This window comes from Burkholderia pyrrocinia, from assembly GCF_022809715.1.
GTDB classification, from domain to species: Bacteria; Pseudomonadota; Gammaproteobacteria; order Burkholderiales; family Burkholderiaceae; genus Burkholderia; species Burkholderia pyrrocinia_C.
Genome location: NZ_CP094461.1, coordinates 518101 through 575771, shown reverse-complemented (window position 1 = coordinate 575771; position 57671 = coordinate 518101). Strand labels below are relative to the sequence as shown.

Annotated in this window: 43 protein-coding genes and 4 pseudogenes (2 of these 47 only partly in view); 30 read left to right on the top strand and 17 right to left on the bottom strand. The window is 63.5% G+C overall.

From position 1 onward, the window contains the following. Window positions 1-836 carry the 5' portion of an efflux RND transporter periplasmic adaptor subunit gene (locus MRS60_RS32710; RefSeq protein WP_131947003.1) on the bottom strand. The gene continues 331 nt to the left of window position 1, outside the view, so 836 of the gene's 1167 nt are visible here — the first part of the coding sequence; it begins with the start codon at window positions 834-836; its stop codon lies off the left edge, out of view. A 342-nt stretch (window positions 837-1178) separates the two neighbouring features. Here MRS60_RS32710 and MRS60_RS32705 point away from each other — a divergent pair, with 342 nt between their 5' ends. Beyond that, window positions 1179-1943, top strand: coding sequence for a TetR/AcrR family transcriptional regulator (locus MRS60_RS32705; RefSeq protein ID WP_414855855.1), 765 nt, complete (start codon window positions 1179-1181; stop codon window positions 1941-1943). A 172-nt stretch (window positions 1944-2115) separates the two neighbouring features. Here MRS60_RS32705 and MRS60_RS32700 read toward each other — a convergent pair. Further along, window positions 2116-2498 (bottom strand): annotated as a pseudogene (locus MRS60_RS32700) (TetR/AcrR family transcriptional regulator); the annotation flags it as partial. A 207-nt stretch (window positions 2499-2705) separates the two neighbouring features. Next, window positions 2706-3425 carry a TetR/AcrR family transcriptional regulator gene (locus tag MRS60_RS32695; protein ID WP_126365528.1) on the bottom strand — a complete coding sequence of 240 codons (720 nt, stop codon included), beginning with the start codon at window positions 3423-3425 and terminating at the stop codon, window positions 2706-2708. Window positions 3426-3793: 368 nt separating this feature from the next. On the opposite strand from MRS60_RS32695, the gene MRS60_RS32690 reads away from it, so the two are divergent. The 8 genes and pseudogenes from MRS60_RS32690 to MRS60_RS32655 all read left to right on the top strand — a co-directional run. Then, window positions 3794-4768 (top strand): enoyl-CoA hydratase/isomerase family protein, encoded by a 975-nt coding sequence (locus MRS60_RS32690; RefSeq protein WP_096476065.1) that lies wholly within the window; start codon window positions 3794-3796, stop codon window positions 4766-4768. Then, window positions 4765-5697, top strand: a complete 933-nt coding sequence (locus tag MRS60_RS32685; protein WP_131947002.1) for an alpha/beta hydrolase — start codon at window positions 4765-4767, stop codon at window positions 5695-5697. Before MRS60_RS32690 ends, MRS60_RS32685 begins: the two co-directional genes overlap by 4 nt. Before the next feature lie 38 nt (window positions 5698-5735). Then, window positions 5736-7199, top strand: a complete 1464-nt coding sequence (locus tag MRS60_RS32680) for a class I adenylate-forming enzyme family protein (protein WP_243566886.1) — start codon at window positions 5736-5738, stop codon at window positions 7197-7199. 151 nt (window positions 7200-7350) lie between these two features. Further along, window positions 7351-8217, top strand: coding sequence for an SDR family oxidoreductase (locus tag MRS60_RS32675; RefSeq protein WP_243566885.1), 867 nt, complete (start codon window positions 7351-7353; stop codon window positions 8215-8217). 120 nt (window positions 8218-8337) lie between these two features. Further along, a complete protein-coding gene (locus tag MRS60_RS32670) occupies window positions 8338-10002 on the top strand; it encodes a GMC oxidoreductase (RefSeq protein ID WP_131947001.1) in 1665 nt (554 codons plus the stop codon). A 246-nt stretch (window positions 10003-10248) separates the two neighbouring features. Next, window positions 10249-10977: an OmpW/AlkL family protein gene (locus tag MRS60_RS32665; RefSeq protein WP_096476068.1), complete on the top strand. Its 729-nt coding sequence runs from the start codon at window positions 10249-10251 to the stop codon at window positions 10975-10977. 222 nt (window positions 10978-11199) lie between these two features. Next, on the top strand, window positions 11200-11724 hold the full coding sequence (locus tag MRS60_RS32660) for a DUF2147 domain-containing protein (protein ID WP_096476069.1): 525 nt from the start codon (window positions 11200-11202) through the stop codon (window positions 11722-11724). Window positions 11725-11897: 173 nt separating this feature from the next. Further along, window positions 11898-12473, top strand: a pseudogene (locus MRS60_RS32655) (alcohol dehydrogenase catalytic domain-containing protein); the annotation flags it as partial. Between the two features lie 579 nt (window positions 12474-13052). Here MRS60_RS32655 and MRS60_RS32645 read toward each other — a convergent pair. The 10 genes and pseudogenes from MRS60_RS32645 to MRS60_RS32600 form a co-directional block, all read right to left on the bottom strand. Next, complete coding sequence (locus tag MRS60_RS32645; protein WP_243566883.1) at window positions 13053-14054, bottom strand: NADP-dependent oxidoreductase; 1002 nt, start codon at window positions 14052-14054, stop codon at window positions 13053-13055. 56 nt (window positions 14055-14110) lie between these two features. Then, window positions 14111-14272: a zinc-binding dehydrogenase gene (locus tag MRS60_RS32640; RefSeq protein WP_226229036.1), complete on the bottom strand. Its 162-nt coding sequence runs from the start codon at window positions 14270-14272 to the stop codon at window positions 14111-14113. 187 nt (window positions 14273-14459) lie between these two features. Continuing rightward, the gene (locus MRS60_RS32635) at window positions 14460-15323 is read right to left on the bottom strand and encodes an alpha/beta fold hydrolase (protein WP_243566882.1); all 864 of its coding nucleotides are present in this window, start codon (window positions 15321-15323) and stop codon (window positions 14460-14462) included. 23 nt (window positions 15324-15346) lie between these two features. Then, the gene (locus MRS60_RS32630; RefSeq protein ID WP_126365540.1) at window positions 15347-16333 is read right to left on the bottom strand and encodes an MDR family oxidoreductase; all 987 of its coding nucleotides are present in this window, start codon (window positions 16331-16333) and stop codon (window positions 15347-15349) included. A 72-nt stretch (window positions 16334-16405) separates the two neighbouring features. Continuing rightward, window positions 16406-16977 (bottom strand): annotated as a pseudogene (locus MRS60_RS32625) (TetR/AcrR family transcriptional regulator). Between the two features lie 43 nt (window positions 16978-17020). Next, window positions 17021-18271, bottom strand: a complete 1251-nt coding sequence (locus MRS60_RS32620; protein WP_243567437.1) for an NADH:flavin oxidoreductase/NADH oxidase family protein — start codon at window positions 18269-18271, stop codon at window positions 17021-17023. Window positions 18272-18734: 463 nt separating this feature from the next. Beyond that, entirely contained in the window at window positions 18735-19580 is an 846-nt protein-coding gene (locus MRS60_RS32615; protein ID WP_096476074.1) for an alpha/beta fold hydrolase, read from the bottom strand. A gap of 58 nt (window positions 19581-19638) precedes the next feature. Next, complete coding sequence (locus tag MRS60_RS32610; protein WP_126365542.1) at window positions 19639-20601, bottom strand: alpha/beta fold hydrolase; 963 nt, start codon at window positions 20599-20601, stop codon at window positions 19639-19641. 51 nt (window positions 20602-20652) lie between these two features. Then, window positions 20653-21441 (bottom strand): SDR family NAD(P)-dependent oxidoreductase, encoded by a 789-nt coding sequence (locus MRS60_RS32605; RefSeq protein WP_096476076.1) that lies wholly within the window; start codon window positions 21439-21441, stop codon window positions 20653-20655. Window positions 21442-21515: 74 nt separating this feature from the next. Next, window positions 21516-21701: an alpha/beta fold hydrolase gene (locus MRS60_RS32600; protein ID WP_347814858.1), complete on the bottom strand. Its 186-nt coding sequence runs from the start codon at window positions 21699-21701 to the stop codon at window positions 21516-21518. A 238-nt stretch (window positions 21702-21939) separates the two neighbouring features. On the opposite strand from MRS60_RS32600, the gene MRS60_RS32590 reads away from it, so the two are divergent. Beyond that, window positions 21940-22584 carry a TetR/AcrR family transcriptional regulator gene (locus tag MRS60_RS32590; RefSeq protein WP_131947384.1) on the top strand — a complete coding sequence of 215 codons (645 nt, stop codon included), beginning with the start codon at window positions 21940-21942 and terminating at the stop codon, window positions 22582-22584. 468 nt (window positions 22585-23052) lie between these two features. Here the strand turns inward: MRS60_RS32590 and MRS60_RS32585 are convergent, their stop codons facing one another. The 3 genes from MRS60_RS32585 to MRS60_RS32575 form a co-directional block, all read right to left on the bottom strand. Further along, a complete protein-coding gene (locus MRS60_RS32585) occupies window positions 23053-26151 on the bottom strand; it encodes an efflux RND transporter permease subunit (RefSeq protein ID WP_243566881.1) in 3099 nt (1032 codons plus the stop codon). Continuing rightward, window positions 26148-27269 carry an efflux RND transporter periplasmic adaptor subunit gene (locus tag MRS60_RS32580; protein ID WP_131947386.1) on the bottom strand — a complete coding sequence of 374 codons (1122 nt, stop codon included), beginning with the start codon at window positions 27267-27269 and terminating at the stop codon, window positions 26148-26150. Before MRS60_RS32580 ends, MRS60_RS32585 begins: the two co-directional genes overlap by 4 nt. Before the next feature lie 76 nt (window positions 27270-27345). Then, window positions 27346-27963, bottom strand: coding sequence for a TetR/AcrR family transcriptional regulator (locus MRS60_RS32575; protein WP_131947387.1), 618 nt, complete (start codon window positions 27961-27963; stop codon window positions 27346-27348). Between the two features lie 97 nt (window positions 27964-28060). Here MRS60_RS32575 and MRS60_RS32570 point away from each other — a divergent pair, with 97 nt between their 5' ends. From MRS60_RS32570 to MRS60_RS32535, 8 genes are all read left to right on the top strand, one after another. Then, window positions 28061-29527, top strand: a complete 1467-nt coding sequence (locus tag MRS60_RS32570; protein ID WP_243566880.1) for an efflux transporter outer membrane subunit — start codon at window positions 28061-28063, stop codon at window positions 29525-29527. Between the two features lie 234 nt (window positions 29528-29761). Beyond that, the gene (locus MRS60_RS32565) at window positions 29762-30697 is read left to right on the top strand and encodes a helix-turn-helix domain-containing protein (protein ID WP_131947389.1); all 936 of its coding nucleotides are present in this window, start codon (window positions 29762-29764) and stop codon (window positions 30695-30697) included. Between the two features lie 376 nt (window positions 30698-31073). Continuing rightward, window positions 31074-32543, top strand: coding sequence for a catalase (locus MRS60_RS32560; RefSeq protein ID WP_243566879.1), 1470 nt, complete (start codon window positions 31074-31076; stop codon window positions 32541-32543). A gap of 66 nt (window positions 32544-32609) precedes the next feature. Beyond that, window positions 32610-33251, top strand: a complete 642-nt coding sequence (locus tag MRS60_RS32555) for an HD domain-containing protein (protein ID WP_243566878.1) — start codon at window positions 32610-32612, stop codon at window positions 33249-33251. Window positions 33252-33410: 159 nt separating this feature from the next. After that, window positions 33411-34157 (top strand): glucose 1-dehydrogenase, encoded by a 747-nt coding sequence (locus MRS60_RS32550; protein WP_131947404.1) that lies wholly within the window; start codon window positions 33411-33413, stop codon window positions 34155-34157. 315 nt (window positions 34158-34472) lie between these two features. Continuing rightward, window positions 34473-35294 carry an alpha/beta fold hydrolase gene (locus tag MRS60_RS32545; RefSeq protein ID WP_131947392.1) on the top strand — a complete coding sequence of 274 codons (822 nt, stop codon included), beginning with the start codon at window positions 34473-34475 and terminating at the stop codon, window positions 35292-35294. Between the two features lie 116 nt (window positions 35295-35410). Next, complete coding sequence (locus MRS60_RS32540) at window positions 35411-35947, top strand: DUF3331 domain-containing protein (protein WP_165948097.1); 537 nt, start codon at window positions 35411-35413, stop codon at window positions 35945-35947. Window positions 35948-35984: 37 nt separating this feature from the next. After that, the gene (locus MRS60_RS32535) at window positions 35985-36908 is read left to right on the top strand and encodes an MBL fold metallo-hydrolase (RefSeq protein ID WP_347813513.1); all 924 of its coding nucleotides are present in this window, start codon (window positions 35985-35987) and stop codon (window positions 36906-36908) included. A 145-nt stretch (window positions 36909-37053) separates the two neighbouring features. On the opposite strand, the gene MRS60_RS32530 is transcribed toward MRS60_RS32535, so the two are convergent. Beyond that, on the bottom strand, window positions 37054-37368 hold the full coding sequence (locus MRS60_RS32530; protein ID WP_131947394.1) for a hypothetical protein: 315 nt from the start codon (window positions 37366-37368) through the stop codon (window positions 37054-37056). Window positions 37369-38149: 781 nt separating this feature from the next. Between MRS60_RS32530 and MRS60_RS32525 the strand changes: the two genes are divergently transcribed. From MRS60_RS32525 to MRS60_RS32470, 12 genes and pseudogenes are all read left to right on the top strand, one after another. Beyond that, entirely contained in the window at window positions 38150-39805 is a 1656-nt protein-coding gene (locus MRS60_RS32525; RefSeq protein WP_243567436.1) for an AMP-binding protein, read from the top strand. Then, window positions 39802-40689, top strand: a complete 888-nt coding sequence (locus MRS60_RS32520) for a hypothetical protein (RefSeq protein WP_243566877.1) — start codon at window positions 39802-39804, stop codon at window positions 40687-40689. The genes MRS60_RS32525 and MRS60_RS32520 overlap by 4 nt, the downstream gene beginning before the upstream one ends. Next, entirely contained in the window at window positions 40689-41798 is a 1110-nt protein-coding gene (locus MRS60_RS32515; RefSeq protein ID WP_243566876.1) for a 3-oxoacyl-ACP synthase III family protein, read from the top strand. Before MRS60_RS32520 ends, MRS60_RS32515 begins: the two co-directional genes overlap by 1 nt. After that, on the top strand, window positions 41795-42793 hold the full coding sequence (locus tag MRS60_RS32510) for a ketoacyl-ACP synthase III (protein WP_105393671.1): 999 nt from the start codon (window positions 41795-41797) through the stop codon (window positions 42791-42793). Before MRS60_RS32515 ends, MRS60_RS32510 begins: the two co-directional genes overlap by 4 nt. Window positions 42794-42798: 5 nt before the next feature. After that, window positions 42799-43695, top strand: coding sequence for an MBL fold metallo-hydrolase (locus tag MRS60_RS32505; RefSeq protein WP_243566875.1), 897 nt, complete (start codon window positions 42799-42801; stop codon window positions 43693-43695). Window positions 43696-43784: 89 nt separating this feature from the next. Beyond that, window positions 43785-47602: pseudogene (locus MRS60_RS32500) on the top strand (AMP-binding protein). An 11-nt stretch (window positions 47603-47613) separates the two neighbouring features. Continuing rightward, entirely contained in the window at window positions 47614-49752 is a 2139-nt protein-coding gene (locus MRS60_RS32495) for a class I SAM-dependent methyltransferase (RefSeq protein WP_131947399.1), read from the top strand. 641 nt (window positions 49753-50393) lie between these two features. Continuing rightward, entirely contained in the window at window positions 50394-51113 is a 720-nt protein-coding gene (locus MRS60_RS32490) for a thioesterase II family protein (protein ID WP_175749088.1), read from the top strand. Window positions 51114-51269: 156 nt separating this feature from the next. Further along, on the top strand, window positions 51270-52220 hold the full coding sequence (locus MRS60_RS32485; RefSeq protein WP_034182242.1) for a UDP-glucuronic acid decarboxylase family protein: 951 nt from the start codon (window positions 51270-51272) through the stop codon (window positions 52218-52220). A gap of 198 nt (window positions 52221-52418) precedes the next feature. Then, the gene (locus tag MRS60_RS32480; RefSeq protein ID WP_243567417.1) at window positions 52419-53729 is read left to right on the top strand and encodes a diaminobutyrate--2-oxoglutarate transaminase family protein; all 1311 of its coding nucleotides are present in this window, start codon (window positions 52419-52421) and stop codon (window positions 53727-53729) included. A gap of 78 nt (window positions 53730-53807) precedes the next feature. After that, window positions 53808-54794, top strand: coding sequence for a TauD/TfdA family dioxygenase (locus tag MRS60_RS32475; RefSeq protein ID WP_243567416.1), 987 nt, complete (start codon window positions 53808-53810; stop codon window positions 54792-54794). A gap of 196 nt (window positions 54795-54990) precedes the next feature. Continuing rightward, window positions 54991-57671, top strand: the 5' portion of a protein-coding gene (locus MRS60_RS32470; protein WP_243567415.1) for a beta-ketoacyl synthase N-terminal-like domain-containing protein. Its footprint extends 1714 nt past the window's final position; 2681 of the gene's 4395 nt are visible here — the first part of the coding sequence; its start codon is at window positions 54991-54993; its stop codon lies beyond the right edge, outside the window.

The window sequence follows — 57671 nt, the reverse complement described above, 5'->3', positions numbered from 1 at the left end:
AGCGTCAGCTTCACGCGCCAGGTGCGGCTCTGCGGATCGGCGGCCGCCGCGACTTCGCGCACGCGTGCGTCCAGCACCTTGCCCGGCAGTGCCGTCAGGCTGACGTGTGCGGTGCGGCCGACCGCGAGATCGCGCAGGTCGCGCTCCGAGACGTCACAGACGATGTCGAGGTCCCCGCTCCAGTCCAGATGAAACACCGCCTGGCCCGGTTCAACGTTCTGCCCGGTATCTGCGTCTTCCGACGTGACGACTCCGTCGTGATCCGCAATCAGCGTCGCGTAGCGTAGGTGATCGCCCGCGAGCGCCATTTGCGCAAGGGCGGAATCGCGTTGCGCGACCGCCGATGCATACGCGTCCTGCGTCGTCTCGAGCTGCGCGGGTGCGATCAGGTTGGCCTGAGCCTGGGCGCGGTCGCGATCCAGCTGCTGCTTCGCATAGGCAACGCGATGCTCGGCGGCATCGAGCTGGGCGCGCGCGTTCAGCAGCGTGTTGTGCAGATCCGCGGGATCGAGCATCGCGAGGGTCTGGCCGGCCTTGACGGTGTCGCCGATGCGTACGCGCCGCTCAACGAGCTTGCCGCCGACCCGAAACGACAGCGGCGTCGAATATCGCGCTTGAACCTGTGCGGGCAACACGCGCTGCACTGCGCCGTTGTCCTCATGAACTGGCAGCGCGACCACCGGTTGCAGTTCGGGCGCGGGGGCCTCGTGCGGGTGGCAAGCCGCGAGGAGAATCGCACAGCAGGCGAACGCGATCGGGGCGCGCCGAAGCGGTGGCGCGATGCGCGTCAGAAACGGGCGCGTTGAAGTCCGCGCGTCAAGACCGGGTGATTTCACGATGCTTCCAAGACAAGTGAGGGTCAAACTAAAAAGGGGGCGGCGACCACGGCGGGTCACCTCGGTTTATGCAGATGCGCGCGGGCGTCTCCGCCGACGGTGCGCATGACGATCAATCAGTACTCCGACGTTTGAGGTCCAGATCGTTCCGATTGCCGACATGACACGGCTTGCGCACGGCGATGGCCGTCGAGTGTGCCGACGGGGCCGCCTGCGCGTCACCGACGCTCGCTGGCGTGGGTCCGAAACAGTGTCTGGACAGGAACCGGTTCTGCGATTTTCGAGATTAGACTCATAACTGATAATATTGTCAAGTATGAGTGAATAATCTAGAATTGCGTCATGCAGAAAATTCTTATGGAAAGGGAAGGTGCGCTCGTGGACGACAAACCGGTCCGGCCGCGTCGCCCGAACGCGTCAGCGGCTGAAGCGGAACAGCGTCAACCGCGCGGTGCCCGGCGCAAGGAGGCGACACGTATGCGCTTGCTGCGGGCGGCGTTCGGTCTGATGGCGGAAAAGGGCAGGGACAACGTCGCGATCAGCGAGATCACCGAGGCGGCGGATGTGGGGTTCGGCTCGTTTTACTACCACTTCGAATCGAAGGACGGCATCTTCGCCGCGCTGACGGAGTGGGTGTTCGACGATTTTGCGGACGGACTCGAGCGTCTTGCGAGCGGTTTGTCGGATCCGGCCGAGGTCGTGTCGGTTTGCGTGCGTCACACGTTGATGCGCGCGCGCCGCGAGCGGCTCTGGGCGCGGTTCCTGATGCGGGAGGGACTTTCCGCGCGCGCGCTCGGCCACGGGCTGGGCCGGCGTTTGCGGCGGGACAGCGAGCGCGGAATCGCGGCACGCCGCTTCGTCGTCGGCGATCCGTTCATGAGCGTGCTCGCGATGACGGGGACGATCTTGGCGGCAATCGCGGCGGAGTCCTACGCGGGCGACGCGGCTGCGGGCGCGGCGCGAAAGCCGATGGGGGACGAGGGCCGGCTCCCCGAGCGGGCTGCGGCGATGGTATTGCAGACGCTCGGCCTGACGTGTGCCGAGGCACTTGACGTGGCGAACCGACCGTTGCCGCCCGGCGACTTCGCCGCAGCGGAGAGCGGTTGACCGGCGGTCGCCGCCGACACAGGTCCGGCCGATCCACTAGGTAGGGGTCCCTTCGATCTCCGTGCATTTTTCCGGTTACAGGTCGCTTGGCCCAGCAATGCCTTGCCTTGCAGCCCTAAATAGAAATCTTTAAGAATCAGTGCGTTGCTGACTACCCTGTTCTGAGGGCAATAAGGAGATCGATCATCTCCTCGATGTGTCGCATGGATAAACGTCGCACTTTGGACGCCTGGCGGGGCATTTCTGAATCGAGGGCCGCCACCGGACCCCATCGCTGCGTTTTCTACGTGCTCCTTCGACAAATTCGCGTGCACGAGCGACGTCAATGCCTCTTCCGCCGGTGCGTTGGCCGCAATGCCGGCCGACACGGCGACGGTTTTGGCCCCTGCACGGTCCGCCGCCTCGGCCAGCATCGCGTCGCGTGACGGGGAGTGGGCGTAAAAGCCGCCATGCGTCAGGTCGGCTTCCTTCATGATGTCGGCGACACCGGTGCCGTCATAGCCGCTGCGCCGGATCGCGCGCGCGGCGCGCTCCGACAATGCGTTGGTTGGTCAGTTCCTTGCGTCGAGATGCGGTTCGTGGAAACAGCTGCGCATTGAAATGATGTGTATCAAATACCAGTTCCGCGTCTAGGCGCGGATCAGCAGGCGCTACCGTCTCATAGTTTATTCGGGCCTCTTGCCGACGCTCCCGCTGGCGGGGCCGGCGAGGCCCCATGCCGGGCGGCCGAACGAGCAATTCGGCCCGGGATGCCTGGTCGTGTCAGGTCCCTCTTCGCTTACGTGTCGGCGCGGTCGATTCGACTTCCTGTGTGCTCGCCCGCATGCCTACGACGCGGCTCGTGGCGGCCTCGACGCTCGCGCGCGTCGCGCCGAGGCCGACGACCAGGTTGTTGCACATCGGCACCAGGATCTCCGAAGGCGGATCCGCCACGTCGGCAAAGTGACCCGCCAGCTCGAGCGTGACGAATCCATGCACCGCGCCCCAAAGTTGCAGGCCAATGTGAACGGGATCGGTTTGCCGCACGCACCCGGTTTCCACCAGACGAGCGCATGTATCAACCAGAAGGGCAAATGCCGCCTTGAACGCTGACGAATGTACGCTCGGGACCGCATTCGCGCCAGCCCGAGCCGGACCATATCTGCTGTGGATTGAGAGGCCGAACATCAAGTCGTACAAATGCGCATTGCATCGTGCAGCATCCCGATGCGCCAGCGCCATCGCGCACAGATCGGCCAACGGATCGTCAGTTTTTGGAACCTGTTCGAATGCGGCGACCAGCCTTCGAAGCCCCTCGTCGGCAACGGCCCGAAGCAATTCCGGAACACCGCCGAAATAGTTGTAAACGCCGATCGTGGACAGGCCTGCTTCGTTCGCTACCGAGCGCGCCTTGACTTCGGAGGGCCCATTCGTCGCAAGCAAACGAATCGTCGCTTCGATGAGACGGGTGCGGACATCAGGGTTTGACCTATCAGTGGACATATTGCGGAGGCCTCATAACGAAGTTATTCTACCAAATAACGAAGTTATGGATAGTGACCTCGAGCGGGCAAAAGGCTGAATGGACGTCATGCCCGTCACGCAGCCCTCGATGACAGACATGCAGCATTGGCTTGGTATTAAGTAATGCGAAACGATAGGGAAGAGCGCTTGAATTCGCTGTGTCGGCGCTTTCCCTTCGCGCAGCCAATGCGACGCTGAAGGCCGTCATTGTCTTCCACGTGGAACCAGCGGCGAATGCCTGCAACAGCGCGAATTTCGATCATCGAATCGAAGCCGCCTCGAGAGGCGCGTGCCGTGATAGACCCACGAAGAGCGTATCGGCTCTTCAAGTTTCAGAGGATTCGGAGATGAAAATGACACCTGCGATGCCCGGGCGCCTCGATATCGAAGCCCGAGGCACCGTATTGATCGTACGACTGGACGGCGGTCCGCTGGGGCTGATGGGACTGAACATGGCCAACGCGCTCGCCGCGCTGGTGGACAAAGTGGAATCTGACGATTCCGTCAAAGCAGTCGTCCTGACAGGAACGCATCCGGGGCGATTCATCGGCCACGCGGACGTTCGTTGGCTGCAGGAGGGTGGCAAGAGCATACCGGAAGTGGGGCTGGGTCTTGCCTCCGCGATCGCGCGCGCCTCCGCCGCAGTTCGACGCGTGCCTCCGCTGGCGGCCGTCGCCTCCGTCACGCCGATGGAGGGCGGGATGCAACTGGATGCATTGCACGACACGTTCCTGCGGATGAATCGGTGTGGGATCATCTTCGTTGCCGCGCTCAATGGGTCGGCGCTCGGCCTGGGCAGCGAGCTTGCACAGGCGTGCGACGTCCGCCTGATGGCGGATGGTGATTTCTTCATTGGGCAGCCGGAAATACTGCTCGGCATCAATCCCGGCGGCGGCGGCACGCAACGCCTGACTCGACTGGTGGGCGCCCATCGTGCCCTCATGATGATGCTCGAGGGGCGCCCGGTGCAGCCGAGAAAGGCGCTCGAAATCGGCCTCGTTGATGAAGTGGTATCGCCCGACGAACTGCTCGATCGGGCCGTCGAACTTGCGCGATACATGAGTTCCCGTCCGCGTGACGCAATCGCAGCGATCAAACGGGCGGTGTACCTCGGCGGCTCCATGTCGCTTGAAGAAGGCCTGCATGTCGAGCGCACGGAATTCATTTCTATCTCGCCGACCGAGACCGCGCAATCCTTGATGGTCGAATACCTCGAACGTACCGCTCGCGACGGTGATCTGCCGTTGTACGACCCGGCCGTCTACAAGGAAGCGCTCGAGAGCGGCCGTTTCCCTTTGCACAGCAATGGTTCAAAAAAATGAGCACCCTTTCAATCCCACAGACGCCTCACCGGTTCACGCGCCGGGAAGTGCAGTTCGTCTCCGGCGAAACTTACTGCACGGCGTGGCTCTACCTGCCGGTCGGCGTGAAGCGGCCGCCGGTCGTCGTGCTCGGGCACGGGCTCGGCGCGGTTCGAGAAATGCGTTTGGATGCCTATTCCGAACGGTTTGCAGCGGCAGGCATAGCCGCATTGGCGTTCACGTATCGTTATTTTGGCGACAGCGGCGGCACACCCAGGCAACTGATGTCTGTGAAACGTCAGCTTGCCGACTGGGACGCGGCACTGAATTTCGTCAAAGGGTGTGCCGACGTCGACGGAAACCGCGTCGCGATCTGGGGGAGTTCCTTCGGCGGGGGGCACGCCATTCGCGTGGCCAGCCGTCATCCCGAACTGCTGGCAGCGATTAGCCAGTGTCCGTTTACAGACGGTCTGGCCTCCGCGCTTGCGTTGGGCGTGCGGGCGTCGATGCGCATGACCCCTGTCGTCATGCGTGATTTCGCGGCGAAGCTGTTTGGCCGTCCGCCCGTGATGGTGCCGATAGCCGCCACGCCCGGCCAGCCGGCATTGATGAACGCACACGATGCGCTGTCGGGTTATCTGGCGCTGGTGCCCAAGGGGCTGAAGTTCGTCAATCACGTATCGGCGAGAGTGATTCCTGAAATTGCGACTTACCGGCCCGGACGCTCGGCTGCGAAGGTCCGGTCGCCCATCCTATTTTGTGTCAGCACGACGGATACGGTTACTCCGGCGGATCGGACCATCGCGCTGGTCAAGCACGCGCCGCGCGGCGAAATCAAGCTGTACGGTGCCGGACATTTCGACTTCTATCTGGGCGAGCCCTTCGAACGCCTGGTGTCTGATCAGGTTCGCTTCTTGACCGAACACCTGCTCGGATCCTCGGCGCGCTGATTCGGACGCCGAACGTACCAAACTACCTAGAGAGAGCAATGATGCGCTTTTCCAAACTTCCCGACCTGCGCGCGGCGTCGGCGCCCGACGCGCCATGTATCGCGGATGCCTCTACCGCACTGTCCAACAGGGAGTTTCACGCCCGCGTCGTCGAGGCGGCAGAGGTGTTCGCGAATCTGGGCGTAGGGGCGGGAGACGTCGTCGCGGTCATGCTGCCGAACCGGGTGGAGTTCGTCGTGGCGATGTTCGCCGCATGGCGTCTGGGCGCTGCAGTCACGCCTGTCAAGCCCAGTCTGACGAGCAAGGAGGCCACCCATCAAATCGTCGATTCCGGCGCGAAGCTCGTCATCGACGTGGCCGGTGACGAGGTCGTTCCCGGTATTAATTCCGTGGCGGTTGCAGCACTGCGGAGGGTAGCGCGCGACACCCGGGAGCCGTTCGACAATCCTGCGGCACTGGCATTGCTGATCTACACGAGCGGCACGACCGGCCTACCCAAGGGCGTGATGCTGGATCATGCCAACGTCGAAGCCATGTCGGAAATGGGACTGCGCTCGCTCGACGTCACGTCGGCGGACCACAGCATGCTGGTTTTGCCGCTGTTCCATGTCAACGGCATCATGGTCAGTACCCTCATGCCGCTTATCGCCGGTGGCCGCGTCACGCTGCGCGAGCGGTTCGACATCGACACATTCTTCGACGATGTCGAGCGATGTCGACCGACGTTCTTTTCCGGCGTACCGACGATCTACGCGCTGCTCAACGCGCTGCCAGACCATGTCAAACCCGACACGTCGAGCCTGCGGTACGGGATCTGCGGCGCGGCACCCGCGCCTGCGGATCTACTGAAAAGCTTCGAGATCCGCTACGGGTTTCCGTTGATCGAAGGGTACGGACTGTCCGAAGGCACCTGTGGCTCGACCATCAACCCGTTCGACGGCGTGCGCAAGGCCGGTACGGTTGGCCTGCCATTCGCCGGTCAACGGATTGCGATCGCCGATCCTGACGGAACGCACTTGCCGCAGGGTTCGACTGGCGAAGTGCTGATCCAGGGCCCCAACGTCATGCGCGGCTATCTCGGCAGGCCCGAGGAAACGGCGAAGACCATTGTCGACGGCTGGCTGCACACGGGTGACATCGGGCGTATTGACGAGGACGGTTACCTTTCCATCGTCGGACGCTTGAAAGAGATGATCATTCGCGGCGGCGAAAACATCTATCCGAAGGAAATCGAAGACGCGTTGTCCGAATTCCCGGGCGTGCTCGAAGCGGCTGTGATCGGCGCCGCCGACGAGACGTTCGGCGAAATCGTCATTGCCTACATCGCATCCCGCCCGGGATTCACGTGCGTGGAGGCCGAACTGAAGGAACACTGCGCGGTCCGTTTGACGCGCTACAAGCGACCCGTGGCGATCAACGTCGTCGACAGCCTCCCCAAGAACGCGGTGGGGAAGATCGACAAGCTGAAGCTGCGCGACATGTGGTCGACCGCCAGCAGATGACCCTGGCTGGCAAGCCGGGAACGGCGCTTGCCTCGAGAGGGAACGCGCCACAGGCGCGTTTACGATCACCGCGACCGTGGTAAGCCGGCCCGCAATCTGTCCGACACGTGTTATCGCGCTCCTTGCCGCACTGTTTCTGGATCTCCGACCGATGAAAGAGCCTATCGACATGAAGACGCACTTCACCGTGGCGCACGACCGTCGAGCGCCGCGGCCGCCAGTTGACGCCCGCAGTCCGGACGCCCGACCCTCGATCTTCGTGACAGGCGCAGCTTCGGGGATCGGCCGCGCGTGCGCCGAGCTGTTTGCGCGGCGCGGATGGTTTGTAGGCGTATACGACATCGACGCGGACGGCGCAGCCACAGTCGCTGCCACCCTGGGCCAGCGAAATGCAGTTTCTGGCGCACTGGACGTGAGCGATCCGCAAGCATGGCAGCGAGCGCTTTCGTCATTCTGGACGAGCAGTGGTGGACGGCTCGACGTGCTGCTCAACAACGCCGGAATACTCACGTCCGGGCGATTCGAGGACGTGCCGTTGACCCGACACTACGCGATGCTGAACGTCAACGTCCGGGGCATGGTTACTGGCTGCCATAGTGCGTTCCCGTATCTGCGAGAAACGCCCCGTTCCCATGTCGTCAATATCGCTTCGGCGACTGCGATCTATGGCCAACCGGCGCTCGCGACATACTCGAGCACCAAATTCGCCGTGCGTGGATTCACCGAAGGGCTCGATCTCGAGTGGGCCGAATTCGGCATCCGCGTGAGCGATATCTGGCCGAGCTTCGTCAACACCGCGATGGCTGACGGCTTCAACCAGCTCCATAGCGCGAAATCGCTCGGGATTCGGCTCGTGCCGGCCGACGTCGCGGCAACCGTGTGGGCCTGCGCGACGAGCAGAAGCTTGTTCCATCGAACTCACTGGACCGTCGGCTTGCAAGCGGGAATGCTGGCGCTCGCCACGCGACTCGCGCCGTCCGCACTCACGCGGTGGGTCGTCCGGCGCATTGCGCAGTGAGCGGAACCTCGATCCGGTGCTCGCGCGTCGATTCGATTGCATTCGCGCGGCCGACAACACGTTGAGGTTCGAGGCCGGATCGTGGATGTCCCGGATTGCCCGCCGGGAAAGCAGCGCCCGATGAAACATGGAGAAGGGGAATCTAATTTGATTAGCACTACATTCGATTACGACTGGATTGTGATCGGTTCAGGATTCGGCGGCAGTGTTTCGGCGCTGCGCCTGGCGGAGAAGGGCTATCGAGTTGGCGTAATCGAGCGCGGCCGGCGCTTTCGCGACGAAGACCTGCCCGAATCCGCGTGGCAACTCGGCAGGTTCCTGTGGGCACCCATGCTTGGCCTGAAGGGCGTCATGCGCATGCGCGTGTTTCGCCATGTGTTCTTTCCCAGCCAGTCGGCGGTCGGCGGCGGCAGCACCGTCTACGGTGGCGTGTTGTACCGTGCCCGTCGGCGCTTCTTCGACGATTCGCAGTGGCGAGAACTCGGTGACTGGGAGCGACTGCTCGAACCGCACTACGCGGTGGCCGAGCACATGCTCGGCGCCAGGACCGTGCCGTTCGACTCGACCAATCAGCGTTTGGCACGGGAAATGGCGCGGCACTTCGGCAAAGAGGACGGCTTCGTTCTCTCTCCCACCGGGGTGTATTTCGGAGAACCGGACAAGACTGTCAAGGATCCCTATTTCGGGGGCGAAGGCCCTGATCGCACCGGTTGCACGCGCTGCGGCGCCTGCATGGTGGGATGTCGGGTCGGTGCCGTGAATACGTTGACGAAGAACTACCTGTGGTTCGCAGAGCGGCTCGGCGTGCGGATCGCAGCCGAGCGCGAGGTCGTCGACGTGAGTCCGCTGGGGGCCGCCGACGGCAGCGACGGGTATCGTGTGGTCACGCAACGCCCTGGCGCTTTACTGGTCCGCCGGGATCGCAAGGTGCATACCGCGCGTGGCGTGGTCTTTGCGGGCGGGACACTGGGGACCAACGAGCTGCTTGCCACCTGCAAGCTCAGCGGTTCGCTGCCGCGGATCAGCAACCGCCTCGGCGAGCTGGCGCGCACCAACAGCGAGTCGGTGCTGAATGTCCGTCTTCCCAAGGATCTGAAGACCTGGAACGACGTCACGGCCAGCAGCAGTGTGCGCCTGGACGACGACACCCAGATCGAGTTCCTCACGTATGGCCGCCACGCCGACCTCATGGGCCTGATGTACACGGTCCTGGTCGGCAAGGGCAATCGCCTGACCCGGCCGTTGAAATGGCTCGCCAACATCGCTCGACATCCGTGGCAGTGGCTCAGGACGTTGTGGCCGGCGGGATGGAGCCGCCACATGGTCACGCTGCTGGTGATGCAGGCGCTGGACAACGCGATCGTGCTGCGCGCGAGGAAGCGGTGGATAGGGCGGGGTTACCGCCTCTCAACCGAACAGAATCGCGACCGCCCCAATCCGACGTACATCGAAATCGGCAATCGGGCAGCCCAATGGCTGGCCAGCCGCACCGGCGGTGTTGCTCAAAGCAACGTTCTGGAAGCGCTGGCCAACATCCCGACCACTGCCCATGTGCTGGGCGGCGCCGTCATCGGCGCAAGTTCCGCGTGCGGCGTGGTCGATAGGCACATGCGCGTGTTCGGATATCGGAACTTGCTGGTATGCGACGGTGCGGCAATGCCGGCCAATCCCGGAGTCAACCCGGCATTGACGATAACTGCACTCGCCGAGTACGCGATGGCGCAGATACCGGCAGCGAGCCCGGAGCGGCTCGATGGATCGTCCGAGCGCGAGGCCGCGCGATGAACGAAGTCGCCGCATGAAGCCGGACGTGTCACGCGTGGGCTTCGCGTGACGTGACTCACCGAATCGGATCGCCGATTGTCATCGAAAGTTGATCGGCACATTCACCGAGTGTCGTGCGATGGCAAACCACGGCAAAAAATTGCGGACGCATGTCGATGCGCGCTGGATAGCGCCGGCCGGCCAACCTCGCAATCGCCGTGCCGCTTCACTCAATCAGTCACATATGCCAAAACCGGAGGAGACAGGATGTTGAAGAATAGAGCTTTTGCAATTACCGCCGTGCTGCTGACGACCACGACTGCGCACGCGCAGAGTGCGGGAGACCTGGTCGTGAACGCCGGCTGGTTTCACTTCGCGCTGCAGGATTCCAGCCGACCGCTCACGGTTTCCGCATTCGGCACGAGCGCGACCGTTGCAGGCACTGGCGCGTCGGTCGACGATTCGGATACCTTCGGGCTCACCGCGACCTACTTCATCACCGATCACATTGCCGCAGGCGCCGCGCTCGGCATACCACCGAAGTACCGGCTGACGGGCACGGGATCCCTCAGTGCGCTCGGCCGGATCGGTTCTGCATACGAGTGGAGCCCGGCGCTGCTACTGAAATACTTCTTCAACGATGCCACGAGCAAATTTCGCCCTTACCTTGGCGCGGGCGCGTCGTACGTCTGGTTCAGCGGAGTGAAACTGGAACCTGCGACTGCCAGCGGTGCTTTCCTGTATTCGCCGACGTTCGGTCACGCGCTGGAAGGACCGACCACCGCAAGGCTGAGCAGTTCGTTCGCGCCGGTTATCAATGCGGGACTCAGCTACAACATCAACAAGCACTGGTCGGTCGATGCATCGCTTTCCTATATGTGGCTTTCTTCCCGGGCCACGCTGACGACGCAGTCGCCGCGTGGCGTCGTGACCAGCAGTACGAAGCTCAAGCTCAATCCTGTCGTTTCGTTTGTATCCGTCGGGTATCGGTTTTGATGATCACTCGTGTCGTACGAGGCGGGGACACACCGTGTCCCCTATCGCATGAATCGAGCGCGGAAAGCGAGCGGCAGGTTCGTGCCGGTCGTGGTGCGGCATGCCGATGAAACCCTCGTTCGTGCGTCTCCATTTCGAATTCGCGGGGCGCGCGACATTTTGCCAACTCATGCAGCCGCTCGAACAAAGCGGCGGACGAATAACCCAACAGGATGACGCGTTATGCATTCTTCGAACCATGTCGACACAAAGCCCGCCGGCGCAGTCAAGCGCGGCTGGGCAAGCATGACAATCGCAGGCGCACTGCTGACATGTGCGATGCCGGTTTTTGCCGACGTTTCCGGCACGCCGGTCGGCATATGGCAGACGATCGACGATCACACTCACCAGCCCACCGCACTGGTACAGATTACGCAGAACGGTGACGGTACGCTCAGCGGCAAGATAATCAAGGGACTGAATGCAAACAACTCGCCCGATCGCCGCTGCACGCAGTGTACGGATGAACGCAAGGACCAAAAGATCCAGGGCATGACTGTCGTCCGGGGTATGCGGCAACAAGGCGACGGATGGGACGGTGGCAGGATCCTCGACCCGATGAACGGCAACGAGTACAGCTGCAAGATGCGCGTCGAGGCCGGGGGGCAGAAGCTTGTGGTGCGCGGCTATATTGGCGTGTCCTTGCTGGGCCGCTCGCAGATCTGGACCCGTCATGGCGATGTCGCCGAATCGGGCGCGCAGAACTGATTTCCTGGACAGCGAGCAGCGTGTTGCACATGTCAGCTGCATGTGGTCACACGCGCTCCCTGGCCAGTCAAACGCATGAGCACTCTGCCCGAATCGCGTCGCCGCGCGTTTTCGCGACGCAGGCCGGGAGAGCAGGGCATGGCGTGTTTGATGACACGAGGAGGCTGGACAATATGAAAGCGCTGGTATGCAAGGCATTCGGGCCTATCGATCAATTGCTGCTCGAAAATGTGGCGCAACCCGAGCCGGCGGTTGGCGAGGTCCGAATTCGCGTGAAGGCCGCCTCGCTCAATTTCCCGGACGCCTTGATCGTGCAGGGCCTTTACCAGTTGAAGCCTCCGTTGCCGTTTTCTCCCGGCGCCGAATTTTCCGGCGTGGTCGACGCCGTCGGCGAGGGCGTCGACAATTGGCAAATCGGCGACGCAGTGGTCGGCTCGACTGGCTACGGCGCATTCGCCGAATACTGTGTCGCCGACGCGCGCCATCTCATGAGACTGCCGGCCGGCATGAACTTTGATTCGGGTGCATCGTTCATGCTGACCTACGGCACATCGCTACACGCGCTGCGGCATCGTGCCTACCTCGAATCCGGCGAAACGCTGCTTGTAATGGGGGCGGCCGGTGGGGTCGGTCTTGCTGCGATCGGGATCGCGAAGGCGATGGGCGCACGCGTCATCGCAGCGGCATCGACGCGCGACAAACTGGCGTTGTGCCGCGACTCGGGAGCGGACGAAACGATCGACTATGCCCAGTCATTACCGAGCGCATTCCTTTGGGAGGTGCGGCCGATGCTATGGCCAGGATGGCGGCCCGAGAGGTGATGGGCAAGATCATCGTCCATCCGGGAACATGATCGCGCTTGGGCGGCAGGAAACGCCGCCCCGGATGGATCGGCGCTCCAGACGGATCCCAAAGTACGCCATGGGAATCGCGCTTGCGAGGAAACATGGAGGATATTGAGCGCCGAATTGCGAGCTGTTTTGATGGACTACTGAGCCAGGAATTCGAGCGCTTTCGGAACAAAGTCGTCGTGGAACTGAAATATCGCTCCGTGGCAGGAATCCGGGTAGATGACGAGACGGCTGTTGGGCAGACGTCGCGCTAGGTCTTCGGAATCCTTGCTCGGGATCATCCGGTCGTTATCGCCGTTGGCGACGAACTCGAAGCACTTCGCGACGGACAGGTCCGCGGGTTCTTTCTGCCCCCAGGACGGGCCTATCCGATCTTTTGTGTGTCATGAAGTGCAGTGGAATAGACAAGATGAATTCACCGAGGGCTTACCTTGTATATGCCTACCAAATCACTCTTCCCCAAGTCCCCTGGTCAATTCATTTGACTTCGACAACGACCTTACCCTTCGCACGTCCTTGCGCCAAATACTCAAGCGCTTCCTTGGCGTGGTCGAATGCAAAAACCTTGTCGATCACCGGTCGAATGCGTCCCGATTCGAACAACTCGCCGATCTCGCGCAATTGCGCGCCGTCGGCGCGTACGAAGAGGAACGAGTAGGTGGCGTCCTTCTTTGCCGCAAGGCGCCTGATCTTTCGGCTCATCAGTCCGAAGACGAACTTCAGGACGAAGTTCAACCGGCGAGCATTGGCGAACGCCGCGTCCAGCGGACCGATGAGCGACACGATCTTGCCCCCTGGCTTGAGGATGCCGACGGACTTCTCGATGGAGTCGCCGCGCATGGTTCCCAGTACCATATCGTAGCCGCGCAGCACGTTCTCGAACTCCTGCTTCGTGTAGTCAACCACCTCGTCTGCGCCAAGGCCACTCACCAGTTGTACATTGCCCGTGCTGGTGGTCGTGCCCACCTTGGCTCCGAAGTGCTTGGCCAGTTGGATCGCAAACGTACCGATTCCGCCGGACCCTGCGGGAATGAACACTTTCTGTCCCCTCTGAATTTTCGCGCGTTCCTTCAGGGCTTGCCACGACGTCAGCCCGACCATAGGAACCGAGGCCGCCTGCACGAAGTCCAGGTTGGCCGGCTTCGGGGCGGCAACGCGTTCGGGCACCACGGCAAATTCGGCGAGCGAGCCGGTGCCCAAGTCGAAGAGGCTGGCGAAGACTGCGTCGCCTGGCTGGAAGCGCGTCACGCGGCTGCCGACCTCCTTCACCACGCCGGCAAGGTCGCTGCCCATCGTGGCCGGTAGTTCGAATTTCAGCACGGCTTTGAACATGCCGGTCGGGATCATGTTGTCGATCGGATTCAGCCCCACGGCATGAACCTCCACGAGCATTTCGTCGGGTTTGAGTGTGGGGAAAGAAACTTCAGCGAACCCTATCTCGTGCGATTTGCCGTAGCGTTTGAAGGTGAGTGCTTTCATGATGTTGGGACTTCGAGTGTGATTGATGGTGGTTTTGCGTCTGGACGGAACGATGCTCACGCCCATGGCTGAAGCACCACCTTGCCGGTGGTCTGTCGTCCTTCCAGCAGGCGATGTGCTTCGGCGGCCTGCGAAAGTGGCAAAACCGTTCCCGGCTGTAGTACCACCTTGCCGGACAGAACCAGGCCGATGAGTTCTGTCAGCGTGGACTGGATCAATTCCGGGAAGGCCAGGTAAGCACGTCGTCGTCTTCGATGGCCGGATCTGGAAGCTCTTCATAGACCAAGGCGTCCGGCCCGCCGGTCGTGTGGAATCTGACTGCTTTCATCCTGCTTCTCCAATTGTGGTGGTGTTGGTCATGTCTGTCTGCAATGGGACTTGCTTCGAATCAAGTTCTGTCAGCCTTCATTGCGACAGAAACGCCAGCGCCTTGGGCACAAAGTCGGCGTGGTACTGAAAAATCCCTCCGTGGCCCGCGTCTTTGTAGATGACGAGTTGCGCCTGGGGAATGCGACGGGCCATGTCGTGGCTCAGGGCGGTCGGCACCATGATGTCGTGATCGCCATTGGCGATCAGCACCGGCATCTGTAAATGACCAAGGCGTTGCGGCACTTGCTGGCCCCAGGCCTTGATCGCCTTGAGCTGGCGCAGGAATGCGCGAGGCGTTGGCTCCTTGTCGCGACCGGACTTGCGTTCCTTGAGCCGTTTCAGGAAGGCGCTTGCGGCCTGCCGGCCATTGGCCGTGGACGTAAAGAACAAATAGGCCTTGGGGTCGCGCAGAGTCAGCAAGCCCTTGAGCATCAGGGGCCAGGACACGGCGCCGACATGATCGATGCCTGGGCCCCCTGCGGGACCAGTGCCCGTGAGGATGAGCTTGCGTACCAGCTGCGGAGCCTTCAGCGCCACGTCCTGTGCGACGAACCCACCCAGTGAGAACCCCAGCAGGTCGACACGATCGAAACCCAACGCGCGGATCAGGGCGATGGTGTCGCGGGCCATCTCGTCGACGGTCACAGGTGCAGTGCCACCGGATGCACCAATCCCACGGTAGTCGACGGCGATGACACGATACTGGCGAGCGAGGCCATCGACTATGCGTGGATCGAAGTTGTCCAGCACGGCGCCCCAATGGTTCAGCAGCACCACGGGAATACCGCCTGCCGGACCCAATTCGCGGTAGGCGAAGGTGGTTCCCGCCGCGGCGACCGAATGGGTCTTGACGTGGGCGTAGGGGGTGGTCGATTCACTCTGGACACTGGAACTCGACATGGTTGACTCCTTGGTGCCCGGCCTCAGGCGTTGACATCCACGATGGTGCGGCCACGCACCTGGCCTTGCAGCATCGGGTCCACAAGGACCAGGACTTCGGCCAGCCCCACCACCTGCGTGGTCCGTGCAAGCTTGCCCAGATCCAGGTCGACAGCCAAACGCGCCCATGCGTTCTGCCGTAAGTCCTGCGGGGCATTGACCGAGTCGATTCCCGCCAGCGTCACGTTACGCAGGATGAAGGGCAGCACCGAACCGGGCAGGTCCGCGCCCTGAGCCAGCCCGAAGGCAGCCACCGCTCCGCGGTACTGAGTTTGAGCGAGGACGTTGGCAAGCGTATGGCTGCCCACCGAGTCGATCGCACCGGCCCAGCGCTCGTTGGCGATCGGAGCGCCCGGCTCGGACAGCGTGCGGCGGTCGATGATTTCGGCTGCACCCAGCTCGCGCAGGTAGTCGGCCTCTTCCAGCCGACCGGTCGATGCAACCACCCGGTAGCCCAGTTTCGACAGCAAAGCGATGGCAATGGAGCCGGCTCCGCCGCCGGCGCCGGTCACCAGCACATCGCCTTTGTCCGGTGTTACCCCCGCATGCTCCAGCGCGAGCACGGACAACATCGCGGTGTACCCGGCCGTTCCGATGCCCATGGCGTCGTGCGTCGAGAACGTCTCGGGCAGCTTGATCAGCCAGTCGCCCGGTACTCGCGCCTTCTGTGCGAAACCGCCGTGGTTGGTTTGGCTCAACCCCCAGCCGTTGGCGACCACACTCTCGCCCACCGCGAAGCCTGGATGCGAGGAGGTTTCCACCGTGCCTGCGAAGTCGATCCCGGGGATAAGAGGGAACTTGCGAATCACCGGCGCGCGGCCACTGATCGCCATCGCGTCCTTGTAGTTGACGGTGGAATAGTCGATCGCGACGGTAACGTCGCCTGGCATTAGGTCGGCTTCGTCGAAATCGACAACATCTGTGGAAATCGAGTCACCTGTCTTGGTGCTCAGCAGTGCTTTGAAGGTCATGGTCATTGCTCTTGGTTGGTCCCTTGTTCAGTATCTGGGCTTCACGTGCGAGGGCAAAAAATAGATGGCATCTCAATCCGTTTCAGGGACAAGGTGCGCCCGCGTCGCGGACAGCACGACTTCGGAGAGCGCTTCTTCGTCGACCGCGCGCGCCAGCACGACTGCGCCAATCATCGTGGCGGCGGTCACCAGAGCACGCGCATCCGCATCGGGCTGCTCCCTGTCGGTGGCATGCCGGGATACGATGCTCAGCAGGTCCTTGATGCGGCGCGACGAATCGCCGGCGACTGACGAGATAGATCCGTTCCCAGCGAAGCCACCGGACAGCCGGACTCGGGATTCTTCACGTGTTCTTGCGACAGATAAGCGCGCAGCAACGCCTGCTGCGATTTGCCAGTCGGAGCTGCAGCCACGATGCGCAGGAAGGTCTCGACGGCTTCTGCGCCAGCGCGGTCGACCAACTCGGCAAGCATCACCTCACGGGAGGCGAAGTGCGCATAGAACCCGCCGTGGGTCAGGCCGGCCAGCTTCATGATGTCGGCAATGCCGATCCCGTCGAAGCCGAAGCGGCGGATCGCACGTGCGCCCGCATCAACGATGCGTTCGTGCGTACTCTCTTTGGATCGGGTGGTGGGTCGTTTCATGCGATGTTTATCTGTACGCGTGCTGGCCGTAAACGGGCCACGCTCACCCGCGCGCCCGCAGGCGCCGCGTGCGGAACGTGCCCCAACCGCTGTGGAGCGCAGACTTCAGGAATGCAGACAACCCGCCCTCGTCGGGACGCGGCGACTGGCCTCTTGCAATACGCTTGAGCTGGCGCGTGTACCACAGCACCTCCATGATCCCCATGCGGTCGACCGCCTTGAGCCCCGTGCTGATGGGGCGTACATGCTGCGAACTGTCGCGCCCTTGAAGCAGGGCGGCAGGCGCGTCAGGGTCGATCGCCAGCAGCCGCGCCAGGCCGACCACATCGAGTGCGCCGGAGCGAAGGGCGTCATTCATGCCGATCGCCGTGCGAAAGCCACCGGTGACCATCAGCGGCACCTTCACCGCTGCGCGCACCCTTTCGGCGAACTCGAGGAAGTAGGCTTCACGGGCTGCGGTGGACGCCTTCTTCGGCTCCTGCATCGCACCACTCATGGCCGGTGCCTCGTAGGTGCCGCCGGAAATCTCTATCAGATCGATGCCTGCATTCACCAATGCGTGGATCGTCTCGATCGACTCGTCCGCGGTGAAGCCACCGTGCTGGAAGTCGGCCGAGTTGAGCTTGATCCCCACCGCAAAATCCGGCCCCACTTGGCGGCGGACCTCTGCATAGACGGCCAGCACGAAGCGCCGCCGCTTCTCTGGGCTGCCACCCCATTCGTCGGTGCGTCGGTTGTGGTGCGGGGAGAGGAACTGGTTGACCAGATAGCCATGGGCGCCGTGGATTTCGACACCGCTGAATCCGGCCTTCTTGCAGATGGCCGCGCTACGCCCGAAGCGCGTGATGATGTCCTGGATTTCGGCGATGGTGGCTTCGCGCGGGGTCTCGAAGAAAGCGGCCATGTCCTCGCGGAACGGTACGGCCGAGGGCGCGAGGTTGTAAGCGTTCAGCCCCTTGGTCGACTGCTTGCCCGGATGGTTGAGCTGGGCCCAGATAGCCGCCCCTTGTCCGGTCACGGCCTGTGCCCACTGTCGCAGCATCGGCAGGTCCGCCTCGTCCTCGATCACCACGTTGCCGGGTTCGCCCAGTGCGCGACGATCAATCATTACGTTGCCCGTCATGATCAAGCCCAAACCCGTATTGGCCCAGCGCCGGTACAACTGCACCAGATCCTTGGTCGGGCGATTGTCGTAGGTGCCCAGCGTTTCACTCATGGCTGCCTTGGCAAGGCGACTGCGCAGTACGCTGCCGTTGGGCAGGCGCAGGGGTTGGTTCAGCAGGTTTGTTTCCATGGGCGACTCAAAGGCTGTGCGGTCGTAGGGCGCGATCTTCTTGGGTGGCTGCAGGAAGGCCGTCAGCCCCTGGAACCACATCACCTCCTGAAAATCTCCGCTGATGGTTAGCTCTTTGTTGCCCAGGCCCTTCAGAAAGGCATTCTGGCTGTCTTTGGCCGAGAGAATCTCAAAGCCCTTGCCGGCATCCTTGAAGCTGAAAGTGAAGCGAGGCTGATCCACCAGGCCTGATACGGAGTGGATGGCGCTGTTGCGGATGAAGAACGTGCGACCGACGCCCGCCTCGGTGTGGATCTGGAACACCAAGTCCTTACCAGCGACGTAGCTGGCACAATCGGGATTGTTCTTGAGCTGGCGCTGCAGCAGCCGAGTGAACATCCACAGCAGGAACTTGAATTTGAGCATGGTCGGTGGCCTCGGGAGTAGGTGGATCAGCGCTCGTGCAGGAGTGTCGGTGGCGCCGTCATTCGCCGAGGAAGTGCACGGCGTGGTGCAGGAAGCGCTTCGGGTATTGGAATTGCGCACCGTGCCCGGCATCGGGATAGATGAACAACTGTGCGTTGGGGATATTGCGCGCCATGTAGAACGAGTTGACGGTCGGGATCATCACGTCGTGCACGCCGTTCAGGATGAACGTCGGTTGTTGGATGCCACGCAGGTACGCGAACGGGTCGTCTTCCGAAACCCTGGGCAGGTAATGCATGTTGGCTTCGATCTGCGCAGCGGCCACCTCCTGAGACGACGGCGGATCCTGGTCAGCGCGCTGGTGGCGGCGCTCCCAAAACTCGCGCGCGGCCTTCTTTGCCGCTTCGGAGCGACCAAAGAACAGGTACTCGAAGTCTTCGAATACCGGTACGGGCCGAGGCGCCGTCGACAGTACCTTCGGCTCCATGTCGGGATCACCACCGCGCGGGCCGGTACCCAACAGCATGAGCTTGCGCACCAGTTTCGGATGGCGCCAAGTCAGGTCCAGCGCTTGGAAGCCACCGAGCGAGAAGCCCAGGACGTCAACCTGCTGCGAGCCAAGGGCTCGAACGACGGCTGCCGCGTCGTCGGCCATGTCTTCGATGCGGGTGCGAGGGGTTCCACCGGAAGAGGCGATGCCCCGGCCGTTGTACAGGATAACCTCCCGACCTTCGGCCAAACCATCCGTCATTAAGGGATCCCAATGGTCCATGCCACCACGAAAGTGCTGCAACATCAACAAGGGGGGCTGCGAGGTGCCCGTGTTGCCCCAGCGCCGGTAGGCGAATCGAGCGCCGTCAACCTCGACATAACGGGTGGGCGCATTGAGATGGGTGTCAGTCATTGCAGTGTCCTTCTATCTTAGGAGCGCGACGGCGAGGCCGTTTCCGTCCGGCTCAGGGTCACTTCGCCAAGAAGGCGAGCGCCTTCGGCACGAAATCCTCGTGGTACTGGAAGATCCCCCCATGGCCGGCGTCGGGGTAGATGATCAGTTCGCTGTTCGGCAGGCGCTTGGCGAGGTCGTAGGTATTACTGGTCGGGACCATCCGATCGTCATCGCCGTTGGCTACCAGTGCGGGCTGCTTTACCACCGAAAGATCGGCCGGGTGCTTCTGTCCCCACGCTTTGAGCGCCCGAAGCTGGGCCATGTAGGCGCCCACGGTAATACTCTTGTCTCGGTTCTCCGTGCGTTCCTGCAGGCGTTGCAGGAAGGCCTTGCCGGCCGCGATACCATTGGGCGTACGCGTGAAGAAGAGATACTGCTTCGGGTCTTGGCCGGTGAACATCGCGCGTATCAGGTCGTAGTTCGCCACTCTCGCAACGGTGCTGATGCCGGGACCGCCCGCGGGGCCAGTGCCCGTCAGGATCAGCTTGCGCACGAGTTGAGGTTCCTTCAACACAATCTCCTGCGCGACCATCCCGCCCATCGAGAAGCCGAAAAGGTCAACCTGCTTGAAGCCTTTGGCCTTGATGAAGGTGATGGCGTCGTCCGCCATTTTCTCGATGGTGTCGGCCGGCTTGCCCGTGGACGCACCAATGCCGCGGTTGTCGAACGCGACCACGTGATGCTTCGCGGCGATGCCGTCCACCACTCGAGGATCCCAGTTGTCCATAACGCCCGCCAAGTGGACCAGAAAGATCACGGGCGTGCCACCGTTGTCCTGGCCCAGTTCGCGGTAGGCGAAGTCCACACCGTCGGCCGAGATGACCTGCGTGGGCACGTTCTTCCACGACACGCTCTGCACAGTGGCTGCGATGGCGATGCTTGGTGCCGTAGGCGACTTGTCGGCCGTGGCGCATGCGGACAGCAGCGCTACGGACAACGCGATCAGGCACAGGCCTGCTGCTCGTGACAGATAAGACATGCTGTCTCCATTGGAATGGGCGAAGGCTCGGCGAGAAACAAGAGGCGAGAATCAGTCGTGCGATCGATAGCGCTCGGCCGCGTGGGCCTGGCGAATGTCGCCCAGCAGCGTCTGGCGTGCGCGGTCCAGCGCGTCCCAGCGCTCGGCGGCATGCAGCGGCGGGATCGTGACCAGTTCGCGGCGATCGAAGCCGACGAGCGCCGCATCGACCAGCTCGCCCACGTCCATCAAGTCGGGGAGCGTCTTGACGTCGATACCGGCGCGGTCCCAAATCTCGGTGCGGGTGCCCGCCGGTAGAACGGCCTGCACGTACACGCCCTTGGAACCCAGTTCCAGGTTCAGGCCCTGCGATAGGAACAGTACGAACGCCTTGGTCGCACCGTAGATCGACATGCCGAACTCGGGTGCGAAACCCACCACCGAACCGATGTTGACGATCGCACCGATGCCCGCCTGGGCGAATCGCGGCGCGACTGCGGCAGCCAGGCGCGTCAGCGCGGTGGTGTTGAGCCCGATCAGCCGCTCGATGCTCTCGGCCGATTGCTGCAGGAAGCCACCGGACTGTGCTGTGCCGGCGTTGTTGATCAGGACGCCGATGCTGGCATCGTCACGCAGTTGTGCTTCGACCGCAGCGATGTCGGCCTCTTGGTTGAGATCGGCCGGCAGCACGTCGATGGACACCTTGGCTTCAGCGCGCAAGCGGTCGGCCAAGGCTTCCAGTCGCGCCTTGTCGCGGGCGACGAGCACGAGCTTGTGGCCGCGTTTGGCGAAGCGTTCGGCGTAGGTGGCACCGATACCGCTGGAGGCGCCGGTGATGAGGACGGTAGGCAGTGTGCTCATGATTTGATTCCTTGTCGGTGTCAGGTTGGATTGGGCAGTGGTGATTGCGCCAGAAGCAGATCTTTGGTGCCCGCTCAGGACGCAGGGCCCGGCTGATCCAGGAACAGGGCCGTGTGGGCGACAAACGGCTCGGGATATTGGAACTGCGAGCCGTGTCCCGAGTCCGGGCCCAGGATCAGCTGGGCGTTCGGGATGTGCTGCTGCAGTGTGAACGAGTTGATGCTCGGCACCATGATGTCCTCGCGTCCATTGACCACCAGCGTGGGCTGCTTAATCTCTTTCAGATACGCGTCAGCGGTGCCATAACGATGCGATTGGCAAGGGTCAGGCCGCCCAGGGTGTATGGCTCAAAAAGCGTCCTCTCGGTCATGGCGCAGTTGCTCGTCGTGTTGAATTACCGTTATGATGACGATCATAATCTAATATGTCAACGTTTTGATTTTGAGTGACATCAATGTATAGTGACGGCCTAGCAGTCATGAATTCACGGCGGTAAACATGAAGGTCACCAAGGCGCAAGCGCAGGCGAACCGGGCGCTGGTTGTCGAGACAGCGTCCAAGTTGTTTCGCGAACGGGGCTACGATGGGGTCGGAGTCGCGGATCTCATGGCTGCGGCTGGATTCACGCACGGAGGCTTCTACCGGCAGTTCGGCTCCAAGACGGATCTAATGGCGGAGTCGGCCGCCTGCGGCATGGCGCAGACAGCAGCGCTCACCGTGGGGGTAGATCCCTTGCAGTTCGTCGAGCAGTATGTCTCGCGTGAGCACCGCGACGCCCGGTCCACCGGATGCACCATGGCGGCACTGGGCGGCGACGCCGCACGTCAGCCGGAAGTGGTCCGGTCGACGTTCGCGGACGGCATCGAAAGCTTGTTGGCTGCGTTGAGCGGCGAGGGCGCTGTATTGAACGGTGCAGACTCAGGGCAGGGGCGAGCCAAGTTGCTCGACATATTTGCTCATGCGGTCGGCGCCATTGTCTTGTCGCGCGCCTGCCCGGACGATTCGCCGCTGGCCGACGAGATTCTGGCGGCTTGCCGCAACGAGATCCGCGCGTCGCTGAGTCCGCCTGTGTGCTCGACTGCGAAAATGCGCGCAACTACGCGCAAGCGCAACGATAGTTGCTCCCCGAGCTCGAGTGGGTAGCCGGTCACCAGAATCTGAGTCACGGCGTAGCGTATTGATGCGCGGTATTAATGGACTTTGCGGAATCGGCATGGCGCAGCCAGTTTGGGACGGCGGGCAAATGATTGAAGCTGGTGCAGTGCTAACTCGTGCCCATTAGGCTGCAATCCGAGAGGCCGCAGATCACGATATCGCCAACGTCGAGGAATGCAATCGTGACCGATGCTGAAGTTTGTTAGCCTTTGATTTTACATAATGCTGATGATCGATTTTTTTGGTTGTAGTGGCTACATAGAAATGTCCGCTTTCGTGCCGCGTAAGCTGTTCGGCCGCCGGGTATCCGGCGCCGGAGGCTGCGATGAGCTCGCCGAGAACCGGAAAAATGAAGCGTGGCCATTGCGCGGAGTTGCTTTCCGGCCGGACGCGTCGTGTTGCTGGTTCACATCGACGGCCCCCGGGCGAGACCATCATCACCCGGAGCGCACATGTCTACGAAGTCACGCTGGCACTGGGTTCGAGCGCAGAGTGGCTTTCCTCTGCCCCGGGCCGGATCTTGAACCAGATCGAGTACATAGCTGGCAGAAACACCAACGTCAGTATCGTTCCGGCGAAAGTTCCTCCGATCAGCGTATAAGCCAGCGTGCCCCAGAACACGGAATGGGTCAGCGGAATGAACGCAAGCATCGCGGCAACCGCAGTCAGGATCACGGGCCTCGAGCGCTGCAGGGTGGCCTCCACTACCGCATCGAACGGCGCCATGCCCGCACGCGTGTTCTCTTCGATCTGGCCGATCAGGATCAGCGTGTTGCGCATCAGGATGCCGGAGAGCGCAATGAGCCCCACCAATGCGTTGATGCCGAAGGGCTGATTGAACAGCAGGAGCGTCGGCACCACGCCGATCAAACCCAGCGGACTGGTCGCGAACACCATCATGGTCGCGGCAATCGAGCGCGTCTGGAAAATGATGATGAGCAGCGTCAGCGCAATCATGATCGGGAACAGCGGCGCGAGCGCATTGGTCGCCTTGTTGGCCTCCTCGATGGAGCCGGCCTCCTCGATCCGGTAGCCGCCCGGCAGCTTCGCGATGATGGGCTGCAATTGCGCAAGCATCGCGGTCGACACGTCGGGCGGTTGCAATCCTTCGGCGATATCGCCACGCACGGTGATCGTCGGCGTTCGATCGCGACGGCGCAGGATCGGATCCTCCATGCGGATGTCGACCTTGCCGACCTGCGAGAGCGGCACCCGCTGCCCTGCGTTACCGATCAGCGTGAATCCTCCGATCCGTTGCGGGTCGAGCCGGGTGTCTCCCGCCGAACGCGCGACCAGCTCCACCGAACGAATGTCCTCGCGCACGTGCGTGACGGGAATTCCGGTCAGCAGGAATTGCAGTTGCTGCGCGACCGAGCTGGACGTCAGCCCGAACGACCCGAGACGATTTTGATCGAGCGTGAAATGCACGGTGGGAACGCGCGGCCCCCAGTCGGCGTTCACCGTTCGCATCATCGGGCTGGCGTTCATGGTCCGCTCGACCTGCGCGGCGATGGTGCGCAACGTCCCCGCGTCCGGGCCCACGACCCTGAACGCAACGGGGTAAGGCGAGTAAGGGCCGAACACCAGCTGCGTGACGCGAACCTGCGCCCCGGGCACCAATCCTTCGGCGACGACCTTGCGCAGACGGAATTTGAGCGCTTCCCGCTGGTGCTCAGCGTTCGTGCGGATCACGATCTTCGAGAAGGACGAATCCGGCAGCTCCGGGGACATGGCCAGATAGAAGCGCGGAGCGCCCTGCCCGATGTACGAGGTCACGATCTGCGCTTCCGGCTGCTTCGCGAGCCATGCCTCGACCTTTTCCGTTGCCGACGCGGTCTGCTCGATCGAAGTCCCATAGGGCATCTGCACTTCGACGAGCACTTCCGGGCGATCGGACGTCGGGAAGAACTGCTTCTTCACCAGTCCCATGCCCATCACGGCGACGACGAACGACGCCACCACGATCCCGGCGACCATCCACTTGCGGCCGATCACGCGCCCGAGGAAACGGCGAAAACGCTGGTAGTTCCGCGTGTTGTAGATCGCCTCGTGGCCGCCTTCGATCACGGCAATGTCGGGTAACAGCTTGACGCCGAGGTACGGTGTGAAGACGACGGCCACGACCCACGACGTGATCAACGCGATGCCGACGATCCAGAACATGTTGCTCGTGTATTCGCCGGCCGTCGAGCGCGCGAAGCCGTTCGGCATGAAGCCGACCGCCGTGACCAGCGTGCCCGACAGCATCGGCGCGGCCGTGTGGCTCCAGGCGTAAGCCGACGCCTGGACGCGGTTATAGCCCTCCTCCATTTTCACGACCATCATTTCGATGGCGATGATCGCGTCGTCGACGAGCAGGCCCAGCGCGAGAATCAGCGAACCGAGCGTGATGCGGTCGAAACTCTTGCCCGTGGCGGCCATCACGACGAAGACCCCCGCGAGCGTCAGCGGCACTGCCGCCGACACGACGATGCCGACGCGCCATCCCATGCTCGCGAAGCTCACGACCATCACCACGAGCAGCGCGACAAAGAACTTGACCATGAATTCGTCGACAGCCGAATGGATATTGACGGCCTGGTCGGTCACCTTCGCGAGGCTCATGCCCAGCGGCATCCCGGCATTGATCGATGCGACCTCCGCGTCGAGCGCCTTGCCGAGGTTGAGCCCGTTCCAGCCGTCCCGCATCACGACGCCGAGCAGCAACGCCGGTTCGCCGTTGTTGCGAATCTGGAACGTGGCCGGGTCTTCGTAACCGCGTTCGACGGTCGCCACATCGGAGAGCTTCAGCGTGCGGCCCTGAACGACGATCGGCGTGTCACGAATGGTCTGCAGCTTGTCGAAGGCGCCTTCGACACGAATGAAGACCTGCGCGCCCGCCGTATCGATCGAACCAGCCGGCGTCAGAACGTTCTGGTTGTTCAACGCGGCAAAGATTTCCTGAGGCGTCACGCCGAGCGTCGCGAGCCGGTCGTGCGAAAACGACACATAGATCCGTTCCGCCTGCTCGCCGATGATGTTTACCTTCTTGACGCCCGGCACATGAAGGAGCCGCTGGCGCAAGCCCTCGGCGTCGCGCACCAGCGATCGTTGCGGCTCGCCTTTCGCCTTGAGCGCGAACAGCGCGAACGTTACGTCGGAATACTCATCGTTGACGAGCGGGCCGATCACGCCGGGCGGCAGGTTGCCCGCTTCGTCGTGCAGCTTCTTGCGCGCCTGATAGAACTCCTCGGGCACGTCCGCGGGCGGCGTGCTGTCGAGCAAGGTCACGGTGGTGAAGGCAAGCCCCGGACGCGTATAGGTCTCGGTCCGGTCGTACCAGCGCAGTTCCTGCATGCGCTTTTCGAGCGGCTCGGCCACCTGGTCCTGCATTTCCTGCGCGGTCGCGCCGGGCCATGCCGTAATGACCGTCATCGACTTGACGGTAAAGGGCGGATCTTCGGCCCGCCCCAGTTTTAGGAAAGCAATCACGCCGGCGATCGAAATCAGGATGATCAGAAACAGCGTGACCGAGCGCTCCCGCACCGCAAGCGCCGACAAATTGAAGCCGCTCATTGCGCCGCTCCTTGCGCGGAGACGGATGCCGCGATCATCTTGTCGTTGGCGAGACGCACATGCTCTCCGTCGTGCAACAACTGGGCACCGAGCGCGACGACCTGGTCGCCCTCGCGAAGGTCGCCTGTCACCGTCGCGCTGTCGTCGCTCAATGCGGTGACACGCACCTTGCGCCAGGTCACACGCGACTGGGCCCGGTCGACCGTCCAGACCCCGGTGCCGGTGCCCGGATCGAACACGGCGCCGACCGGCACCACCATGGCGGCGGGTGCGTGGCCGCCGTCGCCGGCGAGATCGAGCGTCACGGTCGCGCCGAGCGGCGCATTCGACAGCGTGCCCTGGAGGACGTACCTCGCCTCGTAGGTCCGCGTCAGCCGATCGGCGGAGTCGGAGAGCTGGCGCAGGACGGCGGGAACAGGCTTCTGGGCCGCGCCGTAAAGCGTCGCCTCGGCGATCGAGCCGGATGCGGGACGCAGCGTCTCGGGAAGCTGGACGACGGCCTCGCGGGGGCCGGCATGCGCGAGCCGCACGACGATTTGTCCTGGCGCGACGACCTGGCCGGGCTCCGCCAGCGTCTCGACCACCACGCCGTCGGCGTCCGCCATGACGACGGCGTATCCGGACGCGTTGTTGGCGAGCACGGCCTGCGCCTGCGCCGCGACGAGCTGGGCCTTGGCGGAGTCCGCGGCCGCCTTGAGCTGGTCATAGGTCGATGCCGAAACCGCGCCTGCCGCGACGAGATCCCGATAGCGCGCCTCGTCGGCGGCTGTCTGCGTCGCCCGCGCCTGCGCGGCATCCACGAGCTTCTGCTGCGCACGGGCCTGCAGTCCCAGATCGATCGGATCGATACGCATCAGGGGCTGGCCGCGCTTGACCGTCTGGCCCGCGTCGACCAGTCGCTCGATGACCTTGCCCTGAACCCGGAAACCGAGATCGCTCTGAACGCGGGCGCCGACGACACCCGAAAACGACCGGCTCACCCCCGCGGCGCCGTGAACGGCGCTCGTACGCACAAGTGGCGCCTCGGTACGCGGATCGGCGGCCGGATGCTCGCCGCATGCCGCGAGCGCAAGCGAAGCCAGGCCCAATGTGTAGACAAGACGATGGCGCCGGAACATGAGATCCCCTCTCGCAAAGAACAGGAGGTCTCATTCTGATACTTGTGACCAAATCAGTCAATAGTCACATCGAGATTCATGGAGCAAGACTTCTGAGTACCAGGCTCGCGAGTTGGGCCGTCGCCTCTTCCGCGCCATCGAGGTTGTACTGGAGCAGCAAGGGACTGAAGTAAGGTTTCATCACCAGAAAAATCGCATTCACCGCCTCGTCTGGCGGCGTCTTGCGTTCGAATTCGCCGGTTTCGCGTCCGAGCCGCAGGATATCGGCGATGAGTTGCCGGATCTGGTCCTCATAACTCCGGACAGATGGCCAGAGCGATTCGGCCGACACGGCGGCAATATCGTAGAGCTTGCGATCCTGGAAGAAGAGCTGACATCCGGTTTCAAGTAAAGTCTTGAACATGCAGCGAAATTTTTCCGTCGCACTGTGCGCGCCGTCGATGTTTTCCCTGACTGCGGCAATCATCGCGGCGAGGCGATTCGCGCAGATGACCTGACCGATCGCCTGTTTGGAATCGAAAAATTTGTAGATATAGGCTTTTGAAAACCCGATTTCCTTCGCGAGGTCGGAAACGGTGGTCTTTTCGTAGCCGTAGCGGCTGAAGTATTCCGTTGCGGCGTCGACGATCTGGGCGCGAACTTCGTGGTCCGAGGGGCCACGGGACGAGGAGGCGGAGGGAGTCGGTTTGTTCATGTCTCAAGCTTAGTCCCTCACTCGTCAGTTGACAACGTGTGACCATATTGTATATTGGTCACACTATCCGCTCTCCCGCTGCGCCCCCGAGATGATCATGCCCCTGCACCGTCCACTTGTTCTCCTGACCAGCGTTGCCGCCCTTTCGGCGTGCGCCGTGGGTCCCGACTACCACCGCCCGGATGCGCCGCTGGCGCAGCACTACATGACCCAGCCGCCCGCCGGCACGGCACAGGCTCCGGTTGCCGATCTGTCCGCATGGTGGGAAAGCTTCAACGACCCGCTGCTCACGCGTTACGTTTCGCTCGCGCTGGCCCAGAACCTGGACCTGGCCCAGGCCGTCGCGCAAATCACCCAGGCGCGCGCGCGCCTCGGCACGGCCAACGCGGCGCTGCTTCCGTCGGCCTACGTCTCCGCGTCGGCGGCGCGCGCCTATCAATCCGTCGACACGCCGTTGGGGCAGTTGCTCAATGCCACGCCGGGTTACGCGCGCTGGGGCAGCGAGTACGAAACCAACCTGGAGGCCGGTTGGGAGATCGACATCTTTGGCGGTCTGCGCCGTCAGCGTGAAGCCGCGCTCGCCGATTACGCGGCGACGCAGGCGGCGGCGGTCGCCACCCGACTTGCCGTCGCGGCCCAGACCGCGGATATCTACGTCACGATCCGGGGGCTCCAGGCCCGCCTGGATATCGCGACCCGGCAGGTGCAGACGCAGCAGGCGCTGCTCGCGGACGTGAAACTCCTGTATTCGAAAGGCGCGGCGGCCGACTATCAGGTTCAGCAGGCGCAAGGCGCGCTCGACCAGGTTCAGGCCGGCGTGCCCGTCCTCCTCGCGGCGCTCGATGCAGCGTCGAACGCCCTCGACGTGATGCTCGGCACCCCGCCCGGCACGCACCGGGCCGAGCTGAGCCCGCCGTCCCTGATCCCGGTTGCGCCGTCGCTCGCGGAAATGGGCACGCCGGCCGATCTGCTGCAAAGACGTCCCGATCTGATCGCCGCCGAACGTCACCTCGCCGCGGCCAATGCGCGCATTGGCGCTGCGATCGGCGAGTACTACCCGACGGTCTCGCTGAACGCCTTCCTCGGCAGCGCGACCTCCGCCGCTGCCGGTACGTTGTTCTCGGGCGGCGCCAACCAGGCGGCCGGCCTCGTCGGGCTGCGCTGGCGCCTGTTCGATTTCGCGCGTATCGGCGCCGACGTCGACGCGGCGAAAGGCGCCGACGCGCAAGCGCTCGCGGCATATCGGCAGGCCGTACTCCGCGCGTCCGAGGACGTCGAAAACTCGCTCTCGTCATTGGTGAATCGACAGGTGCAGGCTGCCACGCTGTCGCATGCCGAGTCGTCGTTTTCCCGCGCCAAGGATGCCTCGATGACCGCGTACCGCAGCGGTGCCGCGAGTTTCATCGACGTATTGCACGCCAACGAGACGCTGCTGCAGGCCGCCGACGCGCGTGCGCAAGCACAGACGGAATCCGCGCGGGCAGCGATCTCGACGTTCAAGGCGCTCGGCGGCGGCTGGGATCCGGCATCGCACGTCGGGCAGACGTCGTTGAGTTCACGCTGACGAAGCCGCCCTGCATCGGCGCGCAACGAAGCCCGCGCATATCCCGGGGTCGCCCGAGTGCGAACCGCACCATTGCCGTGCGCGTCGCGCCCGCAATCGGACAGCGTCTCGCGCGTCACAGCACCCATCGCGCGGCCGTCATCGAATTGCGCTAAATTGGGCCTGATTTCGTTTGAACCCGCCGTCGGGTAAAGGCACGCAACGCCCAAACGGGCGCACTCCAGGGCGCGATTAATGAACGACAAGGATCCTGTCGATTTCGGGCAACCCGTTGCAGACGACACGCTCGCCAAACGGTTTCTCCTGCGAGATGCGCCCACCGTGCGGGCCGGCGTTTTCTCCCACGGGCAACCGATCTCGTTCACACGGTTGATCAACCCGCGGCCCCAACCGGGGCGCTCGCTCACGCCGCAACCGGAGGAAGCCTTCGTCTTCCAGATGCCGCTGATACTGGGCCCCGATCCCGGCCTCCGTTATTCAAGCGGCAACCTCGACGCGTCCGCATCGTGCAGTCCCCCCGGCAGTTGCTATCTGCTTGACCTGCGCTCGAGCCCGACGCGCCGTCTCGACATGCCGTTCGATACCATGCGGCTCTATCTGGCCCAGGGTGCGATCGAGGAATTCACCGATCAAAAGCGGCGCCGGCGCATAGGAGGACTCGTGCAGCCGCATCTCGGCGCCAGCGACCCGGTGCTGTTCAGTCTTTCGCATACGCTGCAGGCGGTCCTGCAGCAGCCCGACCTGACGAGTGCGCTGTTCATCGATTACCTCGCGCTGGCGTTTTGCGAACACGTCGTCACACGATACGGCCGAGCCGAGCCGGTGCTCCGGCCACGCCGCTCCGGACTCGCTCCGTGGCAGATGCGGCGCATCGAGGATTATTTCGCGTCCCACCTGCACGACAATCCGTCGATCGCCGATCTCGCGCGCGAGTGCAATCTCTCCACCAGCTACTTCGGCGAGGCCTTCAAGCAGACCACCGGCAGCACGCCCCATCAGTGGCTGCTCAAGCGACGTATCGAGCGCGCGAAATCGCTGTTGCGGGAAACCGATGCGAGCCTGGCCAGCATCGCATCGGACTGCGGATTTTTCGACCAGAGTCATTTTTCGCGCGTGTTCTCGCGTCTCGAGGGGTGCGGGCCGAAAGACTGGGCGCAGCGGAACCGATAGCACCGGACACGTGCAAACGTCGTGGGCGGCGTATGTGTGCCCGCTCGATATGCATCGACGCGCCACGCCCCCCGCCTCCCGATCCGAATTCAGCCACTGCTCCCCGGTATTCGACGGTCGTCCGCGAATCGTCCAACGAATCGTTGTTTTATACAAGATCGCGCGGGCACCCGGCAGGTACGCTTGTCCCACATCGACTCGTCGATGCCTCTGCGGCTCGTCACTCGTTGAACGGGTGGCCATCGCGGTCCGGCCATTTCATTTCGGCGCACCTGCCGAGATAGCACGTTGATTTTCCCGTAAAGCCTCGCGCGGCCGCCCGCCCCGAAACGGCATGGCGCTGCGCCGGTCCGCCCAACCCTCCTGGAGTCGGCGCATGAAAAATCGCGATACGTCTACGCATCTTGATCACGCAACGGGTGCGCCCGTTGACGACAATCTGAACATCGAAACGGCCGGCCCGCGCGGTCCCGCGCTGCTGCAGGATATCTGGCTGATCGAGAAACTCGCGCACTTCGACCGCGAGGTCATTCCCGAACGACGCATGCACGCCAAAGGATCGGGCGCGCACGGCGTATTCACGGTGACGCACGACATCACGCGCTACACCAAGGCGAAACTCTTTTCGGAAATCGGCAAGGCAACGCCGGTATTCATGCGCTTTTCGACAGTCGCCGGCGAGCGCGGCGCCGCGGATGCCGAGCGCGACATCCGCGGCTTCGCGGTGAAGTTCTATACGGAAGAAGGGAACTGGGACATCGTGGGCAACAACACGCCCGTGTTCTTTTTCCGTGACCCGCTGCGTTTTCCCGATCTCAATCACGCGATCAAGCGCGACCCGCGCACGGGACTGCGCAGCGCAAACAGCAACTGGGACTTCTGGACGCTCCTGCCGGAGGCGCTTCACCAGGTCACGATCGTCATGAGCGACAGGGGCATACCGCGCAGCTATCGCCACATGCACGGATTCGGCAGTCATACGTTCAGCCTCGTCGATGCCGACAATCGGCGAACGTGGGTGAAGTTCCACTTCCGTACGCAGCAAGGCATCGAGAATCTGACCGACGGCGAAGCCGAACAGCTCGTGGGCAAGGATCGCGAAACGCATGGCCGCGATCTTTACGAGAGCATCGAACGCGGCGACTTCCCACGCTGGACCCTCTTCATTCAGGTGATGAACGACGACGAGGCCAGGGCTCTGCCGTTCAACCCGTTCGACCTGACCAAGGTCTGGCCGAAAAGCGATTTCCCGTTGATCGAGGTAGGCGTACTCGAATTGAACCGCAACCCGGGCAATTATTTCGCCGAGGTCGAGCAGGCGGCCTTCTCGCCCGCGAACGTCGTGCCAGGCATCGGCTTTTCGCCGGACAAGATGCTGCAGGCGCGGCTCTTCTCTTATGGCGACACGCAACGTTATCGGCTGGGCGTGAACTTCAATCACATTCCCGTCAATGCACCGAAGTGCCCATTCCACAGCTATCACCGCGATGGCGCCATGCGCACCGACGACAACCTCGGCAGCACACCGTCTTACTACCCGAACAGTTCCGGCGAGTGGGAAGTGCAGCCCGATCTTCACGAGCCGCCGCTGCGGATCGAAGGCGACGCCGCACATTGGGACCACCGCGTGGACGTCGATCACTTCGCGCAGCCCGGAAATCTGTTTCGCCTGATGAGTCATGCGCAGCAACAGTTGCTGTTCGATAACACCGCCCGGCAGATGGCCTCCGTCCACGCGCATATCCAGGAACGCCACATCCTCAATTGCGCGCAGGCGGACCCCGAGTACGGCGCGGGCGTTCGCGAGGCCCTCGCAAGAATCGGGGCGACGACTGCGACGAAGTAACCGGCCATTCGCGTGCGGCGTCCACCAGGACGCCAGCATCCGCTCACATTTCGATGGAGAACCGTCATGTCGCAGTTCATTCAGGATGTCGCCGTGCCCGACAGTCAGCTTGCACGGGAAATTACCGAGTTCGTGCGCGACACGTCCACCCCGCTGCTCTTTCATCATTCGAGCCGCGTATATCTGTTCGGCGCCCTGGAGGGTATGCGCGGCGGCCTGAAATTCGATCCGGAACTGTTGTACGCGGGCGCCATGTTTCATGACATCGGCCTCACCGGAGCGTACAGCAGCGCCACCGAGCGCTTCGAAGTCGACGGGGCCAATGCGGCCCGCGAATTTCTATCGAGCCGGGGCATCACCGCGGCCGATATCGACCTCGTCTGGACGGCCATTGCGCTGCATACCACGCCCGGCATTCCGCGCCATATGCACCCGGTCGTCGCGCTGGTGACCGCCGGTGTCGAGATGGATGTGCTCGGACTTTCGTACCACGCGTTCTCGCACGAGGAACGCGAAGCCGTGACGCATGCGCATCCGCGCCCGCCGCACTTCAAGGAAGAGATCATTCAGGCGTTCTACGACGGCATCAAGCACAAACCGGAAACCACGTTCGGCAACGTGAAAGCCGACGTGATCGCCGACAAGGAGCCTCATTTCCATCGGGGAAATTTCTGTTCCGTCATCCGCAATTCGGCATGGCCGCGTTGAAGGTGTCGCGGCCCGCGCATCGATGCCCGGCCAGTCGCACCGCGCCAACCGATCGCGACCGCGTGCAGGTCCGCATAGGCAGAAAACACCGGCGATCGCATTGTGCGAAACGGCCGGCCGGTGTCCATCAACAAAATCATTCACACCGAGGTGAACATCATGGGCAAGCTTGCAGGAAAAGTGGCCGTTGTAACCGGTGCGTCGAAGGGTATTGGCGCCGCCATCGCCAAGGCGCTCGCGGCAGAGGGCGCATCGGTCGTCGTGAACTACGCCAGCAGCAAGACCGGCGCGGACGACGTCGTGTCCGCCATCACCACGGCCGGGGGGAAAGCGGTTGCCGTGGGAGGCGATGTGTCGCAGGCTGCCGACGCGAAAGGCATCGTCGATGCGGCGATCGAAACGTATGGCCGCCTCGACATCCTCGTCAACAACTCGGGCGTCTACGAGTTCGCACCGATCGAAGCGGTCACGGAAGCGCAATACCGCAGGCAGTTCGACATCAACGTGCTCGGGGTCCTGCTCACGACACAGGCCGCCGTTCAGCACCTCAGCGAAGGCGCCAGCATCATCAATGTCAGCTCGGTCGTCTCGACGCTCACACCGGCGACGACCGCCGTCTACAGCGGCTCGAAAGGCGCGGTGGATTCCATCACTGGCGCGCTCGCACGTGAGCTCGGGCCACGAGGAATTCGCGTGAACACGATCAATCCGGGCGTGATCGTGACCGAAGGCGCACAGAGCGCAGGGGTAATCGGATCGGAGTTCGAGCATTCGGCGGTCAGCCAGACGCCGCTCGGGCGCGTGGGCAGACCGGACGACGTCGCGTCGATTGCGGTTTTCCTCGCCTCCGGCGACGCAAAGTGGCTGACGGGCGAGCACATCATCGCCAGTGGCGGCATGCGCTGACGCAGGTTCGCGAAACCGCGGGCGTACCGTCGGCCTCGACATCGACAAACAGAAATGTGACGGTCGTTCCGGATCGCCCGCGGTTCAGTGGGTTGCCGCGTGAAATCGAAGCGTGACGACTGCAGCCGCTGAAACGAAACGACGATGCCCACACTTCCAGAAGCGTGACCCGCCTGCGCGGGTCGCTGTTCACCGCCACGCTGCAAACCGGCGGACGCCGGTGCGACGAGCCGTTTGCGATCGCAAACTCGACACGATGCTCCGTATTGCCCTGCCAGAGACTTCCCTTCAAATCAACCTGATCAGGAACGTGCCATGAGCTATTTCAACTCCACGGACGGTACCGAAATTTTCTACAAGGACTGGGGGACAGGCACGCCAGTTGTCTTCTCCCATGGGTGGCCCCTCTGTGCCGACGCCTGGGACGCACAAATGCTGTTCCTCGGCACCAAAGGCTATCGTGTCATTGCACACGATCGTCGCGGCCACGGCCGTTCCGGTCAAACGTGGGAAGGGAACCACATGGATCAGTATGCCGACGATCTCGCGGCACTCCTGAACCATCTCGATCTGCGGGGCGCGGTGCTGGTTGGGCATTCGACCGGTGGTGGCGAGGTCGCACGCTACATCGGCCGTCACGGAACCGAGCGCGTCGCAAAGGCGGTGCTGATCGGCGCAGTTCCGCCGATCATGCTCAAGACCACCGAAAACCCTGACGGTTTGCCGATCGACGTATTCGATGGTCTTCGCGCCGGAGTGGTCAACAATCGTTCGCAACTCTACAAGGATCTCGCCGTACCGTTTTACAACTTCAACCGCTCGGGTGCCGACGTGTCACAGGGCACGATCGACGCCTTTCAGGTGCAAGGCCTGATGGGTTCGATAAAGGGGCAATTTGATTGTATTCGTGAATTCTCCGAGGTCGACTATACGGAAGATCTGAAAAAAATCGACGTACCCCTCCTCATTCTGCACGGCGACGACGACCAGATCGTGCCGATCGACGCATCAGCACGACGGTCGGTTGAAATCGCCCCGAATGCACGGCTCAAGATCTATCCCGGCGGCTCGCATGGCATGGCCACGATAAACGCGAGCGCAGTCAACCTCGATCTACTCGATTTCCTTCAAGGCTGAATCGTCTGTCTGTGATGAGCCTGTGCAGCACTTTGCACAGGCCTCGTGCAAAAACCGTACGCCTGGCAGCATCGTTTCTCCCGCTGCATCCAGCATCCAATGGCGATAATCAAGCTATGGAAAACACTCCAGGTATCGAAGATGCCGCAAACGGCATAAGCGACGGGTATCGCTGGGACAGGATTCTCGACGCCCTGCGATCGCCTCCGGCTGCACCGCCTTCCCCGGCAGTAGACGAGCGTGCGTGCAGAACCGATTCGAACCTCGAGGCGGTCCGCATCGTGATTCTCGAGCGCCCGTCAGCCGACACCGTTCTCGTCTCGTGGAGCAGTTCAACGGCGTGTCGATATGGCGAACAGACCTGGCAGAGAGTGATTGCCCGAAAGGACGGCGTTTGCATTCTGACGGGCGACTTGATTGCTCGGGGGGATTCGGTCTTTCGTCCAAAGCGCGCGCGGAACGCGATGTGCAGCAACGCGACGGCGATGATCAAGGCGTCGTCCATCGATCCGCCGCCTTGCCGGGGCGGTCAGACATCAGTCGGGTTGGTCGCTGATCCAAGGGCCTCGGCGCAAAACCGGCCTGGTGATCGGCACGCAGATGCTTTCCTCGAACTCGAACCGCACTTTGCCCAACTCTTCTCCGAGGCTTGAGTCGGAGACGGGCGTAGGCAGAAAAAGGAGACATCGCGTGGATCAGTCGCTCGAACACGCTATCGCGAGCATCGTTCAAACTCGCGCTGGAAAGCATCCGATGCCGGTTGTCCATTCTTTTTTTGACGAGGCGACATCAACCGCCAGCTATGTCGTTCATGATCCGATCTCGCTTGCGGCAGCGATCATCGACCCTGTCCTCGACTTCGACGCACCGACGTGCCGATGTTCGGAGACGTCGGCCCAGGCTATCGTCGCCCATATCGAATCAGAGGGCCTCTCGACTGTATGGCTACTCGAAACCCATGTACATGCAGACCACCTGACCGCCGCGTCTTTTCTGCAGGCGCGTGTCGGCGGTACGCTCGCAATCGGACGCGCCATAACGACGGTACAGCGAATCTTCGGCGGCTTGTTTAACGCCGGACCGGAGTTTCTGCGAGACGGCTCGCAGTTCGATCACCTGTTCGATGACGGAGAGGGATTCAAGATCGGGGCGATCGAGTGCAGGGTTCTTAACGTTCCCGGACATACGCCAGACGGTGTCGCCTACGTAATTGGTGACTCGGTGTTCTGCGGCAACACGATGCTTATGCCGGACTACGGTACGGCAAGAGCCGACTTGCCGGGCGGAGACGCCAGGCGGCTTTTCCGCTCCATTCGGCGACTGCTTTGCCTTCCCGACGAAGCAAGACTATTCGTGAGTCACGACTACAAAGCCCCCGGCAGGGACGCATACGCTTGGGAAACAACAATCGGGGTCGAACGCACCACGAACGTACACGTTCGTGACGGGATCACTGAAGACGCGTTTGTCGCGGCACGGACCGCACGAGATGCGACACTGACCTTACCGAAGCTGCTTCTTCAAGCGACGCAGGTGAACATGCGGGCAGGCGCCCTTCCACCAGTGGAAAACAACGGTAAGCGCTATCTCAGAATCCCGCTGAACACGATCTGAAGCGGTCGACCTCGAACTGCATATTCCGCATATCAAGGTCCTCATATCTCCCGACGCGCTGGAGTTCGATCAATCTGGAAGCACGGTTGACCTGAACCCTGAAGCCGACATGCGAGAATTCTGCCCATTTCTCTCCCGAGATTTCTCACGCCGATTGGTTGAGTCTTTCGACCTCAAACCCGTCAGCCCATCCGTAGGTGGTCACCGCGCCATGCACTTCGAGGACGCGCGCAGCACGACACGAAACGCGAGCAGCGGCGCCCTCAGGCAGCATCACGCCGGGCCTGCCCATGATCGAGGCTGCGCCCACTGCAGGCGCGCTTGCCCAGGCGACCGCGGCCGCGTCGCCGAGGCGGACCGCCGCGCCGTTGTTCCAGCGCAGCACGGTGCCGGCGAGCTTTCCCGGCGTCGTGATCTTGCCGTCGGCGTTGACGGCGCCCCGAAGGCAGGGCGAGATCACGGGTACGGGTCTAAATCGAACGGGGACACCAAGAAGGTAGACAGGAAGTCATCGATTTTACTGATTACTGATTTGGGGACGGACCGCTAAGCCTTGTCGCGTCTGGATCGGTGTACTCAGGTAAAACGCAGCAAAATCAAGGAACCCCCAACCTGAGACACCGGCGCCCGGATCCCTGATTCCCCAGCAAAACCGACCCAAGGCCCGCTGCTCCTGTGAGCGCGGGCTTTTCGCCTTTCGCACGGGGTAATCCGCTTTGTGAAGCGACGCTCGTTTCACCTCGGTTAACTTCGCGATGCTTTATTCAGCGCTCCGGCATCCATGCTCAACCGGAGCCGACAAATTCCGAGACGATTCACGGGATCGATTGATTTATTCAAATTCCGATATTTGATGGAATCGATTTCAATCAATAATTTGAATCATTCATCCATATGGCCGTTTACTTTTCAAACTCACTTCCGTTAAGCTTGCGGCAATATTTTTTCGATACAAATTGAATCGATTCATGAATCAAGAATTCAGGCTGAATTGCATTAATCATGTCGATTTTTGTTAATTTTTTAAAATTAAATGAAACGGGATAAATCCATAAAAACCGGCAAGCCATCATGTGATTGACCTGGTTCTCCGTGCGTCGCTCGGCGACATGTACCTGCCGCCTCGACCACATTTCTTTGGCATCGCGATTCAGACTGCGTGGGACGGGCCCGACCATATGCCCGGCCGGCGCCGCACCGCTATCGCGGACTTCGAACTCACACTCTTGCGAGCGCTGACGATGGACGACTTTTGCCGCGCGAACTTGCCCCCTGTCGAGGATTGGCCGACGTTTGTCTTTGAGTTGCCGGGGCTGCAGTTTCCGCCGTTTCTCAATTGCGCCGCCGCGCTGCTGGATACCGCGGTCGAAGAACGGGGCTGGGGCGATCGCGTCGCGATCAGGACCGAGTCGGGCGTCGCGTGGTCGTATCGCGAATTGCGCGATACCGGCAACCGGATCGCCAACATGCTGGTCCGCGACGCGGGCCTGGTGGCCGGCAATCGGGTGTTGTTGCACGGTGCCAATCACCCGATGCTTGCCGCCGCGTGGTTCGGTGTGGTCAAGGCCGGTGGCGTGGCCGTCGCGACGATGCCGAAGCTGCGCGCGGGAGAACTGTCGACCATCATCGGGCGAGCCCGGGTCACGCATGTGATCTGCGAAGCCGGGCTGTCGACCGAACTCGACGCGGCGATGGCGAGCATGCAGTGGCACGGCAAAGTTCGGCGCTACGAGACGGAGGACACGCATCCGCACGCGCGCTGGCCAGGCGGCTATTCGGCGGAATTCGCGGCCGCCGAAACGCGCGCGGACGATCCTTGCCTCATCGCGTTCACGTCGGGGACGACCGGGGAACCGAAGGCAACCGTCCATTTTCATCGCGACGTGATGGCGGCCTGCCACTGCTTTCCGCAGCACGTGCTCCGGCCCACGGCCGATGACGTTTTCTGCGGGTCGCCGCCGCTCGCATTCACGTTCGGCCTCGGCGCGCTGCTGCTGTTTCCGATCAGTGTCGGCGCGAGCGTCGTGCTGTTGCCGAAAGCGAGCCCGGAACGGCTGCTGGCCGCCGTCGAGCGGCATCGGGTCAGCATCCTGTTTACGGCGCCGGCGGCCTATCGGGCCATGCTCGACCATCTGGGCGGGCATGACATGTCGTCCCTGCGCAAATGCGTGTCGGCGGGTGAGGCGCTCCCGTCCGGGACGCGCGACGCATGGCAGGCGCGCACCGGCCTGCACCTGATCGACGGAATCGGGTCGACCGAGATGCTGCATATCTTCGCGTCGACAGGCGACACCGGCGCGAAGGACGGCGCGATCGGCAAGGCGGTGCCCGGTTACCGCCTTGCCGTCGTGGACGAGCACGGCCAATGCCTGCCGCCCTACGAAATCGGCTATCTGGCCGTGCGGGGGCCGACCGGGTGCCGCTACCTGAATGACGCGCGGCAACGCGACTACGTGAAGCACGGCTGGAACCTGACGGGCGACAGCGCCTACCTGGACGAGGACGGCTATCTGTTCTATCAGGCGCGCGCGGACGACATGATCATCAGCTCCGGCTACACGGTGTCTCCCGGCGAAGTGGAGCACGCGCTGCTGCGCCATCCCGATATCGCCGAATGCGGCGTCGTCGGACAGATCGACGAATGGGGCGGCACGCTCATCTGCGCGCATGTGGTGCTGCGACCGGGCGTCGGCGGCTCGGAGGCGTTGACGACACAGCTGCAGCAGCACGTCAAGAACGTGATTGCGCCGTACAAATGTCCGCATCGTATTGCCTATCACGCCGGCAGTTTGCCGCGCAACGAATCGGGCAAATTGCGGCGCGCCGTGCTCCGGCAGGCGGGGCACGGTGTGACGAGTCCCTTGAATCAAGCAGTCCAGAACGAGCACGCCCTATGAAAATTCTCGGAGCCGCGGTGGCCATTCCGGACCCAGCGATCACCGCGCAATCCTGCGCCAACGATTACGCGATCAAGGCAGCCAGGCAGGCGCTGCTGCAAGCCGGTTGCCTGGCGTCGGAACTGGATCTGATCGTCAGCCTGTCGATTTCTCCCAGCCGGATGGCGGACGCGCCGACGATCGCCGGGCCACGGCTGGCGCACCCGGTGCAGCGCGACCTGCGTGCACGACATGCGGCCGTGTTCGATCTGCTCGATGCGGACTGGACGCTTGCACTCGATCTCGCGCAGAGCCATTGCAAACAGCTTGGCTATCGACGCGCGCTCGTCGTTCGTGCGGAGGCGCTCGCGGACGTCGAACAGGTGATCACGAGCGGCTTCGCCGATGGCGCGGGGGCGATCGTCCTGACGCCTTCCGGCCATGACCGCGTTGATGCCGGCCGCTACGCGGACCTCGAGTCGCCCCCGTTCGCGACGCTCGACGCACTTCCCGCCCGGCGCGCGAACGGCACGCTGTCACTGGCCCGCTTCGAGAGCCGGTTCGATCACGCAACCGGTCGATTCGACGCCGAACCGGCCAATGCGGCCACCGCGGTGCGCGCGATGGTCGACGCGGTGCAGAGCTGCATCGACCGGCGCGCCGCCACGCTGTTTTGCGAATCGTGGTTGAGCGGATGGCCATCGATCGCCGCGGGCGCGGGTCGCGATTTCCACATCGATGTCGTCGCCGGTTCGACGGACATCCCGAACCCGTTCCAGCTGCCCGCGTGGCTCGCGTCCCGCGTCGCGGATTCGATGTCGTTGCGTGACGATGAACATACGGTGGTCGCCATGACGCTGGATCCGTTCAGGCCGCGCATCGCATGCAGCACGATGGAGGTCTGATGGTGCACAACGTCCGAATCGCAAGTCTCGCCTGCCGCCTGCCGGCACGCCAGGTACTCAACGACGATCCGGTTTTTAGGGGCGTCGAGCCCATTCCGTCGGAATGGTGGAAATTCTGGGGCATCGAATCGCGCTACATGATCGATCCCGCTACCGGCGAATCCGAGCTTGCGCTGGCCGAGCGCACGGCGCGCGACGCACTCGCCCGTGCCGGCGTGGAGCCCGCCGAACTCGATCTGGTGCTGTTCAACATGACGTCGCCGTTCGTCTCGCTCGCCGACGGCCGGCGCCGTTTCGCGCCGCGGCTCGCACGTGCGCTGCGCGACAGGCTCGGCGCCACGCGCGCGCTCGACGCCGATGTCGAGATGGAATGCGCGAGCTTCGTGCTGCAATTGCAGCTCGCCACCAATCTCATCAAGCAGGGCCGCGTGAAGCGGGCCCTGGTGTGCTCGTCGGAGCGCATGTCGGCGGTGGTCGATTACACCAGCAAATCGTCGACGAACTTCGGCGATGGCGCGGCCGCGGCCGTGCTCGTCGCCGAGCCGGCCGATCCCGACGGCGCCGATTGGCTGGATGCCGCGTATCACAGCGATGCAACACGCTACGACCTCGTGACCATGCAGTGGCGCAACGCCCGGGCTGCGGCAGGCGACGACGCGGCAACCGACGCCGACAACCCGTTCGGCGTGTATTTCACGCTCAAGCCCGAAGCGCAGGAGGCGATCTCGCGCTTCATGCCGGTGGCCATTCCCGATATCGTCGAGCGGCTGTTGCACCGGAGCGGAACGGGCATCGCCGACGTCGATGCGATGGTGTTCCATCAGCCGTCGGCGCTGCTCGTGCGCGCATGGGCACAGCGGCTCGGGCTCAAGCCCGACCAATACGTGATTCGCGTGGCCGATTGTGCGTGCCTCGTGTCGGCCGCCGTGCCGTTTGCGCTGTACGAGTCGATCCGGCAACGCGTGATCCGGCCGGGATCGTTGGTCGTGATTGCCGGCGCAGGCGCCGGCTGGGGCTTCGGTGCGCAATTGTGGCGCTGGGGCGAAACCGTCGTGACCGATGCGAGCGACGCCGTCGCCGCCGTCACGGAGCAGGAGGTGCAGACATGACCGCCAGACTCGTCATCGCCGGGATGGGCTATGCGCTGCCGGACCGGATCGTCGGCAACGACGAAGTCGCCGGCATGATCGACACCAGCGACGCGTTCATTCGCGAACGAACCGGCGTCGTGGCGCGACGCTATCTCGCTCCCGATCAGCATCTGGCGGATCTCGCGTGCCCGGCTGCGGAACGGGCAATGGCCGACGCCGGCGTCACGGCGCACGACGTCGACCTGCTGATCGTCAATACGCTGTCGCCGGATCATCACGATCCGTCGCAGGCGTGCTACATCCAGCCCCGGCTCGGATTGCGGGAGATTCCGTGCTTCGATATCCGCGCGCAATGCAGTGGCGGGCTCTACGGGGTCGAGATTGCGCGCCATTTCCTCGCGAGCGGCCTGTATCGCAACGTGCTGATGATCTGCGCCGAGGCCTTGTCGCGGCGGATCGACACCAGCAATGCCGGCCGCAACCTGTCGATCCTGCTGAGCGACGGTGCCGCCGCGCTGCTCCTGCAAGCGACGGGCCAGCCGCCGCACGGGCTGATCGACCTGACACTCGGCGCCGACGGCACCCGGTTCGATCTGCTCAGCACCGATGCGCCCGGCGCGCGACGCCCACGCTTCATCGACGAAGGCGACATCGCGGCCGGCCGGCACCATTTCCGGATGAAAGGCGGCCCCATGTTCGAGGACGCCACGCGACGCATCGTCGACGCGTGCCGGCAGATGCTCGACAAGCACCGGCTGACGATGTCGGATATCGGCCTGGTCGTGCCGCACCAGCCGAACCTGCGCATCCTCGACGCGGTCATCGGGCAACTCGGGCTGCCCCGCGAGCGGTGCATGATTTCCGTCGATCAGCTGGGCAACATGGCGAGCGCGGCGTTTCCGGTCGCGCTCGCCATCGCGCGCGAGCAAGGCCGCATGCCGGCCGGGCAGCTCAACCTCTTCGTGACCTACGGCGCGGGCGCGACATGGGCCTGTGCGCTCTATCGGAGCTGAACGACATGCTGAACGCTTCCCCGGGGTGGGTCGAGCCGCGGCTGGCCCTCGTCGGCACGGCTGACGTGCCGCTGTACGTGATCGTCAACAACGAGGCCGCGACGCTGATCGAGGGCGGCCTGAGCGGCATGACGGAGCTCGTGTGGCAGCAGCTTCACGACCTGCTGCGGGACTTCGGCGGCATCCGGCATTTGCGCTACTGGCTGATCACCCACTCGCACTATGACCATTGCAGCCTGCTGATGACGCTCAAGTCGCGTATGCCGTGGCTCCATGTATCCGGTTCTCCCGACGCGTTCGATGCGTTCCAGAGCCCGTCGGCCTGCCGAACCATCCGTCAGCTCGACGCGCACGCGTCGCGGTCGTGGGATCCCGCCGTCGGCGTCGATTTCACCGAGTTGTCCGACCTGCCGTTCTACCCGGTCAATCCGGGCACGCAGCTCGACATCGGCGACGGGATGCAGATTCGCACGATCGCGCTGCCGGGCCACAGCCGTTGCCAGTTCGGCTACTACTGTCCGCAGCTGGACATCGGTTTCGTGTCGGATGCGCTCGGCGAGTTTCACGACGCTACCCACTGGTTGCCGCTGGTCTTTCAGGACCTGTTTGCGTATCGGCACTCGCTGGACGTCATCGAGCGGCTGCACGCGCCGCGGCTCGCATTGGGGCACCACGGCATCCTCACCGGCGAGCTCGCCCGATCGGCCGCACGGCATGCGCGCGCGTGCCTCGATGCGCGCGAGGCCGACGCGCGCGCGGTTCGCGGCAACGCCACCGCCACGCAAGAACTGGCCCACCACTGGACTGCCCGTTACGCGGCAAGAAGCGAAAAAGTGGTGCCGCGTTTCCTGCATCTCAACAGCATGATGCACATGATCGATCTGTTCCATCGCGCCGAATAGCCGTATCCGGATGTCCGCCGCAGCAACACATGGACGCTGGCCGGCGTCAGGCCGCTGCTTGCAGTTTTCATTCTTCTTCCGACGACATCATGACCACTGCGACCTTGCCGACTACGCTTAGCGAATTGCTTCAGAATCGGGCCACGACACTCGGCGACAAAACCGCCTACGTGTTCCTGAGCGGCCCGCCCGAACAGGAACAGGCCGCCTCGATGACCTTCGCGGAGCTCGACGCGCGCGCCCGCCGGGTCGCCGCGCTGCTGCGGCAGAACGCGGTCGACATCGGCGACCGGGTGCTGCTGCTGTGCCGGCCGGGGCTCGATTACGTCAGCGCCTTCATGGGGTGCCTGTATGCGGGCGCGATCGCGGTGCCCGCCTACCCGCCGCGCAACAGGCAGCATATGGTGCGGATCGCCGGCATCGTCGAGAATGCGGGCGCGAACACGATCCTGTGCTCGGCCGAGGACCACGCGCGCTGCACGACCTGGCTCGCCGATACCGACGCATCCGGCAGCACGCTGCTCGACGTCGGGGGCGCGCAGGCGCTGGATCCCGTGGATTCGCCCGCCGGCGTGCCGCCCTCCCACATCGCCTTTCTGCAATACACGTCGGGGACCACCGGCAGCCCCAAGGGCGTGATGGTGTCGCACGGCAACCTGATGCACAACCTGGGGCTGATGCGCGAATGGCTCGCCTATGACGAGCAAAGCACGATCGTCAGCTGGCTGCCGCCGTACCACGACATGGGCCTGATCGGCATGATCCTGACGTCGCTGTACGGCGGCTTCCGGAGCGTGCTGATGGCCCCGGAGCGCTTCATCCAGCATCCGTACCTGTGGCTGCGTGCGATCAGCCAGTACCGCGCGGACCTGACGGGCGCGCCGGATTTCGCGTACCGGATGTGTTGCCGGCGGATCTCCGACGAACAGCTGGCGACGCTCGACCTGTCGTGCCTGCGGGTCGCCTACAACGGCGCCGAGTCGGTGCGCGCCAGCACCCTGACGGATTTCGCGCAGCGCTTCGCCGCCGCGGGCTTCGCCGCCGACGGCTTCCTGCCGTGCTACGGGCTGGCGGAGGGAACGTTGTACGTCGCCGGCCGCACGGAGCGGCGTCCGATCCGCACGCTGTGCGTCGATCAGGCCGCGCTCCAGCGGCAATCCGTCGTGTTGCGCAGCGAGTTCCTGGGCGTGTCGCCGCAGCCGCTGGACCGCCCGGGCGAACGGGTCCTGGTCGGCGTGGGCCGCACCGACGGCGAACAACAGGTGATCGTACGCGACCTGGAGACCAACGCGCGTTGCGACGATCGGACCATCGGCGAAATCTGCGTGGCCGGCCCGAGCGTCGCCGCCGGCTACTGGCGGCTGGACGAGCAGACGCATGCGACCTTCCGGCACACGCTGGCCGGCGACCGGGATCAGGCATTCATGCGCACCGGCGATCTCGGCTTCATCCTGGACAACGAGCTGTACGTCACCGGCCGGCTCAAGGACATGGTGATTCTCGCAGGCCGCAACTACTACTCGGAAGACATCGAGTACGCACTGATCGTCGGCGTGCCGGAACTGGTGCCGAACGGTTGCGCGGCCTTCATGGACGACCAGGTCGACACGGAGCGCCTGATCGTCGTGGCGGAAGTCGAGCGCACGCAGCGCAAGGGCAATCTCGACAGCTTCATCGACGCGATTCGCCAGGCGATCTGGAACCGCCTCGACATCGGCCCGAGCGCAATCGTGCTGGTGTCGCCCGGCAGCGTGCCGAAGACGTCGAGCGGCAAGGTGCGCCGTAGCACGTGCCGCACGCAGCTGCACGACGGCGCGCTGACGATCCTCGCGCAGTGGGACGTCGAGGGCCGCATGCAAACGCCCGCACCTGATCGCCGGCAGCCCGAGCACCCGGCAGCCGGCATCGACAAGCCGGCGGCCAACGATCGCCGGCGCGATGACAGCGTCGCCGTCGACGAACTGAACGACTGGCTCAGGCACTACGCCCGCACGCGGATCGATTCGCGAACCATCGACGAACGTCGCACCATTCCGCCGCACGTCGTGCTCGATTTCGGGAACCGGGGCCTGCTCGGCATGCCGATCGACCGTTCGCACGGCGGCCTCGGCCTCGGCCATCGCGACATGTCGCGCGTGTTCGCGCAGTTGGCCGCGATCGATTCGACCCTGGCTTTCTTTGTCGCCTTGAACAACACGCTCGGGATCCTGCCGATCATGCATCATGCGCAGCAACCCTTGCGCGAGGAATTGCTGCCGAGCCTCGCGAGCGGCCGGATGCTTGCCGCATTCGCGATCACGGAGCCGGCCGCGGGCTCGCATGTGCGCGCGATCGCCTCCCGCGCGCAGCGCATCGAGTCCGGCGACTGGCTGGTCACGGGGAACAAGAGCTGGAGCGGCTCATCCGCGTGGGCGGGGATCATCAACGTGTTCGCGAGGCAGGCCGACGGCACGGGGATGGTCGGCCTGGCGGTGCGGCCCGGCACGCCGGGCGTGCGGATCGGCGCCGAGGAACTGACGATGGGCGTGCGCGGCATGATCCAGAATTCGCTGCACCTGGATCGCGCACGGATCAGCGACGCGTACCGGCTCGGCGACATCGGACAGGGGATGCTCGTGGCGCAGCACGCGATGAACATTGCGCGCCTCGGCATCGCTGCCGTCTGCGTGGGCGGAATGAAACGCTGTGCGCAGCTGATGCATCGCTACGGGGCGCGGCGCCAGGTCGGCACCGGACTCCTGCTGGACAATCCGCTGAGCCGCCTGCGCCTGGGCGAGCTGCGGGACCGCATCGACGGGCTCGACGCGCTGGTCGAGCACCTGGCCGCCGAGCTGGACGTCGGCGTCGCGCTGCCTGAAGACTGCCTGCTGATATCGAAGATTCTCGGCTCCGAGCTGCTGTCGCAATCCGCTGACGAGATGATGCAGTTCCTGGGTGGCCGCGGTTATATCGAGACCAATCTGGCGCCGCAGATCTTCCGGGACGCGCGCCTGACCCGCATCTTCGAGGGGCCGACCGAAACGCTGCTGGTTCACTGGGCAGCCGTCTGCTCAACGGGAGCGACGATTTGCTGCGCTATCTGGAGAGTGCGCTGGGCGCCGGCGCGCTGGCCACGGAGCTGCGCGAACTGGGCGCACAGCTGGCGCAAGACGGGCTTGCCAATGCGTCGAAACTCGACGGCGCCGCGCACGCCGCCGTCTGGGTCAATTACTGGCTTGGCACGGTCGCGCAATGGGGATTGCTGCTGGCGGTGATCGAACGTGCGGCTGCGCAGCAGCGCGTCGGCGACGGCGCGCTGCGCTGGGTGCAGAGCCGGTACGAACTCGCGATCGAGGCGGCGCAGCGGCAGGTCGGCCTGCGATCCGCCTTGTCCACGTCGGTGGAATTGAACGACTGGGCAGCGCGCACCGGGCTCGAGATCGGCTCGATCGAGCAAACCATCCCGGGCGCAAGCCAACTCGTCGATCCGTTGCTGGACGCCGATGCCGATGCGCGTTCGGTCTCCCGCGCGCCCCACGCGCCAGCCGGCGAAGACGCCGGTTCGGCGCCGGCCCCGCTCGTGAGCGAGCCGGCGAGCCTGATCGATCGCCAGCAGGTTCATGCCGTCGAACAATGGCTCATCGCGTGGCTGGGCGAGCGCCTCAAGCACCGCAAGCTTCGCTTGACGCGCGAGTCGACGTTCGCCGAGATCGGCTTCGACTCGATCCTCGCCGTCGAAATGACGATCGTATTCAGCGAGACGTTCGGCGTGACCGTCGATCCGTCCGCGGTCTGGGATTACCCGTCCATTCGCGCGCTGGCCGCCCATCTCGCGCCCAGGACGCACGGCGCCGCGCCGGCGGTTGCCGTCGCGCACGCCGATTCGGATGCACCTTCACTCATTGCAGCCCAACCTTCGACCCTGTGAGACCGTCCAACATGCACGCCCGATTCGACCTTGGTGATTCCACCACCGCGCTGGCCCGGCAGCTCGAACGCTATCTCGACGCATATCCCGACGAAACGCGCACCTTGCTCGGCCTGTCGGCCGGTACCGCGATCGGCGTCGAGGTGCTCGACATCGAGCTGCCGGTCAAGCTCGAGCAACACACGCATGCGGCCACGCTGCGCATCAGCCGACACGACGCGCAGCGCGTGATGGCCTATACGCGCAGTTGCAACTGGGCGAACGGCATCGTGCTGGTGCCGACGCTGGCGCGCCTGGTGTTTGCCGGCGCGTTCCGCGGCCTGCGGGCCGGAGCGCCCCGCGCGATGCGCACGTTCGCGCAGTCCCGCCAGCCCGACCCGACCCGTAACCTGGGAGTGCTGTGGGGCGCCCTCAACCTGTTGAGCCTGGCCGGCTGGCTGACCCTCGATCGCGGCGACGAAGACGCCGAATATGCGCTCACCCCGGCCGGTGAATATGTCGTCGCGTGCGTCGAGCGCGCGCGGCCGCTGTTCGAGCAACTGGCGAATGCCACGTCGGTGCTCCAGCATCTGCACGCACTGTGTCATCGAAAGCGCATGGCGGTCGAAGACAGCGTGCTGTATGCGCAGCTCGCGCGGATCTGCGTGGCGGGTTGGCCGGAGCTTCCGCCCCCGGCCACCGATCTGGAGCGCCAGGTGAATGGACAGCTGCGCACGGCGATGGACGGCCTGCTGCTCGGCCCGACCTGGGTCGCGCTCGATATGCCGGTGTTCGACAAGCAACCGGATGGCCAGTACTCGCAGTCGGCACCCGGAATCCTCGGCAAGCTCGACGTGCAGCCCGGCGGGGTCGCGGTCGGTGCCTGGACGCATGCCGATCCTGTCGTCCTGAACGCGGCATGGACGCTGATGTGCAAGTTCGGCATGGCGGAAATCGATCGGGAAAAGGTGCGCCTCACCGAGTCGGGCCGGATTCACCGGCCGATTGCCGCCCCTTACGCGGGATTGCCCGCGTCCTATCTGCGTTCGTATGCGCTGCTCGACGAACTCCTGTTCGGCAACCCCGATCCGCTCGATATCGATAGCGACGGCCACATCGACCGCGTGATGAACGTGTATGCGTCGAGCGGCGCCGGGTCGGGGCCGGCGTCGCAGGAAATCACGACGAAAATCCTGCGCGAGCTGTTCGACGACACGCCGCTGGATCGCCAGCCGGCCGGCATCGCCGACATGGGCTGCGGCGACGGCAGCGCGGTGAAGCGCCTGGCGGAATACGTCATTACGTCGACGCGGCGCGGCCGTCACCTCGCGGCCTATCCGCTGCTCGTGATCGGCGCGGACTACAACGAATCCGCGCGCGGCCGCGCCGCCGCCACGCTGTCTGCGCTGAAGGACGTCCCCGGCGTGCAGGTACGCGTGATCGCCGCCGACATTTCCCAGCCCGACCGCTACGACGAAGCCGTGGCCGAAAGCGGCCTGACCGTCACGCAGCCGGACGGCAGCGTGCGCCCGGCGCGGCTGAGCGACCTGTTGCATACCTTCATGTTCCTGGTCCACAACCGCCGGTTGAGCATCCGGCGCCAGGACGCCGCCGAAGCGATCCTCGAGCGCCATCTCCGCACCGTCGATCGAGCCCGCCTGCGCGCGGTCGTCGACCAGTACTATCCGGGCATGCTGACGGTATCGGAGGAGGCCGTATACCCGATCGGGCTCGACCGGATCAAAAGCGCGTTCAAGGTGGCCTACAGCGATGCGGAAGGCCTTGTTCCCGGTTACGTGGCGGCTGCGGATCTCATCGATTTCCTGACCCGCTGGAAGCGCCACGCGAAGCACGGCTTTCTCATCGTGGAAGGACATAGCCCGTGGGCGGAGAATCTTTGCGCGCGTGCGCCGGGCGGGCCGGACACGTGGTTGCGCACCGAGCAGCTTCCATCGGTGTTCAACTGGGGCATGCATTTCGTGTCGCGTCAGTTCATGGCGCCGTTCAACGAATTCGCGCTCGCGTTGACCCTGGCCGGCCTCCACCCCGACAGCCCGATTTATGGGCGGATTCATCCGGAGGGGTTCCCGGCGCCGGATCTGCTGAGCGACTACCGATTCTTCAGTATCGCAAACTACGTTGGCGATGCCGTTACCGTCGCTTCCGCTTAACGGTCCGTTCGGTGGCACGCGGCACGCGGCTACGGTCGTGAATGGCGTCAATTCGCGCTTGATCCTGCGTCGATTCCGCGTACAGCAACTCATGCGGCGATCAAGCCGCGGCTGGCACGATGAATGGCGGCGACCTCAGCGTCCGACACGGCATTGGCCGGTGCCCGCCGACCCGGCTCCCGGCCGCGCCACTGGCAATAGCCGCTGCGCTCCCCTGATATACGCGAACTCGCGCGCTACGTCGCAGTCCGTTCCCGATGGATCCACCGGCCTGAACCGCGTCCCCTTTTCCTACGACATACATCCACGCGGCCTCATGTTTAACTCATGCCAAACCGGATCGGGCGTATTCCGAATCCGGGCGGCACGCACCTTGAATGTTCATGAGCAAATCGATGCTTCCATGACTTCCGGTGCGCTTCACGCACTGCCTTGGTACAGCGATGACGAACCGGCTATCGGCGTGTGAACCGCGGCGCGCTTGGCTGTCGCGCCCGTTTCTCTCCAAGTGAAGATTGCCGATGCATCGCCATGGCAACCATGACCGGAACTTTAATGGTGAAAAACGCCGAACACGTGAATTTCCGCAGCGCGATCTCATGCGCGCCAGTAGCAAGCGAGCCGCTCGAGTACCCGCTCGCATGCGTCTGATCTGTTTCCCCTACGCGGGCGGCTCGGCCGCCGTTTATCGTGGTCTGCACGCCTTGTTGCCCGGCATCGAAGTGCGCCGTCATGAACTTGCAGGCCGAGGCAGCCGCCTGTCCGAGCCTGCCGTACGAGACATGTCGACGCTGATCGACGCGTTGCTGCGCGACCTGGACAACTGCTTCGATCGTCCCTTCGCACTGCTCGGACACAGCATGGGCGCGGCTATTGCCGTCGAACTGGCGCTGCGGCTTCCGGCCCAGGCTCAACCGAACCTCCGGCATCTGTTCGTGAGCGGGCGCGCCGCACCGGGCAAGGAACGACCTGTTCGACGCATGCAGGCGCTGGACGACCGCGCTTTCCTCGATGCACTGCACGAGATGGGCGGCACACCGAAGCCGGTGCTGGACAACAGCGAACTGATGGCGCTGCTGATGCCGGCGCTGCGGGCGGATTTCACGATGATCGAAAACTACCGGCCCGTGCCCGGGCGCAGGCTGGCGGTGGACATCACCGCATTCGCGGGCCGCGCGGATGAACAGGTCCCCGTTGATTCCGTTGCAGGCTGGGGCGCCGAGACGACCGGGCAGTTCGATTTTCACGTCATCGAAGGCGATCATTTCTTTATGAGAAGCGAAATGCGGGCGATGGCCGGCATCATCGCGGCGCGCCTGCGGCGCGCGGAACACGTTGCGTCGAGCGCACTGCAGGCATGACGGGCCGATCCTCGCGATCGGCGTGCCGGCGGTGCCGTGACCGTCGAATGAAGAGGCTCGCGCGCCGTCTCGGCTTCCATGCCGGAGCCGCGGGCCGGTCGAGCATGCGTGGAGGCCGCGCGTCGCTTCCTTGCGCGCGATACCTGGAGTGCCATTGTGCAACGTAATCGAAAGCGAATCCTCGTAACAGGCGGCGCGGGTTTCCTCGGTTCGCATCTTTGCGAACGTCTGGTCGAACTCGGTCACGACGTATTGTGCGTCGACAACTATTTCACCGGCACGAAGCAGAACGTGGCTGCGCTGCTCGGCAACCCGAGCTTCGAGGCGCTGCGCCACGACGTGACCTTTCCGTTGTACGTCGAGGTGGACGAGATCTACAACCTCGCCTGTCCGGCTTCGCCGATCCACTATCAATTCGATCCCGTGCAGACCACCAAGACCAGTGTGATGGGCGCGATCAACATGCTGGGGCTCGCCAAGCGCACGCACGCACGCGTTCTGCAAACCTCGACAAGCGAAGTGTACGGCGACCCCGATGTGCATCCGCAACCGGAGAGTTACCGGGGCAACGTCAACCCGCTCGGGCCGCGCGCCTGCTACGACGAAGGAAAACGTTGCGCGGAGACCCTGTTCTTCGACTATCACCGCCAGCAAAACGTGCGAATCAAGGTGGTACGCATCTTCAACACGTACGGGCCGCGCATGCATCCCAATGACGGCCGCGTGGTTTCCAACTTCATCGTGCAGGCGCTGCGCGGCGACGACATCACGCTGTATGGCGACGGCAGCCAGACCCGGGCGTTCTGCTATGTCGACGATATGGTCGACGGTTTGATCCGGATGATGGCCACGCCCGCGGACCTCACCGGCCCGATCAATCTCGGCAATCCGCACGAGATCGCGGTCAGCGAACTTGCGCAGATCATTTTGCGCCTGACGGGCTCGACGTCGCGGCTCGTGTTCCGTCCGCTGCCGAAGGATGATCCGACACAACGTTGCCCCGATATCGGCCTCGCACGCACCCACCTCGACTGGGAGCCGACGGTCGGGCTCGAAGCGGGGCTCCGGCGGACCATCGACTATTTTCGCGCGACCATGCCGGCGTGACGCCGCGTCCGGAAACCACGCTTCGATGATCGGGATGCGATGGCATGACGTCGTGACGTTGCATCGCCTGTGTCCCATTTTTACGTGACAGACGCGATATGGACTACATGGTCCAATCAGGCCGTACCGTTACGCCATTGGCCAGGATGCAGCGATGCCAGTGTCCATCAATCCGCCTCGCAAGCCGGATCTCCGCGCATGGAAAAACTTGAGTATCTGAAGCATGTCGAATCGAAGGCGCGAACCTACGCGACATCTTTCCCACGGCTGTTTACTCATGCCAAAGGCATACGCGTACGCGACTCCGAGGGGCAGGAATACATCGACTGTCTGTCAAATGCAGGTACGCTCGCGCTCGGACATAATCACCCGGAAGTCAATGAAGCCGTCATGCGGTTTCTGTCGTCCGATCAAATGCAGCAGGCACTCGACCTCGCGACGCCGGAAAAGCACGCGTTCGTCGAGCAGCTTTTCTCGCTGTTGCCCGAGAAGATCGCCGAATCCGGCAAGATCCAGTTTTGCAGTCCCAGCGGCGCGGATGGCGTCGAAGCGGCTATCAAGCTGACCAAGCACCATACGGGCCGCTCGACGATCATGGCGTTCCACGGCGCCTACCACGGCATGACGGCCGGTGCACTCGCCGTGTCGGGAAATCTCAAGCCTAAATCGGCCGGCGGCAACGGACGCGACGTTCATTTCCTGCCCTATCCCTATACTTTTCGCTGCCCGTTCGGCACCGATGGCTCGGCGACCGATCAACTCAGCATCAACTATATTCGGACCGTCCTGTCCGATCCCGAGAGCGGGATAACGAAACCGGCGGCAATCATCGTCGAAGTCGTGCAAGGCGAAGGGGGTTGCATCCCCGCTTCCGACGCCTGGTTGATCGAATTGCGCAACCTGACGCTGCGGCATGAAATCCCGTTGATCGTCGATGAAGTACAGACCGGACTCGGTCGAACCGGCACGCTGTTCGCGATCGAACATTCCGGCATCCAGCCGGACGTACTGGTGTTGTCGAAGGCATTCGGCGGCGGCTATCCATTGTCGGTGGTGGTCTATGACAAGCGCCTCGACACCTGGCCGCCCGGCGCGCACGCCGGCACCTTTCGAGGCAACCAGATTGCGATGGTGGCCGGCTTGTCGACCATGCGCATCGTCGAACGAGACGGTCTGCCGGCGCACGCGGACAGAGTCGGAAAACTGCTGGTTGCCGGCCTCGAGGGGGTTGCCGAACGCTTCCCCTGCCTGGGCCAGATACGCGGCCGCGGCCTGATGATCGGCGTTGAAGTCGTCGTGCCCGGCCCACATGGCCAAACCGGCTCGACCCATGCAGAACTGGCAAAAGCCATCAAGCAGAACTGCCTGCGAAACGGACTCGTCATCGAAACCGGCGGCCGCAACGGCGCGGTACTCCGGTTCCTGCCGCCGCTGATCGTTTCGGAAGCGGATATCCACGAGATTCTCAATCGCTTCGAGCATGCCGTGGAAACGGCGTGCCGTGCATGACCACACCGCGGCGCGACCACGCAGACCGACCGGTGCGGGTTTCGCCGTGATCCACGTTCAGAAAAGGGACTATCGACCATGCTGGGCATGACGGAACGCAAGCTGCTTGCCGACGGGAGCTCTCCGTGGCTGCTGGAGCCTGCGTCGAACGGGCGCGATATCGTGCTGGCGGTAAACGACAACCGGGCGGAGCTGGAATCCCGGCTTCTCGAACATGGCGCGCTGCTGTTTCGCGGCTTCGACGTTTCGTCCGTGGGCGCCTTCGAAGCGTTTGCCAACGCGATTTCAGCCCATAAGTCCGACTACGTCTATCGTTCCACTCCGCGCACCTCGATCGGCAACGGCATATTCACCGCAACCGAGTATCCGCCGAGCGAGACGATCGCACTTCATTGCGAAAACGCGTATCAACGAAGCTGGCCGCTGAGCGTGGCATTCTGTTGCCTCACTCCGGCCACGACCGGCGGCGAAACGCCGATTGCCGACATGCGCGAGGTGAGCCGCAGGATCGGGCCGCGCATCCTGCAGAACTTCGAGGCGAAACAGGTCCGCTATGTCAGGCACTACCGGCGGCACGTCGACATTCCGTGGGAAACCGTCTTTCAGACTTCCGACCGCGGCCAGGTTGCGGCCTTCTGCGCAAACAACGGCATCGAGCTCGAATGGCTCGACGACGACACGTTACGCACCGCACAGATCAACCAGGGTGTGGCTTACCATCCGGTAACCCGCGACAGGGTGTTCTTCAATCAGGCACATCTGTTCCATATCTCGAACCTGGAAGCATCGCTCGCCAGTTCGATCGTCAGCCTGTTCGGCAATGACCGAATTCCGCGCAACGCTTTCTATGGCGACGGGAGTCCATTCGATCTCGCCGACATCGAGCAGATCCGCAACGCATTCCGCGAATGCGCCATCACGTTTCCATGGCAACGAGGCGACGTCCTGCTGGTCGACAACATGCGCTTCGCGCATGGCCGCAACCCGTTCGAGGGCGAGCGCAAGGTCGTCGTGTCACTGCTGGACCCGTACTCCCCCGACAGCGAAGAAATGGCCGACCGTTAGCCGGCGCGAGCGTACGAATCAATAAAAATCCGGATTGATCAAGTACGCGAAATGCCATGTCCATGGATTACGGGGCAGACGGCGGATTAGAGCGATGCTCTAATTTCAATACCATCCAATTCAGCAAGCAAGCTTGGCGGGATCGCCGCAACTGGTCCTGAGGAATTCAACGTTTGGCAGACAACGAAGGTTGAGTATGCTTCCCGATACAAAATTCAGGACTGTTACAGAAATATTGATATTTCGCGGCAAGGTCGAACCGGAGAAGACGGCATTCATTTTTCTCGAGAACGGCGAATCGGAACTGACTCGACTCACGTTCGGCGACCTGGACAAGCGGGCTCGCGGCATCGCCGCCAGGCTGCAACGCATGGCGCAACCGGGCGATCGCGTCCTTCTGGTCTATCCGCCCGGACTGGAATTCATCTGCGCATGGGTGGGATGCCTGTACGCCGGCCTGATCGGCGTGCCTGCCTATCCTCCGCGCAGGCATCGTCCGGCGGATCGTCTCAAGGCCATCGTCGCCGACGCCGTGCCGGTCGTCGCGCTGACCGACGCAGCCACGCTCGACGGCATCGTGCATCACGCGGACGGCTATTCCGACACGCTGGAACTGAAGATCCTGGCGACGGACCAGGGCTTCGACGCACCGGCCGAGCAATGGCGCGCACCGGACATCACGCCGCAGGCGCTGGCGCTGTTGCAATACACGTCAGGCTCCACCGGTACGCCAAAAGGCGTGATGATCAGCCACGCGAACATCCTGAGCAATATGGCGGTCATCGCCGAGGCGAGCGATGCCGATGCGTCGGCGGTGTTCGTCAGCTGGCTCCCGGTGTTTCACGACATGGGTTTCTTCGGGAAGGTGCTGCTGCCGATCTATCTCGGTGTGCTGTCGGTGCTGATGGCGCCCGCGGCGTTCGTGCAGAAACCCCTCCGCTGGCTGCAGGCAATCACGAAGTATCGCGGCACGCATTGCGCCGCGCCTGATTTCGCGTATGACCTGTGCGCGCGCAAGATATCCGATGAAGCCCGCGCGCAGCTGGATCTGAGCAGCTGGCGGGTTGCATTCAACGGCGCGGAACCGGTGCGCGCGGAGTCGGTGGCACGTTTTTCGCGCGCATTCGCCGCGTGCGGCTTCCACGCGCAAACCATGCGCCCGGTCTACGGCATGGCCGAGGCGACCTTGTTCATCTCCGGTCAGCCGGCACGCTCGCTGCCGCTCGTGGCGGACTACGACGCCGACGGCCTCGCACAAGGCGTGGCGACGAGAAGCGAGCGCGGCAAGCGCCACGCGCTGGTCTCATGCGGTCGGACCTGGGCGGAGCACCGCCTGCAGATCGTGAATCCGGATACCGGTGAGCGCTGCCCGCCCGACCGGATCGGCGAAATCTGGTTGACGGGCCCGAGCGTCGGTGTCGGCTACTGGAACCGCGTCGACGAAACGGAGCACACCTTTCGCGCGAAGCTGGATGGCGATGACGCGCGTTACCTGCGCACCGGCGATCTCGGCTTCGTCGATGGCGATAACCTGTTCGTCACCGGCCGTTTGAAAGACCTCATCATCGTCGCCGGCCGCAATCACTACCCGCAGGATCTCGAGCAATCCGCCGAAGGAAGCCACCCCGCGCTGGCGCCCAACGCGTCGGCGGCTTTCTCGATCAACGTCGATGACGTGGAGCGGGTCGTCATCGCATGCGAAGTGCGCCGGGAAGCGCTCAACACGCTGAACGCCGAAGCCGTCGCCGCGGAGATCCGGCGCAAGCTCGCCGAAGAGCATGACGTCGATCTGTATGCGGCGGTCCTGTTGAAGCCCGCCACGATCCTGCGCACGTCCAGCGGAAAAATCCAGCGGAGCCGAATCAGACAGGCATTCCTCGACGGACAGGGGCTCGCGATCGCGGGCGAGTGGCGGCGTTCGTTTTCCGCGGAGGTCGCGCCCTCCGCGGCAGCGGCACGCGACACGCAAGCGCTGGTGCAATGGTGCGTCGAGCGTGTCTCGCGTCTGTCGGGAATCGATTCCGGCAATATCGACCTCGACGCGCCGTTCAGCATCTATGGGCTCGATTCGAAGGACGCCATCATGCTCTCGGGCGAGTTGCAGGACTGGCTCGGGCGGCCGGTTTCCCCTACCGTCGTCTACGATTTTCCGAGTATTGCCCTGCTGGCGCGCCATTTGAGCGGCACCGGGAATGCCATGCCGGGCCAGGCGCCCGGTTCAGCCGAAGCACGCGCGGATATCGCCATCGTCGGCATGGGATGCCGTTTCCCCGGCGCCAGTCACCCCGACGCATTCTGGCAGCTGCTGCTGCAGGGCCGCGACGCGGTCGGCGCGTCGCAGCAGCGCGCCGGCGACCTTCCGCCCACCGGGCTGCTGGAACAGGTCGACCTGTTCGATGCGGCGTTCTTCGGCATCAGCGCTCGCGAAGCCGAATCGATGGATCCGCAACAGCGTCTGCTTCTCGAGGTTGCGTGGGAGACGCTCGAGCATGCGGGGATCGCGCCCCGGAGTCTCGTCGGCGGACGCACCGCGGTCATCGTGGGCATCAGCAATTCGGACTACATCCGTCTGGCGCAGGAAGAAGTCGCGGATGTCGGCCCTTATGTCGCGACCGGCAATGCACTCAGCGTCGCCGCCAACCGCATTTCCTACACGCTCGATTTGCGCGGCCCGAGCTGGGCGGTCGATACCGCGTGTTCGTCGTCGCTCGTCGCGGTTCATCAGGCGTGCCGCGCGCTGCAGCGCGGCGAGTCCGATGCGGCGCTTGCCGGCGGGGTCAACCTGATTCTGGCGCCGCAATTGAGCGCCTCCTTCACGCAATCGGGCATGCTTTCGCCGGACGGCCGATGCAAGGCGTTCGATGCGGCAGCCAACGG

Bases quoted from the DNA above. Each gene is read 5' to 3' on its own strand.
- MRS60_RS32570 (WP_243566880.1), top strand. From the start codon at position 28,061: ATGCCCCTGCACCGTCCACTTGTTCTCCTGACCAGCGTTGCCGCCCTT.
- MRS60_RS32495 (WP_131947399.1), top strand. From the start codon at position 47,614: ATGCACGCCCGATTCGACCTTGGTGATTCCACCACCGCGCTGGCCCGG.
- MRS60_RS32635 (WP_243566882.1), bottom strand. From the start codon at position 15,323: ATGTCGAGTTCCAGTGTCCAGAGTGAATCGACCACCCCCTACGCCCAC.
- MRS60_RS32665 (WP_096476068.1), top strand. From the start codon at position 10,249: ATGTTGAAGAATAGAGCTTTTGCAATTACCGCCGTGCTGCTGACGACC.
- MRS60_RS32505 (WP_243566875.1), top strand. From the start codon at position 42,799: ATGCTGAACGCTTCCCCGGGGTGGGTCGAGCCGCGGCTGGCCCTCGTC.
- MRS60_RS32510 (WP_105393671.1), top strand. From the start codon at position 41,795: ATGACCGCCAGACTCGTCATCGCCGGGATGGGCTATGCGCTGCCGGAC.
- MRS60_RS32695 (WP_126365528.1), bottom strand. From the start codon at position 3,425: ATGTCCACTGATAGGTCAAACCCTGATGTCCGCACCCGTCTCATCGAA.
- MRS60_RS32480 (WP_243567417.1), top strand. From the start codon at position 52,419: ATGGAAAAACTTGAGTATCTGAAGCATGTCGAATCGAAGGCGCGAACC.
- MRS60_RS32610 (WP_126365542.1), bottom strand. From the start codon at position 20,601: ATGTCTTATCTGTCACGAGCAGCAGGCCTGTGCCTGATCGCGTTGTCC.
- MRS60_RS32590 (WP_131947384.1), top strand. From the start codon at position 21,940: ATGAAGGTCACCAAGGCGCAAGCGCAGGCGAACCGGGCGCTGGTTGTC.
- MRS60_RS32675 (WP_243566885.1), top strand. From the start codon at position 7,351: ATGAAAGAGCCTATCGACATGAAGACGCACTTCACCGTGGCGCACGAC.
- MRS60_RS32615 (WP_096476074.1), bottom strand. From the start codon at position 19,580: ATGACTGACACCCATCTCAATGCGCCCACCCGTTATGTCGAGGTTGAC.
- MRS60_RS32515 (WP_243566876.1), top strand. From the start codon at position 40,689: ATGGTGCACAACGTCCGAATCGCAAGTCTCGCCTGCCGCCTGCCGGCA.
- MRS60_RS32580 (WP_131947386.1), bottom strand. From the start codon at position 27,269: ATGTTCCGGCGCCATCGTCTTGTCTACACATTGGGCCTGGCTTCGCTT.
- MRS60_RS32550 (WP_131947404.1), top strand. From the start codon at position 33,411: ATGGGCAAGCTTGCAGGAAAAGTGGCCGTTGTAACCGGTGCGTCGAAG.
- MRS60_RS32545 (WP_131947392.1), top strand. From the start codon at position 34,473: ATGAGCTATTTCAACTCCACGGACGGTACCGAAATTTTCTACAAGGAC.
- MRS60_RS32560 (WP_243566879.1), top strand. From the start codon at position 31,074: ATGAAAAATCGCGATACGTCTACGCATCTTGATCACGCAACGGGTGCG.
- MRS60_RS32690 (WP_096476065.1), top strand. From the start codon at position 3,794: ATGAAAATGACACCTGCGATGCCCGGGCGCCTCGATATCGAAGCCCGA.
- MRS60_RS32565 (WP_131947389.1), top strand. From the start codon at position 29,762: ATGAACGACAAGGATCCTGTCGATTTCGGGCAACCCGTTGCAGACGAC.
- MRS60_RS32705 (WP_414855855.1), top strand. From the start codon at position 1,179: ATGCAGAAAATTCTTATGGAAAGGGAAGGTGCGCTCGTGGACGACAAA.
- MRS60_RS32685 (WP_131947002.1), top strand. From the start codon at position 4,765: ATGAGCACCCTTTCAATCCCACAGACGCCTCACCGGTTCACGCGCCGG.
- MRS60_RS32680 (WP_243566886.1), top strand. From the start codon at position 5,736: ATGATGCGCTTTTCCAAACTTCCCGACCTGCGCGCGGCGTCGGCGCCC.
- MRS60_RS32540 (WP_165948097.1), top strand. From the start codon at position 35,411: ATGGAAAACACTCCAGGTATCGAAGATGCCGCAAACGGCATAAGCGAC.
- MRS60_RS32605 (WP_096476076.1), bottom strand. From the start codon at position 21,441: ATGAGCACACTGCCTACCGTCCTCATCACCGGCGCCTCCAGCGGTATC.
- MRS60_RS32660 (WP_096476069.1), top strand. From the start codon at position 11,200: ATGCATTCTTCGAACCATGTCGACACAAAGCCCGCCGGCGCAGTCAAG.
- MRS60_RS32620 (WP_243567437.1), bottom strand. From the start codon at position 18,271: ATGGAAACAAACCTGCTGAACCAACCCCTGCGCCTGCCCAACGGCAGC.
- MRS60_RS32490 (WP_175749088.1), top strand. From the start codon at position 50,394: ATGCGTCTGATCTGTTTCCCCTACGCGGGCGGCTCGGCCGCCGTTTAT.
- MRS60_RS32585 (WP_243566881.1), bottom strand. From the start codon at position 26,151: ATGAGCGGCTTCAATTTGTCGGCGCTTGCGGTGCGGGAGCGCTCGGTC.
- MRS60_RS32645 (WP_243566883.1), bottom strand. From the start codon at position 14,054: ATGAAAGCACTCACCTTCAAACGCTACGGCAAATCGCACGAGATAGGG.
- MRS60_RS32630 (WP_126365540.1), bottom strand. From the start codon at position 16,333: ATGACCTTCAAAGCACTGCTGAGCACCAAGACAGGTGACTCGATTTCC.
- MRS60_RS32670 (WP_131947001.1), top strand. From the start codon at position 8,338: ATGAAACATGGAGAAGGGGAATCTAATTTGATTAGCACTACATTCGAT.
- MRS60_RS32525 (WP_243567436.1), top strand. From the start codon at position 38,150: ATGGACGACTTTTGCCGCGCGAACTTGCCCCCTGTCGAGGATTGGCCG.
- MRS60_RS32475 (WP_243567416.1), top strand. From the start codon at position 53,808: ATGCTGGGCATGACGGAACGCAAGCTGCTTGCCGACGGGAGCTCTCCG.
- MRS60_RS32520 (WP_243566877.1), top strand. From the start codon at position 39,802: ATGAAAATTCTCGGAGCCGCGGTGGCCATTCCGGACCCAGCGATCACC.
- MRS60_RS32555 (WP_243566878.1), top strand. From the start codon at position 32,610: ATGTCGCAGTTCATTCAGGATGTCGCCGTGCCCGACAGTCAGCTTGCA.
- MRS60_RS32575 (WP_131947387.1), bottom strand. From the start codon at position 27,963: ATGAACAAACCGACTCCCTCCGCCTCCTCGTCCCGTGGCCCCTCGGAC.